A 55,817-nucleotide genomic window follows, 5' to 3' on the forward strand; every position below is an offset into this window, starting at 1 on the left:
TACGAACATCAGCTGCGAATTACCTGACACTGGGTCTCTGCAGCAATTTACTCTTCTTCATTTTCTGCGTTAGCGCTTCGTTCACTACGTTCAGTGCATTATCTCGCCGACGAATATGCATCTGGAGTATGGAACGCCATGTATTCACGGATCACGAGTTGGTTTGTTGCAATCGCTGTGATGGCAGCACTGTCTTCCGCTCATGCGCAAGATGGTCCTGTCGAAGTGTATGTGGACCGCGCCAAGGTATTCCGGATCGATGACGGTGCAGCGGCCGTGATCGTCGGTAACCCGTTTATTGCCGATGTTTCCATGTTTGATGAAAACACAGTGGTTGTGACCGGTAAGAGCTTCGGAACGACAAACTTGGTCATACTTGACATGGACAACAATCCCATCGTCGATGAGGTGATCACGGTAAAATCGTCGAGTGATGACGTGGTAACCGTTTACCGGAGAGTGAGTAGAGAGTCGCTCTCATGCAACCCCGAGTGCGAACCAATGCTCCGGCTCGGCGATGATGATGATGCGTTTAAAGTCGCGGCAGACCAAGCCACGGCACGGAATGAACTTGCCATCACCGCCGCAGGTGGCAACTGAACCAGGGATGATTTGGTTTGCGCATTCGAGTATTTGATCGGCTAACACGTTCTCTCCGGTCCATCGGACGGACCGCACAGAAGTTCGGCAGGGACATTCGCGCAACTGCTGCCATCGAGTTCGGCCTTGTGGCCATCCCATTTCTATTGACCCTGTTTGCCATCATAGACCTTGGACTAGCCTACACTGTGAGCCGTCTGAATGACAACGCTGTGGCCGAAGCGAGCCGTATTATCCGAACAGGTCAGGCTGCAAACGGAAACCTTTCCGCTGCGGACATCAGAACCGAAATCTGTAATGCGATGCCGTCCTTCATGTGTGACCCTGACCGGATCATTCTGGATGTGACCAAACTCGACTCCTTCACCGATTTTGACGACGATGACAAGGTTGGGTCGATGTATGACGATGACGGCGTCCTTCAGACAAACTTTAACTTCACGACCGGTGAAGCCGAGGAAATCATCATCGTACGCGTGATCTACGAGTGGCCGATGCTGTTCTCTATCATGAACCTGAGTTATGAAGACTACAACGGTATGCGTCATTTCCAATCAACCATGGTTTTCCGGAATGAACCGTTTTCATAAAAGACTGTTTGCATCGCACCGCATCTGCGGCCGCGTAGAGGGCCTGCTACGAACATTTGCGTCGGATCGCACAGGTGCAAGTGCAGTTGAATTGGCGTTGCTGTGGCCTTTCATGCTGCTGATTTACATTGGCCTTTTTGAAGTAAACGAGGCCTTCAACCAGGATCGTAAGATCAGCCGCACCGCAAGCTCGATCGCTGACCTTGTCGCTCAGACTCAAACAATAAGCCTCGCCGAGCTCGTAGCTGTGACGGATGCTGGAGACGCGTTAATGGCGCCCTATCCGACCACGGGGCGTATAGGGCTTATGATTGCCAGTGTGTCCATCGACGCAAACGACAATGCAACAACCGACTGGAGCTATTCCAGCGGCACCGGGGCTGCGTGGACTGCGGGAGATCCGCCCGGCGAGACCCTCCCTGATGAGATCGTACAGGCGAATACATCCTTTATCGTCGCAAAGGCGGAATACTCCTTCGCGCCAAGTTTTCCAGATTTGTGGTCAAATCCGTTGTTTTCTGAGTTTGGAGCCCAAGACAGCATCCTTGGACAGTCGATCACACTCAGTGACACTGTTTACCTAAGGCCGCGCCTGGTGAGCCAGATCGCGTGTTCCGATTGCCCGTAAAACCGGAAGATAGGCAATGTCCCGGATTTCGGCTGCCGTCTTAGGTTTGTAACTTGCCCCCAATATGGTGCGCCGCAACAGGCAGCACGAGATTGGGGATCCTCCTGACATGGCATCAAACAAGACCTACGAGCAGATTTCCATTGGCGATACCGCTGAAATCATCCGTGAATGCTCTTCAAATGATCTCCTGGTATTCGCGCATGCCTCCGGCAATCACAACCCGATCCATTTGCCCGACACAGACTGGACGGGCGACGGCAAAGTCGACAAGCCTGTCGCCCCGGCCATGTGGGTCGGCGGGCTCGCCTCCGCTGTCCTTGGCAACATTCTCCCTGGCCCGGGCACGGTCTATCTGACCCAGTCTTTCCGGTTTCTCGGCCGCGCGGCCGTTGGCGACAAGATCCACGTCAGGGTGACGGCGAAAGAGAAGAAGCCGGACAATGTGGTCGTCTTTGACCTGTCGGTCTCAAAGGACGGGACGCCTTTGGTTGAGGGTGTTGCCGAAGTCCGGGCCCCGGTCAAGACAATCGAATTCGACTCCAGCGCGTTACCGGCCCTGCTCGTCCAGCGGCACCGGCATTTCAACCGGATGATTGAAATGGCAAAAACGCTGCCGCCCCTGCCAACGGCGGTAGCCGCTCCAGATGACCCGAATTCTCTGGAAGGCGCCTTGCTGGCGAAACGCGAGGGTCTTATTGACCCCATCCTGATCGGCGCGCGGGAACGGATCGAACAGGCAGCCAAGGAACTGGGCGAGAGCCTGGAGGGCCTTGAACTCATCGATATTGAGGATGAAAGCGAAGCGGCCGGAAAGGCCGTAGACCTGGTGCATGAGTGCCGCGTCAAAGCGGTCATGAAGGGCCACCTTCACACCGATCACCTGCTTCATCACGTGGTCAAGAGCAATGGCGGGCTCCGGACCAAGCGGCGGATCAGCCATGTCTTCGTGATGGATATTCCAGGCCGGAAGACACCGGTTCTGATTTCCGACGCCGCCATCAACATCACACCAGATCTCAACACCAAGGTCGATATCACGCAGAACGCCATCAATGCCGCCCGTGCCATTGGACTGGACACACCGCGCGTCGGCATCCTGTCTGCCATCGAGACCGTGAACCCGGCTATCCCGTCAAGTCTTGATGCGGCCATCTTGTCGAAAATGGCTGAACGCGGCCAGATCACCGGCGCTATCGTGGACGGCCCGCTTGCCATGGACAACGCAATCGATGTTCAGGCGGCCCGCACGAAGGGGATCACATCGCTGGTCGCAGGACGGGCGGAAGTGCTGATCGTGCCCAATCTGGAATCCGGCAACATGCTGGCCAAGGAGCTCACCTTCATTGCCCATGCCGAAGCCGCCGGCCTTGTCATTGGCGCAAAGGTTCCGGTCATGCTGACAAGCCGGGCAGATGACAGCCGGGCGCGGCTCGCCTCCTGCGCATTGGCACTGCTGCACACACACTGGAAGGCGACCGGAGCGCCGGTTGCGACCCTCGACCGGGACGGGGAAAACTGATGACGGAAACCATTCTGGTTCTGAACTCCGGCTCCTCCTCGATCAAGTTCACGCTGTTTGCGGATGATGCAGTGATGCTGGACGGACAGGTTCAGGGGCTCGGCGCCACACCGCACATCACCTTGAAATCCAGGACCACGGGCCAGACAATCGACCGCGGCCTGACGGAAAGTGAAGGCGCGTCCCATACCGCCGCCATCGCCGCCCTGCTGCCGCTTTTTGAGGACGACCTCAACGGACGGTCCGTATCAGCCGTCGGTCACCGCGTGGTCCATGGCGGTGTTGACCATTCCGAGCCACTTCAGATTACCGAAGACGTCTTGGATGACCTCAGAACCCTTGTGCCTCTGGCACCCTTGCATCAACCGCACAATATCGCAGGGATTGAAGCCGCGCAGACTGCCTTTCCCGAAGCGGCCCAAATCGCCTGCTTCGACACTGCCTTTCATCGTAACCATCCCTGGGTGAATGATACATTCGCGCTGCCGAGACCGCTCTATGATGAAGGCGTCCGGCGCTACGGATTTCATGGCCTCTCATATGAGTACATCTGCTCCTATCTGAACCGGGCGCACCCGTCCGCCTATTCCGGGCGGCTCGTCGTTGCGCATCTGGGAAATGGCGCCTCCATGTGCGCCATCCGCGACGGCCAGAGCATCGGGTCCACCATGGGCTTCACCGCGCTTGACGGCTTGCCCATGGGAACGCGCTGCGGTCAGCTTGACCCTGGTGTCGTTCTCTATCTCCTGACCACCAAGGGAATGACACCGGATGAGGTCTCGGACCTTCTTTACAAGCAGTCCGGATTGAAGGGGCTCTCCGGCATCAGCCAGGATATGCGCACGCTAAGCGAAAGCCAGGATCCGAAAGCCGCCGAAGCGATCGACTATTATGTCTTCCGCCTCAAGCGCGAAATCGGGGCCATGGCTGCCGTGCTCGAAGGGCTCGACACCCTCGTTTTCACCGGAGGGATCGGAGAAAACGCAGCCGGCATCCGCGAGCGCGTCTGCGCAAAACTCGCCTGGCTTGGCGTTGACATTGATACGGACAAAAACTGCGCGGCTGCGGAAACCATCTCGTCCCCATCCTCGCGTGTGACCGTGATGGTCATCCCGACCAATGAGGAAGAGATGATCCGCCGGCATACGTCCAAACTGTTAAGCACGGTCCCGGTTCCAGCCTAAACACAGAGACCTAACTGGCCGGGAAAGCGGATCGCCGTCCGAAGACCAGGCCGACAGCCTGTCTCAGGGCTGTCTTGGGGCGAGCACAGCTGCAAAATCATCTTCATAGGTTCGCAGGACGGGCCGGAAGTCCGCATGGACAACAGGCTCGAAGCCACCCGGCAGATCCGGCTCGATGGCAAGATAGGCATCCGGTGCTTCCCGGCGGAGATCCATGAGGCCCGCGCGCAACCGGCGTTTCAGGTCGTCCGGCAAATCGGACCGCACAGAGTGTGCGGTGTAAGGGATCGGCGGTGACCGCCAAACGATCTCCAGGTCGTTAAAACCGCGCCCGCCGAGCACATAAAAATCATTCAGTGTTCCTGCCGTGTAGCCAACCTTCGCCTCACCGGCCAGGGATGACCAGCCAAACGTGGCGGCCACGCGCCCATCCAGGACAGCGCGGATGCCTTCCACCGGGTTCTGCACCTCCACAAGCGGACCGAAATGGGTGTGCGCGTTGATGCCGTCTGCCGCCAGATTGGCGAGCGGCACACGGTAACCGGAAACCGATTCTGCTGCTCCGACCCCTATCCGTGCCCCCTTCAAGGTATCCAGGCTGCCCTTGATGCCGGTGCGCTTGGCGATGATCACGGCATAAAACCGGGCCGGAAAATCATCCGGCGCGGCGGTCACCAAGGGTTCGATACAGCTGCACAGACGGTACGCCGCCGCATAGGCGGATGGCGACAAACGGATATAGTCGATCCGGCCGGAGGAGATCGCTTCCACCGCCTCTCCCATGGTCTCCAGCAGAAAAAGATCGACCGGAAGATCGACGATGTCCTCCATCACGAGGCGGAACGCCTCGACCCGGTCACGCGCTGCAGGATCCCCGGCAATAATCACCCCAAGGCGCAACCTGTCGGGTGCACCGGCCGTCTCCGATGCGTTTGCAGGTGTTCCAAAGACCGTTGCAGCTGCCAAGGACAGGCACAAGAAGGCGGCCATGGCGCAAACAGCCATAAGCCTGACATAACTCTTTGATGAAAGTGAAAAAAACATTCTGAAACAAGCCGTCCCTGATCAGCCCTGCCAGGAGCCCTCATGTCAAAACCTATCACGGCAGTGATCTTCGATATAGGAAATGTCCTCATCGAATGGAACCCGGAGTACCTTTATCGCCGGCTGATACCCGATCCTGCGGAACGGCATCACTTTCTCACTGAAATCTGCAGCATGGATTGGAACATCCAGCAGGACCTTGGGCGTTCCTGGGAGGACGCCGTTTCACAGTTAAGTGCGCAGTATCCGGACAAGTCCGACCTGATCAGGGCTTATTCGGAGGGGTGGCACGATATGGTTCCCGGCGAGGTTCCAGGCACGCTCCAGCTTCTGCAAGACCTCAAGAAAGGTGGCATGCCGCTCTACGCAATCACCAATTTTTCCTCGGAGAAATTCACGGAAGCGCAAGAACGGTTTCCTTTCCTGAAAACCAGCTTTCTCGACATCGTCGTCTCGGCGGAAGAACAGCTGATCAAGCCCGACCCGGCAATCTACCGGATATGTCTTCAGCGCAATGCGCTTGATCCCGAAAACTGTCTTTTCATCGACGACTCGCTTGCCAATGTTGAGGCCGCCCGTGCGCTCGGCATCGCCGCGCATCATTTCAAAGGCGCGCAGGGTCTTGAAAAAGACCTGAAATCCCTTGGGCTCTTGACTGTGTGATCGGGCTGAACGGATCCTTCAAGGGATCCTATGTTTTCGACTGAACGCCCGCAGATTAGCCGGCAAACCCCTCCAGAACATTGACGCAATTGGTGCCGAGCGCATCAATGGCATAGCCGCCTTCCATGACGAACAAGGTAGGAACGCCAACCTTGGCCAGGCGCTGGCCAAGGCGAATGAAATCATCGCTGACGAATTTGAAGCCCGAGATCGGATCCTTTTCATAACAATCCAGCCCCAGAGAAACGATCAAGGCTTCCGGTTTATAGACAAGCAGCCAGCGGCATGCCTCTTCAAGCGCCGGCGTGTATGCCTCCCAATCGGTTCCAAGAGGCAACGGCCAGTTCCTGGTAAAACCGGTGCCCGCATGCTCGCCCGTCTCGTCAGCGTACCCCAGGAAATAGGGATACTCGTCCTTGGGATCGGCGTGGATGGACAGGAACAATACATCCGGCCGGTCGTAGAACAGCGATTGCGTGCCATTGCCGTGATGATAATCGACATCGAGAATGGCCACGCGGTGTAGACCGTAATCACGCAGATACTGGGCTGCGATGGCTGCATTGTTGAAGAAGCAATAGCCCCCGAAAAAATCGTAACCGGCGTGGTGACCCGGCGGGCGGCACAGGGCAAATGCCGATTGTTCACCGTCGAGCAGCATTTTCGCCCCTGTCAGGGCCGTATCGGCAGAGGCCCGCGCCGCCTGATAGGTGTTCCCGCCCAAAGGCGTTCCGGCATCCATTGAATAGCGGCCCAGCAACCCGTCGATATGTTCCACTTTCGTGTCCTGGCGAAGGCTGCGGATGGGCCAGACAAACGGAAAAGCTTCCTTGGAGCGGCCAGCTGCCGTCCAGGAGTCCCAGAAGGTTTCGAGAAAACCGACATAATCGGGCGCATGAACCCGGTGAAGCGGTCTTACCGGAAACTCTGCCGGTTCGATGATGTCCCCGACCTGCCTGTCTTTAAGCGCTGCAAGAACCATTTCCGCGCGGCCCGGAATTTCCACGGCAGGCTTAAGTTTCCCATCCGAAATTTCCTGGGCCGGCGCATGTGCGAGCTGGGTGCTTGAGAAAATCGTCTTCACCAAAAATCCCCCAGTCGATGGCGCATGTCAGCGGTGCGAACCCGCACCGTGCGATTTAAGAAAATCGGAATTCGCTAACGTGACCATAAGTTTCGCCCGGTTTCAATAAAACGCTGGTGAAATTCTGACGGTTCACACTGTCCGGCCATCTTTGCGGCTCCAGGCAAAGCCCGGCATGTGATCCGTAAGGCTCACCGCCGAGGCCCGGCACCGGCACATCCAGCCGCGCCGCATCATAGAATTGCAAGCCGGGTTCGGTGGTCCAGACTTCCATCCGCCGCTCCCCCGTGCTGTCCTCGAGAGCTGCGGCGAACTCAACGGTGTCCCTGGGAGCGTCCGCCAGGCAGAAATTGTGATCATAGATCACGTCTTCCTCACCCGGCCGCCGGCGGACCTTCCGCCCATCCTGAAAATCATAAGGCGTCCAGGCGACTTTCCGTATTTCGCCCGTGGGCATCAGCATGGCATCGACGGGCAAATAGCTTTCCGCGGCGATTTCCAAAGTATGGTCGAGAATTGTGCCGCCGCCGTTGAGATTGAAATAGCTGTGCTGGGTCAGGTTCACCGGCGTTGTTTTGTCAGTCGTTGCGGAAAACTTGACCCGCAGGGCTCCGGCACCGGTCAGCGTGTACCTGACAAGCACTTCCACCCGGCCCGGATATCCCATGTCGCCGTCTTCGGAGACAAGCTTCAGCAGAACGCTGGCCTTGTCGCTCTGCTCGATTTGCCAGACGCGCTGCGAAAAGCCCGCACTTCCCCCATGCAGATGGGTCTTGCCTGCCTCATTGCAGTCCAGCTGGTAGGCCACTCCATCGATGGTCATGCGGCCACCTGCAATCCGGTTCGCACAGCGCCCGGCGATCACGCCGAAATATCTTGGATGATCCAGATAGCTTTGAAGCGTGTCAAAGCCGAGGACAACCGATTGCCCGTTCACTTTCAGATCACGGACCAAGGCGCCGTACGTCAGGATCGAGGCTTCCAGCTGCCCCTTCTTGAGGGTGATCTCCTCGACGTCCGTTCCATCCGGCAGGGTCCCGAAAATCGCGGGCATGAACTTACTCCAGCGGCAATCCGTTGAAAAAGGGGCGGTCCAAACCATGGCCGCCCCAGCATGTTAGTCAGGCTTTTAGAGCGTTTGATTGTACTCGCCGACTTCCGTGTTCTCGCGCAACACGGCGTCCACGGCCTTGAACATGGCATGCAGCCGCTCTTCAGAGACCGGGCTCTCCACGACAACCACGAGCTCCGGCTTGTTGGATGAGGCCCGCACGAGACCCCATGTGCCATCTTCGCTGACAACCCGGACCCCGTTGACCGTAATCAGATCCGTGATCGCCTGTCCGGCAACGGTTTCGCCATTTGCCTTCATTTCCTGGAACCTGGCAACGACGCGGTCGACCACATCGTATTTCACCTCGTCCGCGCATTTGGGGGACATGGTGGGCGAGCCCCATGTCTTGGGCAACGCACGGCGCAGGTCCGCCATCGTCTTGTCCGGGCTGCGGTCAAGCATGTCGAGGATGGCAATGGCCGACACAAGCCCGTCGTCATAGCCCCGGCCAATCGGCGCATTGAAGAAGTAGTGGCCCGACTTTTCAAACCCGACAATTGCGTTCAGGTCGGTTACCCGGCGCTTGATGTAGGAGTGACCGGTCTTGAAATAATCGGTCTTTGCCCCGTTTTCCTTCAGAACCGGATCCGTGTTGAAGAGGCCCGTGGACTTGACGTCCACCACGAACTGGCTGCCTGGATGAAGCGCCGAGATATCGCGCGCCAGCATCACACCGACCTTGTCCGCGAAAATTTCCTCGCCCTCGTTATCAACCACACCGCACCGGTCACCATCGCCGTCGAAGCCGAGCCCGACATCCGCTCCGGTTTCCAGAACCTTGTCGCGGAGCGCATGCAGCATCTTCATGTCTTCGGGATTCGGATTGTAGCGCGGGAACGTGTGATCAAGCTCCGCATCCAGCGGGATCACTTCCGCGCCCAGCGCTTCCAGGATTTTCGGTGCGAATGCTCCGGCTGTTCCGTTGCCGCATGCCGCAACCACCTTGATCGGGCGCTTCAGTTTTGCGCGGTCGGTGAGGTCCTTGAAATAAATGTCCGGGAAACCGTCCACGAAGCGGTAGCTGCCGCCGCCCTTCAGATCGAAGGCAGCGTTCAGGACAATCTCCTTCAGGCGCCCCATCTCATCCGGACCGAATGTCAGCGGCCGGTCAATGCCCATCTTCACGCCGGTCCAGCCATTGTCGTTATGCGAAGCCGTGATCATGGCGACCGCCGGGACATCAAGGGCAAACTGCGCAAAATAGGCCATGGGCGACAGCGCCAGCCCGATGTCGTGCACGTTGACACCGGCCGCCAGAAGCCCGTTCACAACCGCCATCTTGATCGTTGAGGAATAGCTGCGGAAGTCATGCCCGACCACGATATCCGGGCGCACGCCGCGTTCATGGATCAAGGTGCCGATGCCCATTCCAAGGGCCTGCATGCCCATCAGATTGATTTCTTTTTCAAACAGCCAGCGCGCGTCATATTCGCGGAAACCGGTCGGCTTCACCATTGGGCTGGATTCATATTCAAAAGTGTTCGGGAGCAAATGCGGTTGCGGTTTGGGAAACATACTTGCCTCTTAAAGCCAACTGACGCGATACCGTTGAGCTTGGAAAATTCATTTAGATTTTCGCGCGTCACTGAACCAGTACAAGGGTGCTGTTAGAGATGTCAAACCGTTCAAGGCGGGACAGCACCGACATGCCCAGAAGCGGTTTCGACAAGCTTTCATCCTGCAGCACCAGGGCCTCGACATCGCGCAGGAAGATATCCCCCATCTCGAAACTCCGGATGACAACCCGCGCGGCGGACGTTGTCCCGTTCGCCGTGTTTACCCGGTACTTGAATTCCTCATCATCAGGATAGACCCCGACATCTTCCGCAACACTTCTGGGCAGCGCAGTGGAACTTGCCCCCGTATCAACCAGCAGCTCATACCGCCGGCCGTTCAACAAGGCCGTGGCGAAGTACTGCCCGTTCCGGCTTACGGGAATGCGATGGGTCCGGTCGACGGAGGTTGACGTCCGGCCATTCTGGTCTCCCTGCGGCGCTTCCGGAGCAACATAACGGTCGGCTAGGTAAGGCACGAGCGGCGCCAGAGCGGCACAGAAAAGAAAGATGACAATGAAACGCCACATGTAAATTCCTCGCGCGGGTCACCCAAATCCTGAGGCCGCCTGTCCCTTCAGTTGCGCGGACCGACCATCAGCAAAATGCAAGCACCAGCCATCTTCTGCTTCATAATCACATCATGCTGGAACGCGATCTGAAACAAAGCCTCTCGCGCATGTACCGCGCCCGCTAGAGCACCGGGCGCTCTGTCAAAAAACGCCCAAAGATGCCTGGTCACTCCACAATCATCAGCTTTAGGCGGTCAACCGGATCCGATTTACCGCCCGCTGATCCAGGCCAGGACGTATCATCTGTTCCTTAGGATGCCGTAAAGTCCGCCGCCGTGATTTGATCGGCCAGGCGTTCAATCTCCGCTTTCATCGGCGCGCTGGACTGGGCCCCCGTGACGGTGCACGCCAGGGTACCGGCGGCAACACCGGCCTTCAAGGCACGTTCGAACGTCGTGCCTGCGTCCGCAGCTGCAGCGAATGCACCGCAAAAGGCGTCCCCGGCGCCGGTGGTATCCACGGCCTCTATCTTCGGCGATGCAATCCTGTAACGGTCCTCATGGCTGGCTGCCACCACTCCTTTCGAACCGAGAGTGACCACGACCTTCCGGGCTGGCGAGACCATGTAGTCCAGAAATGCTTCCAATCCCGGATCGATTGCGAGCTTGCGGGCAATTTCAGCAGCTTCCGTCTCGTTGACAATCAACGTATTGACCGTTGCAAGCGCGGCTTTGATATCGTCGTCAGGCACAGGCGCCAGGTTCCAGATGACCTCTGCCCCGGAATCTTGCGCCAACTGCATTGCCTTGCGGATTTCCGGGAATGGGACTTCCCCCTGAAGCAGCAAGATCCGGCTGGCCGCCAACGACAAACCCAGCCACTTGGCCTCAACCCGGTGGTTTGCGCCGCTCGCCACCATGATCTGGTTTTCGCCATCCGGGTCGATCCCGATGAAGGCAAGGCCGGTTGCCCCGTCGAGCGTGCGGACACTTGCAAGGTCCACACCGGCATCTTCCATGTTCCCGATGGCCAGCGCGGCAAACGCATCCGTTCCCACAGCCCCGACCATCTTGACGGAGGCGCCCGCACGCCGCGCAGCAAGGGCCTGATTGGCCCCTTTGCCCCCTGCGAACAATTGATGGTCCGGCCCGCTGACCGTCTCCCCCGCCTTCGGCAAACGCGGCAGGGCCACAACCAAATCCAGATTGATCGAGCCAAAAACCGTAATCATGACGCCCCCATTTGCTCCAACGTTAGGGTGTCTGACCCATTTCGCAAACAAAAAAGCGCGGAGCCGCAGCACCGCGCTTTTTACGAGACCAGCACCGACTTATTTCGTGCCGTACATCCGGTCACCCGCGTCGCCGAGACCGGGTACGATGTAGCCCTTTTCATTCAGCTTGCGATCAATCGAGGCCGTGTAGATCGGCACGTCCGGATGCGCTTCGTTGAATTTGGCGACACCTTCGGGAGCTGCCAGAAGACACAGGAAGCGGATATTGTTCGCGCTGCGTTCCTTGAGTTTCTGGATAGCTGCAATCGCGGAATTGGCCGTTGCCAGCATCGGATCGACCACAATCACCAGCCGCTCATTCAGGTCTTCAGGGGCCTTGAAGTAATACTCGACCGGCATGAGGGTCTCCGGATCGCGGTAAAGACCGACATGCGCCACGCGCGCAGACGGAACGAGGTCGAGCATGCCTTCCAAAAGACCATTACCAGCCCGCAGGACCGATGCAAAGACAAGCTTCTTTCCAGCCAGAGTCGGCGCTTGCATCTCTTCCAGCGGCGTCTCAATGGTCTGGTGGGCGAGAGGCAAGTCCCGGGTTACTTCGTAACACAGCAGAGTGGAGATCTCCCGCAAGAGCCGCCGGAACCCCTGGGTCGACGTTCCCTTGTCGCGCATGATGGTCAGCTTGTGCTGAACCAAAGGGTGGCTGATGACATTTGCTCCGGACATATCTGCCTCTCTTGTGCACTGGCCCGTTGCCGGAACCTGTTCGACGAATTTGTTTATGTTCAGGACCTATGCCCCGAACGGCAACCAAAAAACAGCCCCCGGGTTCAGCAATTCCTGCAGTTTCGTGGTTTCCTGACCGTTTTTTTTCAAAGCGGATACCCCTGCGCGGCTGGTACCGCCTTCCAAAATGCAGGTCAGCGGCAACTGGCCAGCTGCAACATCCAGTTCAGCGCGCAGATGATCCGCAAGACGCTCCGCCAATGCGGCACTCACGGCCCTGATTTCCACCATGCGGTCCCGCGCATCGATTGGATCAAGGCTCTGATCAGCCGTTGTAAAATTCAAGACACCGGTGCGCACAAACAAGGCGGCATGACGGTCATCGGCAGGTGCCGTGAGTTGCTCCAGACCCTCCGCTTCCAACCCCGCCCACGCCAAGGGCTCGACAAGGGAATAGGCCATTTCCTGGGCCGCAAGATGAAACGGGACGATCGCTCCCGGAGTATCGGATTGTGGCACGCTGTGTTCGAAACTGTCTCCAAGACCGACGTCGCCGACAGATGCGCCCCCGGTCCAGACCGGCGCCAGAACCTCCATCAGCGTCTCAAGAACACTGCTCAGATCCACGGAACCACCTGCCTCGCGCACCTTGCCAAGCACCATCAGGCCGGCCCGGGTCACATCGTCTTCGGTGCAAAGGTCCGGGCGGACCGACATGGCTTCGCCGAACCGCTTCAAGTGCTTGCGCATCTGTTCCAGAAGGTCTGCCGACTGGTCCGCATCCCATTGCAGTCCAGCGGCAAGCTCGGGACTGTCCAGTGCGATCAAACTGTCCGCATCCACCCGGTAAGGATCGCTCATGGCGTTGGAGAACGACCCTGCGGCAAACATGTGAAACGCGGCAAGGCAAGATGCTGTCCGGCCGTTCGCTTTGGTCTGTGTCAACGGATCGACAAACACCCAGCCGGCGGGCGTGACGGTTTGCATGACGGCTGCCAGCACGACCAGATCGGCGGCGGACAAAAGCATGTCATGCGCGGTCTCAAACTGGCGGGCGCCGGCCAGGGCGGACCACCGGTCATAGCCCCCGGTTTCGAACTCCCGCCAAAGCCCGTAGGGTGGGATTTGAAGGTCGGGGTAATTTTCCTTGGTAGTCTCCAAAACAGTGACCATGGCATCGCCGAATTTGGAAAGATCCACAGCAACATGGCGCAGCTGACCGGCCGCCGCCTTGTCCAGAAGGATTGCGGCCTCTGACCGGACCCGGGCAAGCGCAAAGTAATCAAGCGCGGATATTGCATTCATTGCGGACATTCCCTTGTGCCGGACGGCACTTAGTAAACACTTACAGATTTATGAACCAGCGTTCTGACGGGCGCTGTCCAGACGGACGAGAAGACGGTTCTTGGTCGCCTCGTCGCAGAAGGCCGCCTCGATTGCGGTGCGGGTCACCTCTAGCTGGTCCTCGTGGCTCAAGCCGAATGTCTCGGCAACAGAGGCATATTCCTTGCCAAGCGTTGTTCCGAAAAAGGGCGGGTCGTCGGAGTTCAGCGTAATCTTCACGCCCTCCTTGCGCAAAATGTTCACCGGGTGGAACCGCAAATGGGTGTAGACGCCCAAAGAGATGTTGGAGCCCGGACACACTTCCAAGACGATGTCCTCATCAATCAGCCGTTTGACAAGGTCAGGGTCTTCAATCGCCTTTACCCCATGGCCCAGCCTTGAAACCCGCAAGAACTCCAGAGCCGCGACAACGCTGTCAGGGCCGCCGAATTCTCCAGCATGCGCCGTCGTACCCAGGCCCGCTTCGGCCGCCATCCGGAAGGCTTTTGAAAAATTGGCCGGATGGCCTGACCGTTCATCACCGGCAAGCCCGAACCCGGTCACGAGCGGGTGCGGATTGCCGATGACCTCTTTTGCCACTTTTTCCACAGCAGCGGAGCCAAAGTGCCGGACACCGATGGCAATCATGCGGCCTTCAATGGCCGTATCCATCTTGGCGCGTTCCATGCCCGCCGCCAAACCGTCCACATAGGACCGGTAGGACAAGCCAGCCGCCTGGGCGTGATCGGGCGAAATGAAGATCTCGCCGTAGATCGCGCCTTCCGCCGCGAGCATCCGGAAATAGGTTTCCGCCAGAAGCGCATAATCCGCAGGTGTCTTGAAGACACTGCTGGCCAGATCATACGCCTTCAGGAAGCTGGTGAAGTCGGTCCAGGCGTATTTGCCCTTCTCGTCCAGCAGACCCGAAATGTCGACGCCTTGCTGGCCGGCCAAACGGGTAACGAGGCTCGGCGGCGCGGCGCCCTCGATGTGACAGTGGAGTTCAACCTTCGGAACCGGGAGGGTCTCGATCATGTCCCACCTGTCATGTTTAGGCGCTTCCCAATCATTCAGAGAAAACTGGAACCATGTTGTCCGATGGCAATGCCGAGATGGTCGGCGATGCTTTCTCCAATATCAGCATAAGTCGTCCGTCCGCCAATACTTTTGGCGGCGATCCCCGGTCCGGTTCCAATCACGGGAACGTTTTCACGGGTATGATCCGTTCCGCGCCACGTCGGATCACAGCCATGGTCTGCCGTCAGGATCAAGAGATCACCCGGACGCATCTTGCCGATCATCTCCGGCAGCCGCTGATCGAAATGCTCAAGCGCAGCCGCATAGCCCGGTACATCGCGCCGGTGACCGTAGAGCGAGTCGAAGTCGATGAAATTGGCGAAAATCATGTCGCCGTCACCGGCCATATCCATGGCTTCCAAAGTCCTGTCGAAGAGCTGATCGTTTCCAGCGCCCTTCAAAACCTTGGCAACGCCCTGATGGGCAAAAATGTCCGAAATCTTGCCGATGCCATAGACCGTCCGGCCATCCGCTGTCAGCCGGTCAAGCAGCGTCGGTTCGGGCGGCAGAACGGAATAGTCGCGCCGGTTGGCCGTCCGCTCGAAATCCGCCGACGTTTCCCCCTTAAACGGGCGCGCAATCACACGCCCGATATTGTACGGATCGGCCAGCTCGCGGGTGGCCTCACAAAGGGCATATAGCTTCTCCAGCCCATAGTGATCTTCATGGGCGGCAATCTGGATGACGGAATCCGCCGAGGTGTAAAAGATCGGCTTGCCGGTCCGCACATGCTCTTCGCCCAGTTCGGCAATGATCTCCGTGCCAGAGGCATGCTTGTTGCCGAGGACGCCGTCCAGCCCACATTTTGCGCTGATCTTTTCGATCAGCTCATCCGGAAAGGTCGGGATCGTTTCAGGAAAGTATCCCCAGTCGAAACGCACCGGAACACCGGCGATTTCCCAGTGCCCGGACGGTGTGTCCTTGCCGTTGGAAACTTCCGCTGCATAGCCCCACAGCCCTTCCGGTTCGCCCGCAAAGGAAAGCCCTGGAATAACGTTGCCCGTGGAGAGCCGTCCGGCAGCCCCCAGGCCCAGCCGGTCCATATTCGGGACCGACAGCAACCCGTTGCGCAAGCCGTCCCGGTCTCCCTCACCGTTCGCACAGTGTTGCGCGATATGGCCAAGCGTGTCGGACCCGGCATCTCCGAAGGCTGCAGCGTCTTTTGCGCCGCCGATACCGAAACTGTCCAAGACGCACAGAATTGCGCGAGGCATGGGCATCTCCTCTTGTTGTTCTCATTTATTGCCGGCGACCCCGCCGGAGGGCGCTGCTGGCTCGTTCCAGCAGCGCGGGGCATTGTTAAGGCGCGATGCGGTCCACAACGCTTGGACGGTCAACAACATCGGTTGCCGACCCGACCGAATAGGCATCGCGCAGGGCAATCGCCGCCGCTTCCGCCTCGTCTTCGGTCCGCGCATGCACGATGGCCAAGGGACTGTCCGAATTGACCGAGTTTCCGACACCGGCAAGGCTCGTGAACCCGACAGACGGATCGATCACGTCTGCAGCCGCTTTCCGGCCACCGCCCAGGGCAACGACGGCGACACCGACCGCGCGGGCGTCGATCCCGGTCACGACACCGTCTTCAAACGGATAAACAGGTGCCTCGAAATTCGCCTTCGACAGATAGAGCTCCGGCTTGTCCATAAAGTCGGTTGGGCCGCCAAGTGCATGCACCATCTGCGCGAATTTCTCAGCCGCCCGGCCGCTTTCAAAGGCGGTCCGCATCATATCGCAACCGGCTTCGGCCGTGTCGGCAAGGCCGCCGCTGGCCAGAAGCTCACCGCCCTGGGCGACGGTCACATCCCACAGGCGGTTGTCGACGGCTGTGCCTTTCAGGAAATCGACCGCGTTCTGCATCTCCACGGCATTGCCGGCGGCGGACGCAAGCGGCTCGTTCATGTCGGTCAAGAGCGCCGTTGTCTTCAGCTTGGCGCCATTGGCCACCAGCACGAGGCTTTCTGCCAGGGCGCGCGCTTCGTCGAGCGAGCCCATGAAAGCGCCGGTTCCCCACTTCACATCGAGGACGAGACCCTGCAGACCTGCCGCGAGCTTCTTCGACAGGATCGACGCGGTGATAAGGTCAATGCTCTCAACCGTCGCCGTCACATCGCGAATGGCGTAAAAGCGCTTGTCCGCCGGGGCAAGATTGCCGGTCTGGCCAATCACCGCACAGCCAACTTCCTTGACCACCTTGCGGAACAGGGCGTTGTCGGGCTGGGTCTTGTAGCCGGGGATGCTGTCGAACTTGTCCAGCGTCCCACCGGTATGGCCGAGGCCACGGCCTGAAATCATCGGAACAGCGGCCCCGCAGGCAGCCAGAGCCGGTGCCAGCATCAAGGAGACGTTGTCGCCAACGCCACCGGTCGAGTGCTTGTCCAAGACCGGCGCATCAACATCGGACCAGTCCAGCACATCGCCGCTGTCGCGCATGGCAAGGGTCAGGGCGACACGTTCGTCAACGCTCAAGCCCTTGAAAAAGACCGCCATCGCAAGCGCAGACACCTGTCCTTCGGTCACGGAGCCGTCCGCCAGCCCCTTCACGAAGAAGGCGATCTCTTCGTCAGTGAGCGATCCCCCGTCGCGTTTTTTTCGAATTAGTTCCTGCGGCAGCATTTTTAGTATCCTTCTTTTGCCGTTGCTTCCTTGCCTTCGATGGTCGCGATCAACGCATCGAGAAGGCTGCTCGCGCCGAAGCGGAACGTGGAAGCGGAAACCCAGTTGTGGCCCATGATGCGGTCTGCAAGCTCCAGATAGCTTGCCGCATCCACGGTTGTCTTGATACCGCCGGCCGGCTTGAAGCCGATAACGCGTTCCGCTTCCTCGCGGCGGGCTTCCTCGATTGCCGTCAGCATGATCTCCGCCGCCTCAAGGGTGGCGTTGACGGACACCTTGCCGGTTGACGTCTTGATGAAATCGGCCCCGGCAGCAATGGCGATGTTCGAGGCCGCGTGGATGAGCAGCGGATCCTTTATCTCACCGGTCTCCAGAATGACCTTCAAGATGGCAGGCGCCGGGATCGCGGCTTTGACGCGGATGATCTGTTCTTCGGCAAAGCCCTTCCGTCCGGACGCGAAAGCCTTGTACGGCATCACAAGATCGATCTCGTCCGCCCCGTCGGCAATCGCCTTTTGCGTCTCGGCGACAACAGCCTCTGTATCCTCGCCGCCATCTGGAAAGTTGACCACGGTGGCAACCTTCACCCCGGTGCCGGTCAGCTCCTTGACGGCCTGCGCCACAAAGCGCGGCCACACACAAACCGCGGCAACGGACCCGTGGTCGGTCACGGTGCGTGCGGTCAGGCTGGTGATGTCCTCAGCGGTGCAATCATCATTGAGATTGGTCAAGTCGACGAGCCCGAGGGCGCGTTTGGCCGTTTCGATCATATCGCTCATTGGCCGATCTCCTTCACGAATGCACGGACAAGGTCTTTCATCCGTTCCATGCCCTGAAGGGCGACGGCTTTGGTTTCGTCATGGGACAAGGCATGGGTCTGCATGCCCGCTCCATAGTTGGTGATGATCGACATGGCGGCCACGCGCATGCCGACAAACCGCGCCATGATGACCTCCGGCACGGTCGACATTCCGACCGCATCGGCCCCAAGCGTCTTCGCCATCCGGATCTCGGCCGGCGTTTCGAAAGACGGGCCGGAGAACCACATGTAAACCCCCTCGGCAATCGGATCGCCTGTCTCTTCGGCAACCTTCTTCATGGCCTCGCGCAGTTGCGGGTCGTAGGCCGTGCTCATGTCGAGGAAACGCTTCTCGTCTTCCTCGCCGATGAGGGGGTTCATGCCGGACCAGTTGATATGATCGGAGATCAGCATCGGCGACCCGGGCGCAACTTCCGTGCGCAGGGAGCCAGCCGCATTGGTTGCCAGCAGGATCTCGCAACCGAGTTCCTTCAGGGTCTCGACCGGCGTGCGCATCACGGTCGGATCGCCGCCTTCATAGTAGTGCGCCCGGCCGGACAGGATCACGACCGGAACACCGGCGAGCGTCCCGGCGACAAGTTCGCTGGAGTGCGAGGTCACGGTGGACACCGGAAACTCGGTCAGATGGGAATAGGGAATCCGCACCGGATCTTCGACTTCTTCCGCCAAAGCTCCCAGGCCCGAGCCCAGGATCATGCCGATCTTGTAGGAACCAGAACGGGCGGCGCGGACGATTTCCGCGCATTCACGGCCATAACCACTCATCGTGGGTCAGTCCTTTTTGTCTTCAAGTTCAAAGGCGGCAGGCAACAGCTCATCCATGGTGAAGCTGCGGCGGATGCCATTCAGGTCAGCGACATGGACGACAAGGTCGTTCGTCGCGAATTCTTTCAAGCGCTGGCGGCACATGCCGCAGGGCGTGCAAAGCGCAGCATCCCCGACCACGACCGCTTCCGCGATCTTGGTGTGTCCGGCGGCAATCATGGCACCAACCGCACCGCCCTCGGCACAGACACTTACCGGGTAGGACGCGTTTTCAACGTTGCATCCGGTAAAAACCGTGCCATCCGGCGTGCGCAGCGCCGCGCCCACAAGGAAGTTGGAATAGGGCGCGTAGGCTTTTTCGCGCACCGCCTTGGCGGCTTCAAAGAGACTGTTCAAGTCGCTCATGTCCGCTCCTTCAGATACGGGACACCGGCTGCCTTGGGCGGGATCGCCTTACCGATAAAGCCGGCGAGCAGGATGACGGTGAGAATATACGGCAGAGCCTGGAAGAACTGGCTCGGCACCTCCCCGATCAGCGGAAGCTCCTTGCCTTGCTGGCGCAGGGCAAATGCATCCAGGAAGCCGAAAAGCAGGCAAGCCAGCATGGCGTTGACCGGCTTCCACTTGGCGAAAATCAGCGCGGCGAGCGCGATAAAGCCCTTGCCGGCCGTCATGTCCTTGATGAACCCGGAGGCGAGCGCAATGGAGAGCGCGCTTCCGGCAAGACCACAGAAGAACCCGCAGGCAATGACAGCGCGGTAGCGCAGCCAGGTGACCGAGATACCGGCTGTATCGACAGCCGCCGGGTTTTCACCGACCGCGCGCAGGTGCAGGCCAAACCGGGTCCGGTACAGCACCCACCAGGTGAGGGGAACCGCGAGGAAGGCGACATAGACCAGCAGGTTGTGGCCGGACAGGAGATCCGAATAAACCGGTCCCAGATAGGGAATGTCCCGGATCTCCTCCGCAAACGGGAAGGTGATGTCCAGGAACCGGCCGCCTTGCGGCAGCGAGGGCGTCCGTCCGCCCTGGCTGAACCAGTACTGGCCCAAAAGCACGGTCAGACCGGCTGCCAGGAAGTTTATGGCAACCCCTGAGACGATCTGGTTGCCGCGGTTGGTGATCGAGGCAAAGCCATGCAGAAGCGCAAGCCCCACGGACACAACAATCCCTCCGGCGAGCCCCAGGAAGGCATTGCCGGTGACATATGCAACGGCACCGGCCCCGAAGGCAGCGCCGAGCATCTTGCCTTCCAGGCCGATATCGACGATCCCGGACCGCTCCGAATAAAGCCCCGCCAGACACGCCAGCAGCAAGGGCGTGGCAAGCCGCAGGGTTGAATCGAGGGTCAAGATCAGCTCTTGGAAATACATCTCAAACATATCCAGCCCCTCCTATGCCGATACCGGCCGTGATGGCGCGAACATCCGGATCAAAGCGGGCCGGAACATGTATTCCAGCGCCCCTGCAAACAGGATCACAAGACCCTGGATGACGATGATCATGTCCCGGGTGATGCTCGGCATTTCAAAGGAAAGCTCGGCTCCGCCCTGGTAGAGCATGCCGAACAGGATCGCCGCCAGGATAATCCCGACCGGATGGGCCCGGCCCATCAGTGCAACGGCGATGCCGACGAAGCCGTACCCCGTGACGAAGTCGGTCAGGAGACGGTGCTGCGATCCCATGATTTCGTTGATCGCCATCATGCCGGCAAGACCACCGGAGATGAGCATGGTGATCACCGTGATCCGGACCGGCGAAATGCCGGCATAAACGGCAGCGGTCGCATTGGCGCCGAAAGACCGGATTTCAAATCCGAGCTTGGTCCGCCAGATCAGGAGCCAAACGAGCCCGCAGGCGATCAAGGCGATAAACAACGAGAGATTGACCGGCGCGAACCCGAACCCGGCAGACGGAAAGATGTCGTTCAGGAACGGTAAGCGCCCGCCATCCTCGAAGGTCCGGGTTTCCAGCTGCATGGACCCGGGCTTTTTCATGACACTGTTGAGCAGATACCCCATCAGGGCGGCAGCGATGAAGTTGAACATGATCGTGGTGATAACCACGTGGCTGCCCCGGGCCGCCTGCAGCCAGCCGGGAATAAGGGCCCAGGCCGCGCCCATGATGGCGGAGCCAACCACGGCAAATGGCAGCGTTACATACCAAGGCACGTACTGATCGAGCGCCAGGCAGGCAAAGGCAACGCCAAGGCCGCCTATGTAGGCCTGTCCTTCCCCGCCGATATTGAACAGACCGGCATGGAAAGCCACCGCGACCGCAAGACCGGTAAAGATGAAGTTGGTGGCATAAAACAGCGTGTACCCGAACCCTTCCACGGAGCCGACGGACCCCAGAAGGAGATAGTAGACCGCGTTCAGCGGGTTCTCGCCGATCAGAAGAACGACGAGGCCCGAGACCAGAAACGCGGCGGCAAGGTTCAAAAACGGGATCAGGCCGAGATCGACCCAACGTGGCAACTGACCAGCTGTCATCGGGCGTCTCCTTCAACGGCGTTCTTTTTGTCTTCCACACCGGCCATCAGCAAGCCAAGCTCCCCTTCGTCGGCATTTTCACCACGCTCGCCGACGATCTTTCCGTCGAACATGATCAGCACCCGGTCGGACAGCGCCCGGATCTCATCCAGTTCAACGGAGACAAGCAGAATGCCCTTGCCCGCATCGCGCAGTTCCACAATGCGGCGGTGAATGAACTCAATGGCGCCGATATCGACACCGCGCGTTGGCTGCCCCACAAGCAGGACCTCCGGGTCCCGCTCGATTTCGCGGGCAAGCACGATCTTCTGCTGGTTGCCGCCCGAAAAGCTGGCGGTTTTCAGCATGGGGTTGGGGGGCCGGATATCGTATTTCTCGATCTCGCCAACCGCGTTTTTCTTGATCGCGCCAAGATCCAGAAACAGCCCGTTGGAATAGGCAGGATCCCGGTGATAGCCGAGGATCGAATTCTCGTATTCTGAGAAGCTGTTGATCAGCCCCATGCGGTGCCGGTCTTCCGGCACATGCCCCATGTTCTTGGCCCGCATATCCGCCGCATCCAGCGTGCTTGAGCCCATGTCGATGGTTTCGCCGTTGATCTTCATGGATCCGCGCGTTGCCCTGCGGATCCCGGCAAGCGTTTCCATCAATTCCGACTGGCCGTTCCCGGACACGCCGGCGATCCCGACGATCTCTCCAGCCCGCACATTGAACGAAACATCCTTGACCACCTGAACGCCCCGGCTGTCGGTCACGGTCAGATTGTCGACCTCCAGAACGGGGGCTTTCGGTTCGGCAGGTTTCTTGTCGACCCGCAACAACACACTGCGCCCCACCATCAGCTCGGCAAGCTGCGCCATGGACGTGTCGGCGGTGGCAACCGTTGCGACCATCTCCCCGCGCCGCATCACCGAAACCGTGTCGGTCGCGGCCATGATTTCACGCAGCTTGTGTGTGATCAGAAGGACCGTCTTGCCTTCGTTTTTCAAGACTTCGAGGATCTTGAAAAGGTGGTCGGCCTCGGCAGGCGTCAAAACCCCGGTCGGCTCATCCAGAATAAGGACTTCCGCACTTCTATAAAGGGCCTTCAGGATCTCCACGCGCTGCTGCAGTCCGACCGGCAGATCCTGGATCAGGGTATCCGGGTCGACGCGCAGTTCGTATTCTTCCTCAAGCCGTTTGAGTTCGGTTCGGGCCCGCGACAGTCCCCCGGCCAGCATCGCACTGTCCTCAGCGCCCAGAACCACGTTCTCAAGCACAGAGAAATTGTCGACCAGCATGAAGTGCTGGTGGACCATGCCGATGCCCATGGCGATGGCGGCCTTGGAATCGGGGATCGTAACTTTCTTGCCATCCACCAGGATGTCCCCGTTGTCGGCCTGATAAAAGCCGTAGAGGATGGACATCAGGGTCGATTTTCCGGCCCCGTTCTCGCCGATGATCCCGTGGATCGACCCTTTTTTCACCACAAGATCGATGTTCTTGTTGGCGTGAACCGGGCCGAAGCTCTTGTTTATGTTTTTCAGTTCGATCGCAGCCGTTCCGGTCATGCGCTCCCCCAAGCCTGACACTTTGTCATTGTCATTATCGTTTGCCCCTATCAGCAGCGTCCGCCCGTCAGAACGGGCACGCTCCATCCATGACGACATCGTGGACCGTGACCGTGCCATCGGAAATGCCGGCAACGGCAGTCTCCGCAGCGGTTTTCATCAGCCCGGTAATCAGATCGGCATTATTGGCATCCAGAACCCAGTCCATGCCGCCCTCGGCTAGACCGAGAACCTTGAGGCCCGGCTCGAACGTTCCGGCCTCCGCCGCCGTGAAGCTGTCATAGACAGCAGTGTCGACCCGCTTGCGGATCGATGTCAGAACCTGGCCCGGATGCAATCCGTTCTGGTTGCTGTCCGTGCCGATCCCGAGAATTCCCTTGTCCGCCGCGGCCTGCAGAACACCTATGCCGGTCCCGCCGGCGGCCTGAATGATGACGTCCGCGCCGCGCCCGATCTGGGCAGCCGCCAACTCAGCGCCGCGCACCGGATCGGCAAAGGCCATGGGTGTGGTCCCTGTCATGTTGGACAGAACCTCGATATCCGGGTTTGCCGCCCGCGCGCCTTGCTTGTAGCCGCACAAAAACCGCTGAATGATGGGAATATCCATCCCGCCGACAAAACCGATTGTTCCGGATTTGGAGGCCATGGCCGCGAGCAGCCCGGCGATATACGCCCCCTCATGTTCCTTGAACACGTAAGAGCGGACATTGGGCTGATCGACCACCATATCGATGATGGCGAAATTCGTATCCGGGAACTCCGGCGCGACCTGCGCAAGGGCGTTCGCCTGATTGAACCCGATGGCGACAACAGGCTCGTCCCCGCGTCCGGCAAAGGACCGCAATGCCTGCAGGCTCTGCGCATCCCGCTCCAGCTCGAATTCCTTCACGGAAACCCCGGTCTCCTCCTGGAAGCGCTTCACCCCGGTAAAGGCGCTCTCATTGAAGGACCCGTCATACTTCCCGCCAACGGAATAAACGATGGCCGGCCGCGCATGCACAGATGCCGTCAGCAAGCCAAACGTTATTGCGGCCAAGAGCCACTTCGAAATGGAACCGGACATGAGCCCCCCGATCTTCAGATCAGCTATCTCACTCGACATTGGAAAGGGCCTCCGCGCGGATGCGCGAAGGCCATAGGCAGACTGCTTAGAACGGGCAGGACTGATCGGACATGTAGTCATGAACCATGATCTCGCCGGAAATGATTTTCTGGGTCGCTTCTTCGACGGCCGCTTTCATTTCATCGTTCACCAGTTCCGCATTGTTCTCATCAAGCGCCCAGTCGACGCCGCCCTCTTTCAGGCCAAGAACATCAAAGCCGGAGGACCAGGAATCGTTCTCGGCATCTTCGAATGCCTGGTAGACGGCGATGTCGACACGCTTCAGCATGGAAGACAGAACGGATCCCGGATGCAGGGCGTTCTGGTTGGAATCAACGCCGATGCCGAGCTTGCCCGCATCCGCTGCTGCCTGAAGCACGCCGATGCCGGTACCGCCGGCAGCATGGTAGACAACGTCCGCACCGCGGTCGAATTGCGACTTGGCAAGCTCACCGCCCTTGACCGGGTCGTTCCAGGCCGCACCGGTGGTGCCGGTCATGTTTTCGAAGATTTCCGCATCCGCATTGACGGCCTTGACGCCCTGCTTGTAGCCGCAGGAGAACTTGCTGATCAGCGGGATATCCATACCGCCGACAAAGCCGACCTTGCCGGTTTCACTAGCCATGGCAGCCAGCATGCCGACGATGTAGGAGCCTTCATGCTCCTTGAACAGGATCGAGCGGACGTTCGGCAGGTCGACAACCATGTCGACGATTGCAAATTGGGTGTCGGGGAACTCCTGCGCCACTTTCTCAACCGCGTTGGCCTGGGAGAAGCCGATGGCGACGATCGGGTTCATGCCGCGCTTTGCGAAGTTGCGGAGCGCCTGCTCGCGCTGGCTGTCGTTTTGGATTTCAAAGTCACGGTATTCGATGCCGTAGTCTTCCTTGAAACGCTCTGCACCGGTGTAGGCAGCTTCGTTGAACGACTTGTCGAACCGTCCGCCCAGATCATAAAGGACTGCAGGTTTTGTCTCGGCTGATGCACCTGCGACCGAGAATGCAAGACCTGCAAGCGCCGTAGTGATGGCTAGAAACTTCTTCACTTAGATGTCCTCCGACATACAGGGGCTGCGTGGTGCGCAACCCGTTTCCCCTCGTGGCACAGCCGCATCATGCTGACTGTGCCAGTTGTAGTCCGGCCTTGTCCGTCAGAGCCCTGGCAAGGGCTTCATCGGCGACAAGGTCGGTAATGACACCAGTACGCAAAGCCGCAAGGGTTGCATCCACCTTGCTTTCTCCGCCCACCAGCGCAATCACTCTGGCCCCGCGCACCTCATCGAAATGCAGTCCGACGGCGCTGTCGCCGAGCGGATCCGGTGCCAATTGGCCATCCAATGTCAAAAAACGGCCCATCAGATCACAGACCGCTTTGCGTGAAATCAGATCTTCCTGCTCGGCCTTTGAAATCATGCCGCGCTGAACCAGGTGCCCTTCGTTTTCGACCGACCCGATGCCGATCAAAAACGCATCCGACTTGCCGGCACGGACCATCAGGTCCTGGACGCTTCTCTGGTTCAGGAACGTTTCCTTTTCGGCCTGGCTTTCGGCGAAATAGGGAACGGGCAGGTAGTAGCCGATCCCGCCGGTCCGCTCCTGCATCTTCTGCACAATGTCGTAAGGGTTGGCTGCAAGGGTCCGGGTCAGCGATCCGCAGATGGACATGATCTCCAGATCCGGGCGGGCGATTTTCGGCAAGGCCTCCACAGCGGCCGTCAGCGTACGGCCCATGCCCACGCCAAGACGCGCCACACTCGACCCGCTCAGCAATCCGGTGAGAAACTGCGCGGCGGACACGGCCACCGCACGCAAGGCGCTGTCATCATCGCGGCCACCCAGATCAGGTGCAATGATGCAATTCTTCAAGGCAAACCCGGCGGTTAGCCCCTTCTCCAGCTCCAGGCACTCCATCGGGCGCCCGTCGACCTGAAACTTCACATAACCGGATTTCTGGGCATGTGCGATCAACCGGTGAACCTTCGCCGGGGACACACCCAGCTGGGAGGCGATTTCACCTTGCGTCCGTCCGCCGACAAAGGACAGCCAGGCCGCCCTAATCGCCATGAAGGATGTTCCGTCGTCGTCACGCACACTCATCTTGCGTCGATGCCTTCCCCTCCGAGCCGGCCGGGCCCTCTTCCCTCCCGGCAGTGGCACCGGCCTGCTGATTGCGGCCGGACATCGTTATTACTGTCAGGGCTCGAAGATCCTACCGGGCAAAAACCTCCACGAAAAAATCTTCAAGGCCTGAGAATTTCTTCAAATCATGCCGAGGACACACGAGAAGGTCAACAAAAAAAACTGACAAAAAAGCAGCAGATTGCCGCGAAACTGAGCAAATCCATTGCCGTCACGCCAAATCTTCTACCCGGCAGTTTTTACCCTCTCGTGACAGAATTGTGACGCGCACAGGCATTTTCTGCCTACCAATCCGGCAGTTATTTCCTATCTGTGGAATAAATGCACTCTGTGCGTATTTGATTTTGCCAGTTAAATTGAATCTGGGTACTTTTGGCACATGGCTTGCAAAGTAATCGTTTGAGCCTCCGGCACTAGATGCAAGTACCTAAGTAGGAATGACGAGGAACGAAAAGATAAGAAATTCAATAACAAAATAAAAATGGGGAGACGTGGCAATCCGGCCGTATGGCCATAATGCGGAGAAAACCATGCGTCTCGAAATAACAAAACACTGTGCGAAGACAGCGCGCTTTTTGCTGTCACTGATAGCTGCGGCTACTTTTCTTGCCGCCCCCGCTGCCGCAAAGGTACTGACCAGTCCTACGCAGGCCTCAACCTCCTACAGCTATGACCCCGCGAACGAAGTCGACGTCGAGCTTGTTCTCGCCGTGGACATTTCGCAATCCATGGATACGGAAGAACAGGAAATCCAGCGCGCGGGCTATGTGGCGGCGCTAACGTCCCGCGAGTTTCTGGACGCGATCCAGGCTGGCCCGATCGGCCGCATCGCGGTGACCTACATGGAATGGGGCGGCGTCGATGAGCATTTTGTTGTTGCGGACTGGACCGTCATACAGGACGCGCAAACGGCCGCCCATTTCGCATCCATGATTGCAGAGGCCCCGCTCCGGCAGGTCCAGCGCACCTCCATCAGCTCCGCGCTGGAGCGCTCCGTCCATCTTGTCCAGAACAATCAATACACCGGGCTGCGTCAGGTCATCGATATTTCCGGCGATGGCCCAAACAATCAGGGCGGGTCGGTCACCAAGGTCCGCGACAAGATGATCGCGTCTGGCGTGACGATCAATGGCCTGCCGCTGATGATGAAGTCGAACAAGAACACCTGGCAGGCCATGCTGAACCTCGATCACTATTACGAAGATTGCGTGATTGGCGGGCCAGGCTCCTTCGCGATCCCCGTGCGGTCGAAGGAGGGCTTTGCCGATGCGATCCGGATGAAGCTGGTGATGGAGATTGCGGGGATCGAGATGCCAAAGCCTGAATCCTTCCTTCAAACGGTCTCAAACCGTGATCCCATCCGGTGCAGCCTGTTCGATTAATAACGCCACGTCTCTCCGTTTTTCCGCCGCGCCTTCCCCATCAAGGCGCGGCCTTTTTTTGGGCCCGGCGCGCTTTTAAGCCTGCAAATTATTCCAATAGGTTGCATCTTTCTTTGCGCCAGCTGCCGTTTGCCGATAAACCATGTCCCGCCGCAAAAGTTTCGTACAAAGGATGACAGTCAATGGCTGCAGAACCGACGCTCGCCCTCGTCGCGCATGATGCCAAGAAAGACTTAATGGTCGACTTCGCAAAAAAGCATCAGGAAAAGCTCGCGGCCTTTCAGCTCGTTTGCACCGGAACAACCGGCGGCCGCATTCAAGAAGCCTGCCCGTCCCTTTCAATTACGCGCCTGAAAAGCGGCCCGCTGGGCGGTGACCAGCAGATCGGCGCAATGATTGCGGAAGGCCGCCTTCAGGGTCTTTTCTTCTTTGTCGATCCGTTGTCCCCAATGCCCCATGATGTGGATGTGAAGGCTTTGATGCGCCTCGCACTTGTCTACGATATGCCGATGGCCTTGAACCCGGCCACCGCAGACATTCTTCTGCGCTCGGCCCGCCTCATTGGCCTGTCCACCACCTCGACGACGCCGGAAGTGGGTACTATTGCTTCATGAGCATGTTGAAGACACACCAGAAATTCTCCTATCCGGTTCTCGTTGCCGATATCGGCGGAACCAATGCCCGTTTTGCCCTTGTCGATAGCCCGTCCTCACCGACACGCATGTGCGGCAAGACCGCAACGGCCGATCACAGCGGGATCAGCGACGCCATCCGCTCCGTCTTGCATTCAGGCTCCGGTACCAAGCCCCGCACGGCCATTATTGCCGTCGCCGGCCCTGTCTCAGGCGATGTCATCCCGTTGACCAATGCTGCCTGGGTCATCGAGCCCTTGAAGATGATTTCCGGTCTCCAGCTGGAACAGGTCATCGTGCTCAATGATTTCGAGGCGCAGGCGCTCGCGCTGCCCGGGTATCAGGGCAGCGATATCGAACAAATCGGCCAGGGCACGGCGCGCCCTGACAGCACAAAGTTCGTGCTGGGCCCTGGAACCGGTCTCGGCGCTGCAGCCATGATCCGCGCGGCCAGCACCTGGGTGCCGGTGCCGGGTGAAGGCGGTCACGTTGAGCTGGGGCCGGTCACAGCCGAAGACTACGAGATCTGGCCGCATATCGAGTTTTATGGCGGCCGCCTCGGCGCCGAGCAGCTTTTGAGCGGCACCGGCCTGCCGCGCCTTGCGCACGGCGTTGCCAATTGGATGCAGCGCGACAGCCAGCTGGACACCCCGGCAAGCGTGACCATGGCCGCTGAGGACAATGACCCGGTGGCCGTCAAGACCCTAGAGGTGTTTGCCCGCAGCCTTGGCCGGGTCGCCGGCGATTTCGCGCTCACGGTCTTTGCTCGTGGCGGGGTTTACCTCACCGGCGGTGTAACACCGCGCATCGACCCGTTTTTGACCGACGGCAATTTCCGCAAGGCGTTCGAGGCCAAAGCCCCCCATAATGCGCTGATGGCCAAGATACCGACCTTCATCGTCCGGCATCCGGACCCCGCCCTTGAGGGTCTTGCCTCCTTCGCGCGCGCGCCGGAAGAGTTTGCCGTCGAGCTTGCCGGACGCCAATGGTCCGGCGCTGCTGCCGCCCTCTCCGGCTGATCCGCGATTACAATGCCAGACCTGTGCCCGTTCAAGACCGAGCTTCCGATCGATGGCGTGCTGGAGCCGCTGCTGGCAGCGTTGGAGACCTCTTCCAACGCAGTCCTTGTGGCTGAGCCCGGCGCTGGCAAGACGACCCGCGTTCCCCTTGCCCTTTTGAGTGCCAGCTGGCGGCAGGACGGCAAGATCCTTGTGCTGGAACCCCGTCGGCTTGCCGCACGGGCCGCAGCCCGGCGCATGGCCTTTGAACTTGGCGAAAAACCCGGAGAGACCGTGGGCTACCGCGTCCGCATGGACAAAAAGGTGAGTGCCCGGACGCGGATTGAAGTCGTGACCGAGGGCGTTTTCACGCGGCTTGTTCTGGACGATCCGGAATTGAGCGGTGCGGCTGCGGTCCTTTTTGACGAGTTTCATGAGCGCTCGCTCGATGGCGACCTCGGACTGGCACTCGCCCTTGATGTGCAATCGGCGCTGCGCCCGGATCTCCGGCTCTTGCCGATGTCGGCCACACTGGACGCCGCAGCCGTCTCAGAACGGCTCGGCAACGCGCCGGTCCTTGAAAGCAAAGGCCGCAGTTTTCCGGTTGAAACACAATATCTGGGCCGGTCCGCCAACGAACGGATCGAGCCTCAGGTGGTGCGTGCGATCCGCCAGGCAGTGAGCATGGAAACCGGATCCATTCTGGTGTTCCTGCCGGGGCAGGCGGAAATCAAACGCGTTGCGGACCAGCTGTCCGGAACGCTTCCGGCAGATTGCCAGGTGGCCCCGCTTTATGGCGGCCTTGACGGCAAGGCCCAGGACGCAGCGATCCGCCCGGCAGATCCGGGCAGCCGCAAGATCGTGCTGGCAACCTCCATTGCGCAGACATCGCTCACAATCGAGGGGGTGCGGGTTGTCATTGATTGCGGGCTGGCGCGCGTACCGAAATTCGAACCCCAGACCGGATTGACCCGGCTGGAGACCGTGCGCGTGTCACGGGCATCGGCGGACCAGCGCCGAGGCCGGGCCGGACGGACGGAAGCAGGCGTGTGCTACCGGCTCTGGGACGCGGCGCAGACCGCGGCCTTGCCAGCCGCCGAAGCCCCGGAAATCCTGGAAGCCGATCTGACGGGGCTTGTTCTGGATCTGGCCGCCTGGGGCACGTTCGACCCGGAGGATCTTCCGTTTCCGGACCAGCCGCCCAGAGCCGCCTGGACCGAGGCCAAAGCGCTGCTGACAGACTTGCACGCCCTCGACAAGGAGGGCCGGCTGACCGGGCCCGGCAAGGCGCTTGCGCGCCTGCCGCTTCACCCGCGTCTCAGCCATATGGTGCTGGAGGCGGCAGCGAGCGGTCAGGGGTACACCGCTGCCCTCATGGCCCTCATCATCAGCGAGCCCGGCCTTGGCGGGCGTGATCAGGACATGCGGGTCAGGCTGCAGACCCTTGAGCGCGACACCAGCCAGCGCGCGAAGGACGGCAAGGCACTGGCCAGCCGCTGGCTCGCCTCCGCAGGCGGCGGAGCCAAGCAGCTCGAGACCGAAAGCGCCGGATATCTTCTGGCGCTTGCCTATCCGGACCGGGTTGCGCAGGCGCGCGGCCAGACCGGCCGTTTCCGCCTTGCCAATGGACGGGGCGCGGACCTGGAGCCTGGTCATCCGCTTGCCGCTGCCGCCTTCATGACGGTTGCCGACATTCAAGGGAAGGCCGCCAGCGGCCGCATCCAGTTGGGCGCGCCCTTGACCATGGCCGAAATCGAAGACCTGTTTGCCGGAGATATCCTCACTGAAGATGTGGTCCAGCTGACACCGGAGGGCGCAATGCGGGCCCGCCGTGTCACCCGTTACAAGGCGGTGGAACTGGAGGCCCGGCCGATCCAGGATCCGGACCCCGACGCGGTCACACGGGCCTTGATGGGCGAAGTCAAGCGGCGCGGGATCAGCCGCCTGCCCTGGACCAAGGATCAGGCGCGGCTGAGAACCCGTGTTGCCTATGCCCGCCATAACGGGGCGGCGGATTTGCCGGACCTGACGGATCAGGCTCTTCTTCAAACGCTGGACGCGTGGCTTGCGCCTTATCTGGCCGGCGTCACGCATATCGGGAAGATCGATGCCGCCATGCTTGGCAATGCGCTTGCCGGTTTGCTGCCCTATGACGCGGCCGCCCAGCTCGAGGAACTGGCACCCTCCCACTTTACCGCCCCCACGGGCAGCCTGGTTCCGATTGATTATGGTGCCGCCGCAGGACCGACCCTGTCCGTGCGGGTGCAGGAGCTTTATGGCCTCACCACGCATCCTGCGATCTGCGATGGACAGTTGCCGCTGATCCTGGAACTCCTGTCGCCCGCGCACCGGGCGATCCAGGTTACAAAAGACCTGCCCGGCTTTTGGACCGGCTCTTGGAGCGATGTCAAAGCGGATATGAAAGGCCGGTATCCCAAACATCCCTGGCCCGACGACCCGACAACCGCGGAAGCAACCCGGCGGGCAAAGCCGCGTGGCACCTAACAGCGGCCTACCACTTATGATAGTGTTTTAAAGAGCGCAGAAAGACAGCTGATGGACCGCCAGGACATACTCAGGACCCTAGCTGACCGCGACCGCTACCCGGTCGCGACGATTGCCTATTGCCTGGATGACCGGGACCGCTCCATCTCCATTTTCCTGCCGCTTCTGCAAAGGGCCGCAGAGGGCAAGAGCCTCTCGCAGGAGGAAAACGATGCGCTGTTTCTCGGCTGCCATATTCTGGGCGCCCTCAAGATATCGACCGCTTTCGCACCGCTGATGCAGCTGGCTTTGGACAGACCGGACCGCCTCACCGACATACTTGGCGAGAACGCCATCGGCCAGACATTTCCGCGTCTTTTGATGGGCTTGGCCGAGGGCGAGGAAACCGCACTTTGGTACGGTGTGAACCGGCACGGCTGTGATTTTCTGATCCGGGATGCCTTCCTGCGGGCCTGGACCTACTCTGTCTTTGAAGCCAGGATTTCCCGTGTTGCCGCTGTCCGGCTCTTGCGTGATTTCCTTGACGGTGACGCCTCCCCGCCGCCCGACGACCTGATCTGGAGCGGGTGGCTCACTGCGGTCTCTGATCTCGGCCTCATTGAACTGAAGCCCGTTGCCGAGCGGGCGATATTGTCCAAACGGATCCTCCAGGAAGACCCGGGCCTTGACGACAAGCAGTTCAGAGAATTCGAGCAGGCGCTGAAGGATGCTCTTCCGGAAGACGACCGTCCGACCGTCATGGCAGAGCGCGGCTACACGCCATTCGGCACCGGGTCAAAAGACTGGGGCGATGCTTTTCTGCTCGCCCCAGGGGATACTGTTACCGTTTAATGCCCAACGGCTTTGGGCGTTTCTCACGAAACGCCCAATACTTTAATCGTCGGATGCGGCGACCAGGCTGGCGTTTCCGCCGGCGGCCGCAGTGTTGATCGACACCACCTGTTCCAGGGCAAAGCGGGTCAGATAAGCCGGACCACCGGCCTTCGGCCCGGTCCCGGAAAGGCCTGAGCCACCGAAGGGCTGGGTTCCGACCACAGCACCAATCGTGTTGCGGTTGACATAGACATTGCCGACGGACAGCCGGTCGACAACCTTCTTCACCGTTGCATCGATGCGGCTGTGCACACCCAGGGTGAGCCCATACCCTGTGGAGGCGATCTGGTCCAGCACCGTGTCGATCTCCCTGGCCTTGTAGCGCACCAGGTGAAGAACCGGCCCGAAGACCTCCCGGGTCAGGGCGCCGGCATGATCGAGTTCGATGATGTGCGGAGCAACCCAGTACCCGTTCGCGAGCGCACCGGCCGGTGTCTCGCCTGCGAACCGCAATGTCTGGCTGCCCTTCATGTCATCGATATGGGAGACAATCCCATCCCGCGCTTCTTCGTCGATGACCGGGCCGATATCCGTTGAGGGCAGACGCGGATCACCAAGCGCAAGCTCCTTGGCGGCGCCAGACAGCATTTTCAGAAGGTGATCGGCCACGTCGTCCTGCACATAAAGAAGGCGCAGGGCCGAGCAGCGCTGTCCGGCCGAGCGGAAGGCGGACATCATGACATCATCGCAAACCTGTTCCGGCAACGCCGTCGCATCGACGAGCATGGCATTGATGCCGCCGGTTTCGGCAACAAGCGGCACAATCGGTCCGCGTTTTGCCGCCAGGGTGCGGTTGATCGCCCAGGCGGTTTCGGTGGAGCCGGTGAACGCCACACCGGCAATGCCCGGATGGCTGGTCAGGGCAGCGCCGATATCTCCTTCGCCGGGCACCATATAGAATGCGTCTTCGGGAACACCCGCCTCATAGAGCAACTTTGCCGTTTCATAGGCAATGAGCGGTGTCTGTTCCGCCGGTTTGGCGACCACCGCATTTCCGGCCAAAAGCGCGGCGCTGATCTGGCCGAGATAAATGGCAAGCGGGAAGTTCCAGGGCGAGATGCAGACAAACACACCGCGCCCCCGGTAGCGGTAACGGTTTTCCTCACCGGTCGGCCCCGGCATCAGCTGGCCTTCGCCGAAATGCGTCCGCGCCTCGTTGGCATAGTAGCGGCAGAAATCGACCGCCTCGCGGATTTCCGCAATCCCGTCGGTCAGGCATTTGCCCGCCTCCATGGACAGGATCTGCATCAGCCTGCCGGTGTTTGCCTCCAGAAGATCTGCCGCCTTTTCCAAGGCGGCCGCCCTGTCCTGCACCGGACGGCGGGACCAGGCCTCGAACCCTTTCTTTGCGTTTTCGACCGCCTGCTGCGCGGCCGCTTCGCTGGCAAGGACAACGGTTCCGACCTGCGTCGTCCCGTCAATGGGCGAGAAAACGGGATGGGTTTCGCCGTCCGCCTCAAGGCCCTTGCCGAGCGGCCCTGCCTTTGTGAAGGGGGCTTGCGTCTTGGCCATGGATTGCGTCAGGTCCGTCCGCTCTGCGGCGCAGCCAAACTCGACACCGTCGGAGTTGCGGCGCTGATCGCCGTAAAGGTCTTGCGGCAAGGGAATGGACCGGTTCACCGCATGGCGCCCCTGATCCAGAATGTCGCGGGGCCGTTTCAGCAAGGCCTCCGTTGGAACACCGGCATCGCCAACTATCGTGACGAAGGACGAGTTGGCGCCGTTTTCCAGAAGGCGGCGGACGAGATAAGCGAGAAGATCCTTGTGGCCGCCGACCGGCGCATAGATCCGGCAGGCGTAGCCGTCCCGGTCGGTGACCGACTTGTAAAGGCTCTCGCCCATTCCGTGGAGGCGCTGGAACTCGTAGCCTTCCGCGGATCCTTCGGCCATCTCGATGATCTGCGCCACGGTCAGAGCATTGTGCGTGGCGAACTGCGGATAGAGCACATCACGCGCATCAAGCATGCGGCGCGCGCAGCAAATATAGGACAGGTCGGTTGCCGCCTTGCGGGTAAACACCGGATATCCGGACGCCCCGCCTTCCTGCGCGTGTTTGATCTCCGTGTCCCAGTAAGCGCCCTTGACCAGGCGGACCATGAGTTTACGCTTGGTTTTCCGGGCTGCATCCACCAGCCAGTCGATGACCTGGGTTCCCCGTTTTTGATAGGCCTGCACCGCAAGACCGAACCCGTCCCACCCCTCGGTGACCGGATCGGCCAGCAGCGCGGCAATCACATCCAGCGAGATTTCCAGCCGGTCGGCTTCTTCCGCATCAATCGTGAAATTGAGATTGCGGTCCTTGGCCATTTGCACCAGATCGCGCAGGCGCGGCAGCAATTCATCGCGCACACGCTCGCCGTTCACGGCCTCGTAGCGCGGATGCAAGGCAGATAGCTTAACCGAAATGCCCGGACGGTCCGGCAGGTCCGCACTGCCCGCAGCCTTGCCGATCGCTTCAATGGCATCGGCATAAGAGCGGAAGTAGCGCTGTGCATCTTCTTCCGTCCGCGCGCCTTCACCCAGCATGTCGTAGGAGTAGCGGTAGCCTTTCTTCTCCTGGGTCTTGGCGCGTTCCATTGCCTTTTGGATGGTCTCGCCCAGAACGAACTGGTGCCCCAGAAGCCGCATGGCCTTGCGGGTCGCCATGCGGACGGTCGGCATGCCCATCCGCTTCACCAGGCTGGACAGGATACTTTGGGGCGTGTCGCCCGGATGCAGCAGCCGCGATGTCACGCCCAACGCCCAGGAAGACGCAGACACCAGCCAGGTATCGGACTTCTGGCCCGACGGATCGTCAAAACGGGCGGCGGCGAGCTTGTCTTCGATCAGCTTGTCGGCGGTGGCGGAATCGGGAACCCGGAGCAAGGCCTCGGCCAGGACCATCATGGCAAGGCCTTCGCGTGTCGTCAGCCCGAATTCGCGCATGAAGTCTTCGACACCGCCAAGCCCAACCTGAACCGAGCGCATGTCTTCAATATAGCCCCGGGCCCGCTGATCGATCAGCTTTTCAACGACGGGATCCGTCTTTGCCTCCTGCAAGAGCGCCTTGACCACGGCGGCATCCGCCGGCGCATAGGGCGCGCGGAACGGCTCCAGATCCTGACTGTCGAATAATTTCATGGCAGCACCAGCAGCGGACATGAACAACCTCCCAAAAAGGCCCGCATAGGGCAAACGCGTTATTCCTCAGAATACCGCGAATTTCGCCTTTCTTTTCTCTATTTTTTATCCGGAATACAGAATATTATCCGGCAAACAGGTCGTATTCTTAGGAAATTCACTATGCTTGATCGGACAGACCGGAGAATTCTGAAGGTATTGCAAGAAGATGGCCGGATTACCAACACGGATCTTGCCGACCGGGTCCGCCTGTCTGCGACGGCAACGGCCGAACGCATGAAACGCCTGGTGCGGGACGGCTATATCGAGCACTTCTCGGCCAGCCTCGATCCGAAAAAGGTCGACCGTGGCCTTCTGGTATTCGTCGAAATCCGCCTTGAGCGCACATCGCCGGAAATCTTCGACTCCTTCAAGCGGGCGGTCGAACGCGCACCGGACATTCTTGAGTGCCACATGGTCGCGGGCGGATATGACTACCTGATGAAGAGCCGCGTGAAGGATATGGAGGCTTACCGAACGTTTCTGTCCGATGTTGTTCTCGCATTGCCCGGCGTCCGGGAGACGCACACCTATGCGGTCATGGAGGAGATAAAGGACACGCACATTCTTCCGGTGTGAGCACTCTGATAGAATTCGGCAAAGACCGTCTTCACAAAGCCTTGTCTTGACCGTGGCCGTCCGGCGCGCGAGGGAGACGTGACACGAACGGGGACTTCGGAATGATACAAATGACCGCCATGATACGGAAACTTGCATTGGGTTTGACGGGTCTGCTGGCACTTGGAACCGGTGCAAGCGCGCAGGACCTCTCCTGGGAGGACGTGCAAGCAGAAGCGGACGGCCAGACTGTTTATTTTCATGCCTGGGGCGGTGAACCGCGTATCAATGCCTACATCCAGTGGGCGGCCCGTGAAGTCGAGCGTGATTACGGTGTGCGGGTCATCCATGTGAAGGTCGAGGATACGGCAACGGTCGTGTCGCAGGTTCTTGCGGAAAAATCGGTTGGCAAGGACAGCGGCGGTGCGGTCGACCTCATCTGGATCAACGGAGAGAACTTCGCGTCCATGAAGGCCAACGGTCTGCTCGCCGACGAAGGCTGGGCGGAGACGCTGCCGAACTGGCAGTATGTAGATGTCGAAAACAAGCCGACCGTCCGGATCGATTTCACGGTTCCCACCGACGGCCAGGAAAGCCCCTGGGGCATGGCCAAGCTTGTCTTCATGTATGACAGCGCAAGGATCGATACACCCCCGGCCACCCTTGAAGACCTTGCAACTTACGCGGTCAACAACCCGGGCCGGTTTGCCTATCCCCAGCCGCCCAACTTCTTCGGCACCACGTTCTTGAAGCAGGTTCTGGTCAGCACGGTTACCGATCCGTCGGTTCTCTCCCGTGAGCTGGACCCGGCCGTGTTCGACGAAACCGTCGCGCCGATGTTCGCCTATCTGGATACCCTGCAGACGCATCTGTGGCGGCAAGGCAAGGCTTTCCCCAAAAATGCAGCGCATATGCGCCAGTTGCTTGCAGACGGGGAGCTGGACATTTCCTTCTCGTTCAATCCGGCCGATGCGTCCGGTGCGATTGCCAATGGCGAGTTGCCGCCAAGCGTGCGCACATTCGTTCTTGACGGCGGCACGCTTGGAAACACCCATTTCGTCGCCATTCCCTACAACAGCTCCAACCAGGCCGGGGCAAAGCTCTTTGCCGACTACCTGTTGTCGCCGATGGCCCAAAGCCGCAAGCAGGATCCGGAAATCTGGGGCGACCCGACGGTTTTGAATGTTGCGGCCCTGCCGGAGACTGAAAAGGCCCTGTTCGATGCGCTCGACCTTGGCCCGGCAACCCTAACGCCGGAAGAACTCGGCCCCGTTCTCCCCGAGCCCCATCCCAGCTGGGTGAGCGCTTTGGAGGAGGCCTGGCTTGAGCGGTACGGCACCGGCGCAAACTGAGGCGCTTGCGGCATGACTGAGACAAAGGGCATCTCCGGATCTATTGAGATCGACGATTTCAGGCAGTCTCCTGTGATGCCGTCCTTGCCCGGTTTGGTCTAGGGCCTGTGCCAGGAATGAAGCTTCCCGGCGTATCGGCAGCGGTCTTGACGGTGTTGCTCGCCGGGCCGGTTGCCACCGGCCTTGCCGCAACAGTCTTACCGGCATTCGGCTATCTACCGGTCTTGGGCAGCAGCTCGTTTACCGCAGCCCCGTTCACCGACCTCCTTCAGGAGCCGGGCTTTGCGGCGTCGCTGTTCCTGAGCTTTTCAACTGGCCTTGGGGCAACGCTGGTGTCGCTCGCCCTGGTGATCTGGTTCACGGCCTCCTGGTACCGCACCCGCACCTTTCAGCGGGTAACCCGGTTCCTGTCGCCCATCCTGTCGGTTCCCCATGCTGCCGCAGCCATCGGGATCTCCTTTCTGATCGCCCCCTCCGGCTTTCTTGTCCGGCTGGTCTCGCCCTGGGCCACCGGTTGGGACCGGCCGCCGGACGTTCTGATCCTGAACGATCCGATGGGCCTTGCGATGACCGGGGGCCTGATCGCCAAGGAAGTGCCGTTTCTGTTTCTGATGATGCTGGCCGCGCTCAACCGCCCCTATCTCGGCGACTACATGAAGGCCGGCGAGAGCCTTGGCTACGGCAAGACCGCCGCGTTCCTCCATCTCATCCTGCCGCAGCTTTATCCCCTGCTGCGCCTGCCCATCCTGGCGGTGCTCGCCTATGCAACATCGGTGGTCGATGTGGCCCTTTTGCTGGGCCCGACCACGCCCGCCCCGCTGGCGCCGCGCCTTGTTGTTTGGATGAACGACCCGGATCTCACCAAACGGCTCATGGCCTCCGCAGGCGCCCTTGTTCAAATTGCCCTTACGGGTCTCGCCATCCTCACCTATCTCCTGATCGAGCTGGTGGTCAGAAAACGCCACAAAGCGTTTCTGGAAAGCGGGCGGCGGAACAGGTCCGACAGGTTTGTCCGGGTGTCCGGTCTGACGCTCATGTCCGGCCTGATCACCGTGACAACCGCCTCGCTCCTCCTTCTCGTCATCTGGTCCATGGCGAAGTCCTGGTGGTTTCCGGCCGCGCTCCCGCAACGATGGGATCTGGGCCTGATCGGCTCTGCCCTTTCCATGAACCAGGCCGCCCTTGGCTACACGATCAGCCTTGGACTGGCGGCGGCCTTCATCTCAACGGTGCTGACGCTCTGGCATTTGGAGGCCAGTAGCCGGGATCCCAAGACACGCCTTTTGAGTTTTCTGGTGTTCTTGCCATTGGTGCTGCCGCAGATCGGGTTCCTGTTCGGCTTGAAGATGCTGTTCCTCGCTATCGGCTGGGACGGCACCGCCTTCGCCGTTTTGCTGGCGCATCTGGTGTTTGTTCTGCCCTATGCCATTCTCGCCCTGACGGATCCCTATACCCGGCTGGATCCGCGCTACGAAAAAGCAGCCATTGCCCTTGGGAAGTCGCGCTTGAGTGTGTTTTTGAACATCAAGGCCCCCCTGCTTTTGAAACCGATCCTGACGACCTTTGCGGTGGCGCTGGCGGTGTCCGTCGGCCAGTATCTGCCGACCCTCATGATCGGCGCTGGCCGCGTCGTGACCATCACGACGGAAAGCGTTGCGCTGGCAAGCGGCGGCAACCGGCAGATCACGGCACTGTTCGCCTTGCTGCAATTGCTTGTTCCCCTGGCCGGGTTCCTTGTGGCAATGACACTGCCACGCCTGCTTTTCAGAAAGCGGATTGCCATGAGCGGTGCCCGGTAACCCCATGACCGAAACACCACACGACCAAGATGCCGGGCTTTTGCTGGACAGTGTTACCCTTGCGCTGAACGGCAAGAGCCTTTTGACCATCGACAGCCTGATAAAACCAGGCGAGATTCTGACGATCATGGGCGAGAGCGGCAGTGGAAAATCGAGCCTGCTTGATTTCGTTGCCGGTTTTCTGCGTCCGGACTTTTCTGCCTCCGGCCGGATTATCCTGCATGGCCGCGACCTGACCCGGCTGCCGCCGCAGCAACGGCAGATCGGACTGATGTTTCAATCCCCGCTTCTGTTCCCGCACATGTCGGTCCTGCAGAACCTGCTGTATGCGCTGCCCGCTGAAGTTAAGGGCGGGAAACACCGCCAAGAACTCGCGGAGGCAGCCCTACGGGATGTCGGTCTTGATGGTTTTGGCGGCCGGGATCCGGCTACGCTGTCAGGGGGGCAGCAAACCCGCGTTGCCTTGATGCGGACGCTGCTCGCCGACCCGAAGGCGCTCTTGCTGGACGAGCCCTTTTCGAGCCTCGACAAGATGCGGCGGTCGGACATCCGCCAGCTTGTCTTCAAGATCGCGCGGCAGCGCGAATTGCCTGTGCTTCTTGTCACCCACGACATGGAAGATGCGGCCGCGGCGGATGGACCGGTCTTTACTCTGGATCGTTAGAGCGCTTCACGTCCATATTGAAACGCTTGATGACAAAGCTCCAAACAACCACCGTCATCCCGGGCAAGCGTAGCGCGAGCCGGGATCGGAGAGGCGTAAGTCTCTGAAGTGTTTGGGTATCAAGCCGCTCCGCCGAGGCCCACCGATCCCGGATCGCAGCGATGCTGCGTACGGGATGACAAATTGGGAGTCCGTCAGCAGGCTGAGGCCGCAGTTTCCTGCGGCCTTTGCCGAAGTCTCATCAGCTACGTTTATTCGGCAGCCGAGGCATCCTTGGCCTGCAGCAAGGAATAATTTTCGATCCCGATCCGTTCAATCAGCTCGATCTGGGTTTCCAGAAAATCGATGTGGCTCTCTTCATCAGAAAGAAGCGTTTCGAACAGGGACATGGACACATAGTCGCCTTTGTCACGGCACACTTCCCGGGCTTCATGGTAAAGCGCACGGGCGACATATTCAGCCGCAAGATCGCCTTCCAGGCATTCCTTCACGGATTGGCCAATGCGCAGCGGGTCGAGCGTTTGCAGGTTGGGCAACCCTTCCAGGAAAATAATCCTGTCCATAAGGTCCTGGGCGTGCTGGCGCTCTTCCTCAGCTTCGGCCAGCTCCTTGTCTGCGAGTTTGCCAAATCCCCAATCTTCAAGCAGCCGGGCATGCAGCCAGTACTGGTTGACAGCCGTCAACTCATGCCGGAGCGCCTTGTTCAGATACTCGATAACTTTCGCGTCGCCCTTCATAAACCCTCTCCGCACATTCAACCGGTTGCTGTTTTCTGTTCGGCTGCAAGCGGTTGTTCTTCTTCCTTGGCCTCTTCTGATCCCTTTTCGTGAATGATGTCAATCACGGACGGGAAACACCCACCACATCTTGGCCGGCAGCCCAGATGCCGGAAGACCGCGCCCGGGGTCGGGACCTTGCCATTGGGATCTGCACGCATTTCCTCAGCCGCTTCACGAAGCTGCTTGTCAGACAATACATTACAGGAGCAAATGAGCATGCGATTCGGGTCCGGGCCTTCTGGGCTAGGTCACGAACTCATAAGTGAGGTTGTTTTGGCTTTGAAATGACAACAAGATGCCAGGAAGCGATTGAAAAGCGGGCTTATTGCCCGGTTGAAATCGCCGACGTGGCAGATTGCAGTCATATCGACGTCCTGCGGATAAGGCAGATTTGCCCAGCAACAGCGTTGCAACGGCTTGAAAATAAGGGATATTTCCTGCGCCCTCGCGCCTTGTATCTGAGCAAATCTACCTTACCAAAATAACCTCACTTATGAGTTCGTGTCCTGGAGTTTGATATTGTCTTTCACAACTTCCTGCGCAAATACCGAAACCATACTATAAGAGTCAACTTTTTATCATCCGGCAGGCACCACCCAAAGGCGAATGAATGTCCGAACAGCTTCACACCGATCCGCGCCGCATTCTTGTCCTCACGGGAGCCAGCAGAGGCATCGGCCATGCAACGGTCAAACGGTTCTCGGCCGAAAACTGGCGCGTCATAACCTGCTCCCGGCAACCCTTTTCCGACAAGTGTCCTTGGCCTATGGGGCCTGAAGACCATATTCAGGTGGACCTTGCCGATCCGGCAAACCTGGAAAAGGGCATTGCCGAAATCCGCAGCCGGCTGGAGCCGAACGGGTCCCGCTTGGACGCACTCGTGAACAATGCGGGCATCAGCCCAAAGGGCGAGGATGGCGAGCGGCTGAGTTCGCTGACGACAGGAATGGACCAGTGGCGCGATGTCTTTCAGGTGAACTTCTTCGCCACCATCGCGCTGGCCCGCGGGCTGTTTGCCGAGCTGAAAACCGCCGGCGGATCCGTGGTCAATGTCACCTCCATTGCCGGCATGCGGGTCCATCCCTTTGCTGGCACCGCCTACGCAACATCAAAAGCGGCCCTGGCCTCTCTCACCCGCGAAATGGCGGCCGACCTCGGCCCGCACGGGATCCGGGTCAACGCGATTGCCCCTGGGGAGATCGACACGTCAATCCTGTCACCGGGGACCGAAAAGCTGATCGAGGACATTCCGCTACGGCGCCTTGGAACTCCAAAAGAAGTCGCCGACACGATTTACTATCTCAGCTCGGAACTCGCGTCCTACGTCTCCGGCTCGGAAATTCATATCAACGGCGGCCAGCACGTTTAACGGGCAAGCGAGGAGACGGCATGGGCGTTGTGGAAGTCATCCTGCAGAAGTGGGAATGCTCCCGTCCCCGAAAAGTAGTCGGCACAGATTAAGCAACTTTTCTTGATCGGTTTACGTTAAATTTATCGATGCTCCCCATGATGTAACCGGTTTCGCGGAAGACCTGTTGTGTGGGGACTCATGAACAAAGTTTTGAAATTGCTGACAGACTTGAAATTCGGCTTCAAGGTTGGCGGCGGATTCGCGGCCATCCTGCTGCTTGCCGGTGTGATTGGCCTTGTCGGATATCTGGCCATCAACAGCCTGTCCTCAAGATTTGTGATTGCGGATCGCTCTTCGGCTGCTGCGGCCCAGGTTCAAAGTGTTTCCCTGTCGCGTGAAGACTTCCTGAATGCGCCGAGCCCTGCATTGGCCGACACGACACGCCAGGAAATCGATAAGCTGAATGAAGCGCTTGAGGTCTTGGCATCTGAAGTTGCTTCGGATCCGGACGCCCGCGAACAGGTCGCAAATGCACGGGATGCCGTCACTGGTTTCCGGCAGACCTTTGATGAAGTCGTGGAGCAAAAGAGCCAGCAGCAGCTGCGAATGAACTCCTTACAGGAAAGCGCCATTAATCTTGAGCAGCTGTCCTCCCAGATCTTCGAAGCTGTTGCTGCCGCCGAAAAACAGGTCAGCGCCGAAGTTTTTGCCGCCAACGGCACGCTGGATGATGCCAACAACATGCAGCGCAGCATTTTCGAATTGCAGCAGGAAGTCGCGGCCATTCAGGCAGCTTATCTGAAAAGCAACGGCAACCTTGATGGTGAGAACCTTGAGATTGCGGAAAAAGTTGCGGCGGATCTCGTCGACCGCACACGGGAAATGCGGTACCGGCAAATCGAAGGTATCGAACGCAAAACGGTGTCAAAGCTTGCGAGTGAAACCGGCAAACTGGCCAAGGCCATCGGAAGTATGTCCGAAGAACTTGGATTTGCCGAAGCATTTGAAGCCCGTACTGCCATCGGCACACATCTGGACCAGGTCCTCGTCTACGCCAATGAGATCAAAGCTGCGGCCACCGCGTCCGTCAGCAAATCAAAGGGAACGGTTCTCACCGCCAACACCCGCCTTGCAACAGTTCGCGGCGTCGCCGAATTGGCCATACAGTTGAACGAGCATGCTCTCAGAGCCCAGAAGGAAACCCTGCGCCTGTTCGGCAACATGGGCGACAACGGACCGGACGCTGTTAAGTCGCAAATCATGGCGCTTGCCGAGCTGGAAAAAAAGCTTGTCGAGTATGCTGACACGCTCCCGACCGCTGCCGAGGCCATCAACGGTATTGCCGTGTCCGTTGCATCGTTTGACCGCTCTTTCCAGGAAATGCTCACGACGCAGGCAGAGCTGGACGCCAAGCGCCAGCAGCTGGATACACTCACCCGGACCGTCAGCAACGACATGGCGGCCATTTCCGCCGGTCAGGCCAAAGCGGCAACCGCTGCGGCCGGTTCAGCGGGCATCCAGATTGTCGTAACGGTTCTTCTCGCCATTGCCGGCGGCGTCGGCCTGGCCTTCGTTTTGAACCTTGCCATCACGCGTCCGATCCAGACGATCACCTCCGTCATGAAGCGGCTGGCGGATGGCGATAACGCGGTCGACATTCCGGGCATCCACCGCGGTGACGAGATCGGCGACATGAGCCGGACGGTTCAGGTCTTCCGGGACAATGCCGTCGAGCGCGCGCAGCTGCAGGAGCAAAACTCTCAAGAAGAGGCTGCTCGCCAGGAACGCCAGCAGCGCATCGATGGGCTGATCCAGGGTTTCCGGTCCACCGCCGAAGACGCGCTTGGCTCCGTTGAAACCACAGCCGACAGTCTTGATCAGACCGCACAGGCGTTGACCGAGATTGCGCGGGACAGTGCGGGCTATGCCAGCGAAACCCAGTCCTCGTCCAATGAGACGACCAACAACGTTCAGACCGTTGCAAGCGCCGCCGAAGAACTGGCAGCGTCCATCGGTGAGATTTCCCGCCAGGTGTCGCAGACAACGCAGATCGTCGACAAGGCAACCACAGGCACACGGGTCACCAACCAGAAGGTTGAGGGACTGGCCGAGGCGGCCACGAAGATCGGCGAGGTGGTCACTTTGATCCAGGCGATCGCTGAACAGACCAACCTGCTGGCGCTGAACGCGACCATTGAGGCCGCGCGTGCTGGCGAAGCGGGCAAGGGCTTTGCGGTCGTTGCCGCCGAAGTCAAGGAACTGGCCACCCAGACCTCCCGTGCAACCGAGGAAATCTCCTCGCAGATCACGGAGATCCAGAACGCGACCAAGGAATCCGTGGTTGCCATCGGCGAGATCACCGAAACCATGGCCGAGGTCAACACCTACACCACCGCCATTGCCTCTGCTGTCGAGCAGCAAGGGGCCGCGACGGCGGAGATCTCCCAGAACGTTCAGCGGGCCGCAGAAGGCACAAACTCCGTGTCGTCCTCCATGACGCAGCTCTCCCATGCGGTCGAGCAGACGTCGTCTTCCGCAGACATGGTGCTGTCGGCCTCCGGCGAGCTGTCTGAAAAGACCGACCAGCTCAAGACCGAAGTCGAGCGGTTCCTAACCGAAGTGGCTGCGGCCTAATTAAACATGAAAAGGCAGGCCGAAAGTCCGCGCCTGCCTTTTTTCCTCTCTGCCCCGCCTAATCATTGACCTTCGGCAATCCCGCGACTAAGGCCTCATTCCAGCAGTTCATTGAAAATGTAACGAGAGATTGCCTTGGCGGACACTTCGAGCGCCCTCACCTATTCTGACATCGGGTCTGCCCCGCGCGAGCTCTGGCCGGTTGTTCTGGAAACACGCGGCTGGAAGGACTACCGCCTGCTGGACATGGGCGCGGGTGAAAAGCTTGAACGCTATGGCCGTTTCACGATCGCCCGGCCGGAACCGCAGGCCATGGGAACCCGCAGCTTGCCGGACAGCACATGGTCCCGGGCCGACGCGGTCTTTACCGGAGACACCGACGAAGAGGGGCCGGGCCGCTGGAAATTCGCCGGCAACGTGCCCGAAACCTGGCCGATGGCCTATGGCCCGGTCCGCTATAACGGGCGTTTCATGTCCTTCCGGCATGTGGGCGTCTTTCCGGAACAGGCGGCCCACTGGGACTGGGTCAATGCCAAAATCCGCGCCGAACGCCAGAAGGCCCCGGATAAACCGCTGAAGATCCTCAACCTGTTCGGATATACCGGCATGGCATCGCTTCTGCCGGCCACCGAAGGCGCGCAGGTTACCCATGTGGATGCCTCCAAGAAGGCCATCGGCTATGCCAGGGAAAACCAGGCCATGTCCGGCCTGGAGGATCTGCCGGTCCGCTGGATCTGTGAAGATGCGTCCAAATTCGTCGCCCGGGAGGTCCGCCGGGGCAACACTTATGACGGGATCATTCTCGATCCGCCGAAATACGGCCGGGGCCCCAAAGGCGAAGTCTGGGATATCTACACAAGTCTTCCCGGCATGCTGTCGGACCTGCAGAAGCTGCTCGCCAAGGATGCGCTGTTCATGATCCTGACCGCCTATGCGATCCGCTCCAGCTTCGTCTCGATCCATGAGCTCATGGCGGAGACGCTGAGCACACAAGGCGGACTGCTTGAATCCGGCGAACTGGTCATCCGCGAGGACAAGGGCAAGCGGGCGCTGTCTACCTCGCTCTTTTCACGCTGGAGCAGCCGATGACAGAGCGGCGGCAGGGCGCGGTCAAACAGATCACCAGCCATTCCAATCCCATCGTCAAGGAAATCAAGGGGCTGGTGTCCCAGCGCAAGCACAGAAGCCAGTCCGGCCTGTTTGTCGCCGAAGGCCTGAAGCTTGCCACGGACGCGCTGGATGCCGGCTGGACCGTGCGCTATCTCGCGCTCGGCCCGGAGGCGCGCGACAATCCGGTCGCGCAGAAGGCCGCGGCAACAGCCAAGGCAAGAGGCGCGCTAATCCTGGAAGTGTCCACCGCCGTTTTGGGCGCCATGACGCGCAAGGACAATCCGCAAATGGTTGTCGGCGTTTATGAACAGCAGCTCCTGAGCGCCGATCAGATTACCGTTCCAGGCTCAACGGTCTGGGTCGCGCTCGACCGGGTCCGGGATCCCGGCAATCTCGGCACGATCATCCGCACCGTCGATGCGGTCGGAGGGGCCGGGGTCATTCTGGTGGGCGAGTGCACCGACCCGTTCGCCGTTGAAACCGTCCGGGCCACGATGGGCTCGCTCTTCCATGTCCCGCTCGCCAAACTCAGCAAGGACGCCTTCAAGGGCCTTGCGGAAAAATGGCCGGGCACCGTTGCCGCAACCCATTTGAAGGGATCGGTGGATTACCGCACGCCCGACTATCGCGACCCCGTCCTGCTTGTCATGGGCAATGAACAAAAAGGCCTGGAGGAGGACCTTGTGCCGGCCTGCCAGACACTCATCCGCATCCCGCAAGTGGGCGAAGCCGACAGCCTCAATCTTGCCGTGGCCACCGGCGTTGCTCTTTACGAGATCCGCCGCAAGCATCTGGAGCTTTGAATGAAACGCCTGTTTGTCTTTGGTGCCGGGTTTTCCTCCAAGGCATTCATTGCAGACGTCCGCAATCAGTTTGACTGGGTGGGTGGAACGACCCGCTCGCCCGAAAAGGCCGAGAAGCTCAGGTCAGAGGGCATTAAACCGTTCCTGTTCAATGGCGAGACGCCCGGCGCCGGGATCTCGGGCGCCCTGAAGGATGCAACTCACATTCTGGTCTCCATCGCCCCGGGACCTGACCGCGACCCGGTGCTGAACCAGCACGCTGCCGACATTGTCCGGGCGCGTCCGGACTGGATCGGCTATCTGTCCACGGTAGGCGTTTACGGAAATCACGATGGTGCCTGGGTGGATGAGACCACGCCCTGCCGTCCGGTGTCTGAACGATCCATCCAGCGGGTTGCGGCGGAAAAGGCCTGGTTCAATTTCGTCAAGACCAATGGCCTGCCGGTTCAGATCTTCCGGCTGTCCGGCATCTACGGCCCCGGCCGCAACACGTTTGAAAATTTCAGGAAGGGCAAGGCGCGCCGCCTGATCAAGGAAGGCCAGGTCTTCAACCGGATCCATGTGAGCGACATTGCAGGCGCTTTGAAAGCCGCCATGAGTAAACCGTCCACCCGCATCTTCAACGTGACCGATGACGAACCGGCCCCGCCGCAGGATGTTGTCACCTATGCCGCACAGCTGCTTGGGGTGGAGCCGCCACCGGAAATCGACTTTGAAAGCGCGGATCTCAGCCCGATGGCCCGGTCATTTTATGGCGAAAACAAGCGCGTCTCCAACAAGCGCGTGAAGGACGAGCTGGGCTATCAGTTCAAATATCCGAACTACCGGACCGCCCTCGACACCTTGATCCGGCACTACCGCTGACCGCGCAAAGCGAGCCCCCCTCGGCTCTCATCCCGCACGAGATGCGGGAGCCATACCGAGACATTTCCACTCGATCAGCGGTGCTCGTAGTGAGAGAACGGAGTGGATCCCATGGTCAAGCCATGGGATGACGGGGTGCTGGGAGAGGCCCTGCCACCACCCCGCAGCTGTCACCCCGATCCCGTGACCTTGAGCAAGGAAGACCGATCCCCTGTGTCGCCCCGGACTTGATCCGGGGCCCACTCGCGGTGCCCCTTGCCACAGCCATTGCCGCTTACCTACGGCCGTTCGCACGGGTGTTATCAGAGCGCTGCATGCGAGGCGCAGACTGTGTAATGGATCCCCGCATAAACCGGGGATGACGTTTGAGGGTGTGGCGGGGGCATGCCTTTCCCCCCGCTCCGTCCTCCCATGGCCTGACCCACTGCTGTCTGGTTAGGGCCTCAGCTCGTTTCAGCGCAGTTACTTGGGTTCCGGCACGATCCGCAGATACGGCTTCAAGGTCTTCCAGCCTTCCGGAAACTTTTCCGCAGCCTCCGCGTCGCTGACAGCGGGGACGATGATGACGTCTTCGCCGGACACCCAGTTGGCAGGGGTTGCCACCTTGTGGTTGGCGGTCAGCTGAAGGGAGTCGATCACCCGGATCACCTCATCGAAGTTCCGCCCGGTCGAGGCGGGATATTCGATCTTCAGCTTGATCTTCTTGTCCGGCCCGATCACGAACAAGGACCGCACCGTCAGCGTATCATTGGCGTTGGGATGGATCATTCCATAGGCGGTCGCGACCTTCCGGTCCGGATCGGCGATCAACGGGAAATTCAAAGCCGTGCCTTGTGTCTCTTCGATATCGCCTACCCAGGCGTGATGGTCTTCGACCGGGTCGACGGACACGCCGAACACGCGCACGCCCCGCGCTTCGAACTTGTCCTTCAGCTTTGCCGTCATCCCCAGTTCGGTGGTGCAGACCGGCGTGAAGTCCTTGGGATGGGAGAACAGGACGGCCCAGGCGCCCTCGATGGCCTCGTGAAACTTGACCGGTCCGTCGGTCGACATGGCCTCAAAATCCGGTGCTTCATCGCCGAGTAAAAGTGCCGCCATTTCGTGGCTCCTTGCAAATGTCATGTTTGGAAAGGTGGAACGTGAACCTAAGACTTGGCCCCCAGCGCCCGCCTTGTCCAGTGCAATCGGGAATTGAATTGCCCTCATGCGGCATCTTGACATGCAAGCATCGCCGTCCCAACTGAAACTGGGTTTAAATCCGAAAGACAACAAGAGGGGCACCATGCAGGACTGGACAGTTTATTTATCCGGCGAAATACACACCGATTGGCGCGGCCAGATCGAAGAGCAGTCCCGCGCCCTCGGTCTTCCTGTGCGGTTTACAGCCCCTGTCACCGATCACCCGGCCAGCGACGATTGCGGTGCAAGCATCCTTGGCCACGAAGACACCAAGTTCTGGTACGACCACAAAGGCGCGAAGCTGAATGCCATCCGCACGCGGTCGTTGCTTGCTGCAGCCGACATAGTTGTTGTCCGGTTCGGAGATAAATACAAACAGTGGAATGCGGCGTTTGACGCAGGATACGCCTCGGCGCTCGGAAAATCTCTCATAGTGCTTCACGACCCGTCACTTACGCACCCGCTAAAAGAAGTGGATGCAGCAGCTTTGGCCGTCGCAGAAAAACCGGAACAAGTCGTCCAGATTCTGAAATATGTCATCAATGGAGAGCTGGACCGCACCTGATATTCTTGAAATTAACGAATTCCTTACCATATCAATTCTATCCTAGCGTTTCGGTGAGCGTATTGGCTCGCCCGCACGCCTCCAGCAGCGGCACGTAACGACCTGCCCGGTCCCTATAAACCGGGCAAAAGCCGCCTGTGACGGAAGGCTGCCGCGTTATTAAGGCATATCAGACTGTCATCAATCCGTTGGAAACCCCGGGTAGGGGTCTACGTCGGTTTGTTGCGATAATTTGGAAAGAGACAAACATGAACCATGGTAATGTAAAATGGTTCGACCAAGGCCGTGGAATCGGCACAATCGAACCGGTTGATGGCGAGGACATCCTCGTAGACATCTCCGCACTCCGCCGTTCGGGCATCGACACGTTGAAGGAAGGCCAGCTTGTGGCATTCGATCTTCAGTGGCGCCGCGGACAGATGGTGGCTGAGGACCTGAAAGTCCTCTAAGGTTCCTCACACGAACCACATTCACGACAAGGGCGGTTCGACCGCCCTTTTTTGTTGGGACAAGCCATGCAGCCCGAAGACCGATTGCAGGCCGGGATCAAAGCCCATCAGCGCGGAGACTTGCAGGCAGCGCTTGCAGCCTACAAGGAAGTCCTGTCCGCCGATCCCGAGCATCCCGACGGCCTTCACTTTCTGGGCCTCTTGCACTTTGACGCGGGCAAGTCAGACAACGCGATCACGCTGATCCGCAAGTCCCTTGAAAACAATCCGCTGAACGCCGCCGCCCATAACAATCTCGGCAACATCCTGAAACTGTCGGACCAGCCTGAAGAGGCGCTTGGGGCCTATGTCCGCGCCGTTGAACTGCAGCCCCGGCACGAGGAAGCCTGGGCCAACATCAACATGCTGCTGGAAAGCGCCACGACCAATGACCAGCTGCTGCCGGTGCTGTCGGAGATCGTGCGCCTGGATCCTGACAATCCGAATGCATGGCACAATTACGGTCTGTCGCTGATGCTGGCCGGACACAAGGGGCAAGCCGCCGATGCCCTGGAACGCTGCCTTGCCTTTGGCAACGAGGTCTGGTCGGACCCGGTCTGGCACGCCCGCGTCCTATGCGCGCTGGGGCGGCAGGACCGGGCGCAGGAACATCTGGAAGGCCTGCTGACCGCAGATCCGGACAATACGATCATCCGGTATCAGCTGGCGGCCATCCGCGGGGATGATCTGGATCAGGCACCGCCGGATTACGTTAAGGACCATTTCGACAGCTTTTCCGACAGCTTTGACGAGGTTCTGAAGAACCTTGGCTACCGCGCGCCGGACCTGGTCGCCGCTGAAGTCAGCCGTCTTGCCAAGGATAGACAGACCGGTTTTCAGGACGTGATCGATCTTGGATGCGGCACCGGCCTGTGCGGCCCGTTGATCCGGGACCACTGCGTCCGCCTGACCGGCATTGACCTGTCGCCGGGCATGTTGCGCAAGGCCGCCGTGCTTGATGTCTACGACTATCTTGTCGAGGGGGAACTGGTGGCGTTCCTGACATCGGACCTGCCGACGCAGTTTGATCTCGCCGTCTGCGTGGACACGCTGTGTTATTTAGGCGCGCTGGACGCGTTCATGACCGCCTTGGCGCCCGCCCTGCGTCCGGGCGGCGTTCTCATTGCCAGTGTCGAACACCTCCAGGACGACGATCAAACGTCTTTCATTGTGGATGCAACCGGCAGATACGCCCATTCGATCAGCTATCTCAACAAGACAGCCAAAGAGGCAGGCCTGATCCTTGAGAAAGATCAGAAAGTTACGCTTCGCAAGGAGCTCGGGAAAGAGGTCGAGGGCCTGACATTCCACCTGCGCAAGCCTCACACAATCCCCGCATGACAGGCTGCCAATGCGGAGATGCGCCAATAAACTGTTGCGGGACCGCGCTATATCTCTACTCTCATCACGGAGACGGAAAGCGTAACCAACCATCGAGGCTGACTTGGCAGAGTGCAACGTCTTACTGGTATATCCACGGTTCAATGCCGGATCCTTCTGGAACTATGGCGCAACCTGCGAACTCGTGGGGGCGAAATACCCTGCCCCGCCCCTTGGCCTGATCACCGTCGCGGCCATGCTGCCGGACGACTGGGATGTCCGGCTCATTGACCGCAACACGGATTCTCTCACCGGCGATGATCTGGCCTGGGCCGACATGGTCATGACCGGGGGCATGCTGCCGCAGCAAGCCGACACGCTTGCCGTGATCCAGCGGGCCAAGTCCAAAGGCATTCCGGTGGCCGTTGGCGGGCCGGATGCGACCTCGTCACCGGAAGCTTATGAAGCGGCTGACTTTCTGGTCCTGGGGGAAGCAGAAGGCATTTTGCCGGCCTTCATCGACGCCTGGAACGACGGCGTGCGCAACGGCCGGTTCGAGGCGGAGAAGTTCAAGGCCGATGTCCAGTCCAGCCCGATCCCCCGCTTTGATCTTCTGAAATTCGAAGACTATGTGCAGATCGGCGTTCAATACTCCCGCGGCTGTCCGTTCACCTGCGAATTCTGCGACATCATCGAACTTTATGGCCGCGTTCCCAGGACCAAGTCAAACGACCAGATGCTGGCCGAACTCGACCGGCTTTATGAGCTTGGTTACCGCGGCCATGTCGATTTCGTGGATGACAACCTGATAGGCAACAAGCGGGCCGTGAAACAGTTCCTGCCCGAATTGGCCGAGTGGCAGCGCGCGCGCAACTACCCCTTCGAAATGTCCACCGAAGCCTCGCTCAATCTGGCGGACGACGAAGCCCTCCTGAAAATGATGCAGGATGCCGGCTATTTCTCGGTGTTTATCGGGATCGAGAGCCCGGATCCCGAAGTGCTTGTGGCAACCCGCAAGAAGCAGAACACCCGCCGCGACATCGCCAAGAGCGTTCACAAGATCTATGAGGCCGGGATCTTCGTTCTTGCCGGCTTTATCGTCGGCTTCGACGAGGAAAGCGACAAGGTCGCCGATGAAATCTCAAACCTCATCGAGGAAGCCGCCATCCCGGTTGCCATGACCGGATTGCTCTATGCGCTTCCGAACACGCAATTGACCCGGCGGCTTGCCAAGGAAGGGCGCCTGCATGCGGATTTCGGGATCGATGATCCGGACACGCTGGACGGTGATCAGTGCACGGCCGGGCTCAACTTTACAACCGTCCGCTCCAGGGCGCAGATCCTTGGGGATTTCCAGCAGATCATCGAACGGGTCTATGCGCCGGAAGCCTATTTCAACCGTGTCCAGCGCGTTGCCGGCATGCTGAACATGTCCGGAGCCAACGGATCCATATTCGGCGCAGGCTTCCTGCATGATATAAAAATGTTCGGAAAGCTCGTCTGGGCCATGACTTTCCATGAGACCACCTACCGCGCCCCGTTCTGGAAGACCCTTTTCAAGACCGTGCTCACCAATCCGAAGGCCATCAAACCGGTGATGATGATGCTGGCCCTTTATGTGCATCTCGGCCCGTTCTCCCGGTTCGTGATTGCCCAGATCGACCGGCAGATCGACGAGATCGAAAACGGGCATTGGGAACAGCCGGAACTCGTGGCCGCGGAATAGAATGCCGGAGACGACAAGCGCCGTGGAACCGGCCGGGCCCGTCAGCCCGCACGCGCTGCTGTTCGTCTTCATCACGCTTACGATCAACGCGATGGGCATCGGCCTGATGATGCCGGTCATGCCCGCGCTGATGACGGAGCTGACCGAGCTTCCGGTGAGCGAAGCCGCGCGCTGGGGTGGCGCCATCAGCGTTGTCTATGCGCTCATGCAGTTTTTGTGTGGGCCGACACTCGGCAACCTGTCGGACCGGTTCGGGCGCAGGCCCGTTCTGCTCATCTCGATGTTCGCGATTGCAATCGACTATCTCGTGATGGCTCTGTCCTGGCATCTTGCCATTTTGTTTGTGGCCCGGATCATTTCCGGTATTGCGGGCGCGACCATGTCGGCGGCAACCGCCTTCATCGCCGATATTTCCGCGAAGGAAGACAGGGCCAAGAATTTCGGGCTTGTCGGCGCGGGGTTTGGCGTGGGGTTCGTCCTCGGCCCCATCATTGGCGGACTGCTCGGAGAATACGGCACGCGCGCGCCATTTTACGCAGCCGCGGCTCTCTCATTCCTGAACTTCGTTTTTGGGCTTGTGATGCTGCCCGAGACCCTGAAGCCGGAAAACAAGCGCCCGTTTGACTGGCGGCGCGCCAACCCGTTCGGCGCCTTGAAGCAGATCGCCAAGTATCCCGCCGTCCAGATCCTGATCCTGGGGCTGTTTCTGTTCGACGTTGCCCATTATGTCTATCCGGCCGTTTGGAGCTATTACGCGGAACGGGTCTTCGGCTGGAGCCCCGGCGATATCGGTCTTTCCCTGGCGATGGTGGGGATTGGCTATGCCTTGGTGCAAGGCGTGTTGATCCGCTATCTGGAGCCACGTCTGGGTGTTTCCCGGACGCTTTTGCTCGGCCTTGGAGCAAACCTCGTGGCCTTTACCGGTCTCACCTTCGCGACAGAGGGATGGATGGCCTATGCCTTGATCGGGTTCGCCGCCCTGGGGGCCCTTGCGACCCCGGCCTTTACCGGACTTTTGTCCAACCTGATGCCGGACAATGCGCAAGGCGAAATGCAGGGGCTGATTTCCAGCGCTGCCGGGCTGGCAATGGTCATCAGCCCGTTTGTGATGACCCAGGTGTTCGCGGTTTTTGCCGCGCCGGACGCTGCTGTCTCTCTGCCCGGTGCCCCGTTTGCGCTGGCAGCCCTTCTCATTCTTGCGGTTTTTGCGATTGTCCTTCCTTATCTCCGGCGCACTGCCCCCGCGCCGTCCCCTTCAAGCTCCTCTGAAAACCCAGCAGAATAGACAGTCAGCCCATGAGCGCTCCCCTTCTTTCCGGACCACGCCTTCAACCGGCCAGCGGCGGCCCGGCCAGGCAGCTTGTCGTCATCCTGCACGGCTATGGTGCCGATGGCGCTGATCTCATCGATATAGGCCGGGCCTGGCCGACCGTCTTGCCGGACGCCATGTTTGTAGCGCCCGATGCTCCCTCCGCCCTGCCATCGGATATCCTGGGCGGCCGCCAGTGGTTTCCCTTGAGCGAACGCACACCGCAGGAATACCGGATCGGCGCGGAGGCAGTGCATCCCCTGCTGGATCAATATCTGGATGCCGAGCTGGCCGCGCTCAATCTGCCCGGAGACGCGCTTGCCCTTGTCGGGTTCAGCCAGGGCGCCATGTGCGCGCTCCACTGCGGCCTGAGACGCAAGACCCCGCCAAGCGCCATCGTGGGCTATTCGGGTCTTTTGCCCGGAGCGAGTACCGGTGGCGGCCAGCTTGACGGCATCCAGACCTCCACGCCGGTCCTGATCGTTCACGGGGCCCAGGACGATGTTGTGCCCGCGTATCATGCAGATGCAGCCGGCCAAGCCCTCTCGGCTGCAGGCGTTGCCAACACGGTCCATGTCTATGACAACCTCGGCCATTCAATCGATGAACGGGGCATGCGCGCTGCCGGCCTTTTCCTGAAAGAAGCCTTTGGGATGCCGGGGTAAAGTTATCCCGGATTTGGAATAGTTAATGTGCCGTTAACTCTTTTGCAGGATGGTTGAGGAAATGATGGCCCAGAACAGGCCGGTTTCCAGGGACCACCGCCATGCAAATCTCGATTGAGACCACCACTCAAAGCACGAGCATTCTGTCTGCCTCGTTCGGGAACAGCGCGCTCAACACCGCCGATGACAAATCCTCCGGCGGCGCGCCTTCCAAGAGTGACACGACCGAGGCGCCGGCTCTTTCGATTCTGGAGGCTGCAAGCAAGCAGGCGGAGGAAGACGCTGCTGTGATCGCCACCTTGCGCCAGGCGGTGGAAGACGGGCGAAACGAGGACGAAGACGGCGGCAACGAGACCGCACTGGCCACAATCGAGGATTATCAGAAGACCGCAGGTCAGCTGAAATCCGCGCTTGGCGAGGATGATCCGGCCGGAAACGTGTCCGTTGCCTATGAGAGTGCGACCATCTCCACAACGACCATTGAGGCCGAGATTGGCGGCGAGACCTTGACCGCCGAGTTCGTCTCCTTCGAGCGCGTTTCCTTTGACAACGAGACCGGATTGTCCGTCCGCTCAGCGAGTGCGGCCTCCATCGATGGCGAATTCGGCAACGGGTCCTTCAGCTATGAAAGCGCCTCCGTCAGCCAGCTTTATGCCGGCACCGGCGAGCAGTTCGCCAACCTGACGGGCCTGACCGCATAACTCCGCGGTCGCGGGCGTGCCCTCCCGCCCGGCTAGAACCGCTATCCTCCCCTCCTCTATCATC

At 59.7% G+C, this 55,817-nt stretch carries 51 protein-coding genes; 27 read left to right on the forward strand and 24 right to left on the reverse strand.

Annotation, left to right across the window (positions count from 1 at the left end; genetic code table 11):
* Nucleotides 1-138 precede the first annotated feature (138 nt).
* From E1180_RS06110 to E1180_RS06130, 5 genes are all read left to right on the forward strand, one after another.
* Entirely contained in the window at nt 139-600 is a 462-nt protein-coding gene (locus E1180_RS06110; protein WP_155190290.1) for a pilus assembly protein N-terminal domain-containing protein, read from the forward strand.
* 17 nt (nt 601-617) lie between these two features.
* Nucleotides 618-1,190 (forward strand): TadE/TadG family type IV pilus assembly protein, encoded by a 573-nt coding sequence (locus E1180_RS06115; protein WP_155190291.1) that lies wholly within the window; start codon nt 618-620, stop codon nt 1,188-1,190.
* Nucleotides 1,191-1,302: 112 nt separating this feature from the next.
* Nucleotides 1,303-1,818 carry a pilus assembly protein gene (locus E1180_RS06120; protein ID WP_196220547.1) on the forward strand — a complete coding sequence of 172 codons (516 nt, stop codon included), beginning with the start codon at nt 1,303-1,305 and terminating at the stop codon, nt 1,816-1,818.
* A gap of 109 nt (nt 1,819-1,927) precedes the next feature.
* Complete coding sequence (locus E1180_RS06125) at nt 1,928-3,340, forward strand: bifunctional enoyl-CoA hydratase/phosphate acetyltransferase (protein ID WP_155190293.1); 1,413 nt, start codon at nt 1,928-1,930, stop codon at nt 3,338-3,340.
* A complete protein-coding gene (locus E1180_RS06130) occupies nt 3,340-4,524 on the forward strand; it encodes an acetate/propionate family kinase (protein ID WP_155190294.1) in 1,185 nt (394 codons plus the stop codon). Before E1180_RS06125 ends, E1180_RS06130 begins: the two co-directional genes overlap by 1 nt.
* 63 nt (nt 4,525-4,587) lie before the next feature.
* On the opposite strand, the gene E1180_RS06135 is transcribed toward E1180_RS06130, so the two are convergent.
* Nucleotides 4,588-5,568: a PhnD/SsuA/transferrin family substrate-binding protein gene (locus E1180_RS06135; protein WP_155190295.1), complete on the reverse strand. Its 981-nt coding sequence runs from the start codon at nt 5,566-5,568 to the stop codon at nt 4,588-4,590.
* A 42-nt stretch (nt 5,569-5,610) separates the two neighbouring features.
* Here E1180_RS06135 and E1180_RS06140 point away from each other — a divergent pair, with 42 nt between their 5' ends.
* On the forward strand, nt 5,611-6,231 hold the full coding sequence (locus tag E1180_RS06140) for an HAD family hydrolase (protein WP_155190296.1): 621 nt from the start codon (nt 5,611-5,613) through the stop codon (nt 6,229-6,231).
* Nucleotides 6,232-6,286: 55 nt separating this feature from the next.
* Here the strand turns inward: E1180_RS06140 and E1180_RS06145 are convergent, their stop codons facing one another.
* The 19 genes from E1180_RS06145 to E1180_RS06235 form a co-directional block, all read right to left on the reverse strand.
* Complete coding sequence (locus tag E1180_RS06145; protein ID WP_283404497.1) at nt 6,287-7,315, reverse strand: histone deacetylase family protein; 1,029 nt, start codon at nt 7,313-7,315, stop codon at nt 6,287-6,289.
* A 55-nt stretch (nt 7,316-7,370) separates the two neighbouring features.
* Entirely contained in the window at nt 7,371-8,369 is a 999-nt protein-coding gene (locus E1180_RS06150; RefSeq protein ID WP_155190298.1) for an aldose epimerase family protein, read from the reverse strand.
* Between the two features lie 75 nt (nt 8,370-8,444).
* Nucleotides 8,445-9,944, reverse strand: coding sequence for a phosphomannomutase/phosphoglucomutase (locus tag E1180_RS06155; RefSeq protein WP_155190299.1), 1,500 nt, complete (start codon nt 9,942-9,944; stop codon nt 8,445-8,447).
* Nucleotides 9,945-10,011: 67 nt separating this feature from the next.
* A complete protein-coding gene (locus E1180_RS06160) occupies nt 10,012-10,512 on the reverse strand; it encodes a retropepsin-like aspartic protease family protein (protein WP_155190300.1) in 501 nt (166 codons plus the stop codon).
* 292 nt (nt 10,513-10,804) lie between these two features.
* Nucleotides 10,805-11,725: a ribokinase gene (locus tag E1180_RS06165; protein ID WP_155190301.1), complete on the reverse strand. Its 921-nt coding sequence runs from the start codon at nt 11,723-11,725 to the stop codon at nt 10,805-10,807.
* A gap of 99 nt (nt 11,726-11,824) precedes the next feature.
* Nucleotides 11,825-12,454, reverse strand: coding sequence for a uracil phosphoribosyltransferase (gene upp, locus E1180_RS06170; RefSeq protein ID WP_155190302.1), 630 nt, complete (start codon nt 12,452-12,454; stop codon nt 11,825-11,827).
* 66 nt (nt 12,455-12,520) lie between these two features.
* Nucleotides 12,521-13,759, reverse strand: coding sequence for a DUF1688 family protein (locus E1180_RS06175; RefSeq protein WP_155190303.1), 1,239 nt, complete (start codon nt 13,757-13,759; stop codon nt 12,521-12,523).
* Between the two features lie 48 nt (nt 13,760-13,807).
* Nucleotides 13,808-14,812, reverse strand: a complete 1,005-nt coding sequence (locus tag E1180_RS06180) for an adenosine deaminase (protein ID WP_155190304.1) — start codon at nt 14,810-14,812, stop codon at nt 13,808-13,810.
* A gap of 35 nt (nt 14,813-14,847) precedes the next feature.
* A complete protein-coding gene (locus E1180_RS06185) occupies nt 14,848-16,068 on the reverse strand; it encodes a phosphopentomutase (protein WP_155190305.1) in 1,221 nt (406 codons plus the stop codon).
* Between the two features lie 85 nt (nt 16,069-16,153).
* The gene (deoA, locus tag E1180_RS06190; RefSeq protein ID WP_155190306.1) at nt 16,154-17,470 is read right to left on the reverse strand and encodes a thymidine phosphorylase; all 1,317 of its coding nucleotides are present in this window, start codon (nt 17,468-17,470) and stop codon (nt 16,154-16,156) included.
* 2 nt (nt 17,471-17,472) lie between these two features.
* The gene (deoC, locus tag E1180_RS06195; RefSeq protein WP_155190307.1) at nt 17,473-18,249 is read right to left on the reverse strand and encodes a deoxyribose-phosphate aldolase; all 777 of its coding nucleotides are present in this window, start codon (nt 18,247-18,249) and stop codon (nt 17,473-17,475) included.
* Nucleotides 18,246-19,055, reverse strand: coding sequence for a purine-nucleoside phosphorylase (locus tag E1180_RS06200; protein WP_155190308.1), 810 nt, complete (start codon nt 19,053-19,055; stop codon nt 18,246-18,248). Before E1180_RS06200 ends, deoC begins: the two co-directional genes overlap by 4 nt.
* A gap of 6 nt (nt 19,056-19,061) precedes the next feature.
* A complete protein-coding gene (locus tag E1180_RS06205) occupies nt 19,062-19,460 on the reverse strand; it encodes a cytidine deaminase (protein WP_155190309.1) in 399 nt (132 codons plus the stop codon).
* On the reverse strand, nt 19,457-20,437 hold the full coding sequence (locus tag E1180_RS06210) for an ABC transporter permease (protein WP_244313980.1): 981 nt from the start codon (nt 20,435-20,437) through the stop codon (nt 19,457-19,459). The genes E1180_RS06205 and E1180_RS06210 overlap by 4 nt, the downstream gene beginning before the upstream one ends.
* A gap of 12 nt (nt 20,438-20,449) precedes the next feature.
* Nucleotides 20,450-21,547, reverse strand: a complete 1,098-nt coding sequence (locus E1180_RS06215) for an ABC transporter permease (RefSeq protein ID WP_155190310.1) — start codon at nt 21,545-21,547, stop codon at nt 20,450-20,452.
* Nucleotides 21,544-23,097, reverse strand: coding sequence for an ABC transporter ATP-binding protein (locus E1180_RS06220; RefSeq protein WP_155190311.1), 1,554 nt, complete (start codon nt 23,095-23,097; stop codon nt 21,544-21,546). Before E1180_RS06220 ends, E1180_RS06215 begins: the two co-directional genes overlap by 4 nt.
* Before the next feature lie 67 nt (nt 23,098-23,164).
* The gene (locus tag E1180_RS06225) at nt 23,165-24,160 is read right to left on the reverse strand and encodes a BMP family lipoprotein (protein ID WP_155190354.1); all 996 of its coding nucleotides are present in this window, start codon (nt 24,158-24,160) and stop codon (nt 23,165-23,167) included.
* A gap of 85 nt (nt 24,161-24,245) precedes the next feature.
* Nucleotides 24,246-25,244 carry a BMP family lipoprotein gene (locus tag E1180_RS06230; RefSeq protein WP_283404496.1) on the reverse strand — a complete coding sequence of 333 codons (999 nt, stop codon included), beginning with the start codon at nt 25,242-25,244 and terminating at the stop codon, nt 24,246-24,248.
* 67 nt (nt 25,245-25,311) lie between these two features.
* Nucleotides 25,312-26,295: a sugar-binding transcriptional regulator gene (locus E1180_RS06235; RefSeq protein ID WP_208996967.1), complete on the reverse strand. Its 984-nt coding sequence runs from the start codon at nt 26,293-26,295 to the stop codon at nt 25,312-25,314.
* Between the two features lie 572 nt (nt 26,296-26,867).
* Here E1180_RS06235 and E1180_RS06240 point away from each other — a divergent pair.
* The 5 genes from E1180_RS06240 to E1180_RS06260 all read left to right on the forward strand — a co-directional run bounded on the left by E1180_RS06240 (nt 26,868) and on the right by E1180_RS06260 (nt 32,685).
* Nucleotides 26,868-27,719: a DUF1194 domain-containing protein gene (locus E1180_RS06240; RefSeq protein WP_155190312.1), complete on the forward strand. Its 852-nt coding sequence runs from the start codon at nt 26,868-26,870 to the stop codon at nt 27,717-27,719.
* A gap of 182 nt (nt 27,720-27,901) precedes the next feature.
* A complete protein-coding gene (locus E1180_RS06245; RefSeq protein ID WP_155190313.1) occupies nt 27,902-28,333 on the forward strand; it encodes a methylglyoxal synthase in 432 nt (143 codons plus the stop codon).
* Nucleotides 28,330-29,370 (forward strand): ROK family protein, encoded by a 1,041-nt coding sequence (locus E1180_RS06250; protein ID WP_155190314.1) that lies wholly within the window; start codon nt 28,330-28,332, stop codon nt 29,368-29,370. The genes E1180_RS06245 and E1180_RS06250 overlap by 4 nt, the downstream gene beginning before the upstream one ends.
* A gap of 12 nt (nt 29,371-29,382) precedes the next feature.
* Nucleotides 29,383-31,854: an ATP-dependent helicase HrpB gene (hrpB, locus tag E1180_RS06255; RefSeq protein WP_155190315.1), complete on the forward strand. Its 2,472-nt coding sequence runs from the start codon at nt 29,383-29,385 to the stop codon at nt 31,852-31,854.
* 51 nt (nt 31,855-31,905) lie between these two features.
* The gene (locus tag E1180_RS06260; protein WP_155190316.1) at nt 31,906-32,685 is read left to right on the forward strand and encodes a hypothetical protein; all 780 of its coding nucleotides are present in this window, start codon (nt 31,906-31,908) and stop codon (nt 32,683-32,685) included.
* Nucleotides 32,686-32,727: 42 nt separating this feature from the next.
* On the opposite strand, the gene putA is transcribed toward E1180_RS06260, so the two are convergent.
* Entirely contained in the window at nt 32,728-35,868 is a 3,141-nt protein-coding gene (gene putA, locus E1180_RS06265; RefSeq protein WP_155190317.1) for a bifunctional proline dehydrogenase/L-glutamate gamma-semialdehyde dehydrogenase PutA, read from the reverse strand.
* Nucleotides 35,869-36,009: 141 nt separating this feature from the next.
* On the opposite strand from putA, the gene E1180_RS06270 reads away from it, so the two are divergent.
* From E1180_RS06270 to E1180_RS06285, 4 genes are all read left to right on the forward strand, one after another.
* A complete protein-coding gene (locus E1180_RS06270) occupies nt 36,010-36,465 on the forward strand; it encodes an Lrp/AsnC ligand binding domain-containing protein (RefSeq protein ID WP_155190318.1) in 456 nt (151 codons plus the stop codon).
* A 110-nt stretch (nt 36,466-36,575) separates the two neighbouring features.
* Nucleotides 36,576-37,796, forward strand: coding sequence for an ABC transporter substrate-binding protein (locus E1180_RS06275; protein ID WP_425280903.1), 1,221 nt, complete (start codon nt 36,576-36,578; stop codon nt 37,794-37,796).
* Nucleotides 37,797-37,912: 116 nt separating this feature from the next.
* Nucleotides 37,913-39,595, forward strand: a complete 1,683-nt coding sequence (locus E1180_RS06280; protein WP_155190319.1) for an ABC transporter permease — start codon at nt 37,913-37,915, stop codon at nt 39,593-39,595.
* A gap of 4 nt (nt 39,596-39,599) precedes the next feature.
* Nucleotides 39,600-40,259 (forward strand): ATP-binding cassette domain-containing protein, encoded by a 660-nt coding sequence (locus E1180_RS06285; protein ID WP_155190320.1) that lies wholly within the window; start codon nt 39,600-39,602, stop codon nt 40,257-40,259.
* 251 nt (nt 40,260-40,510) lie between these two features.
* Here E1180_RS06285 and bfr read toward each other — a convergent pair whose 3' ends face one another.
* Nucleotides 40,511-40,996, reverse strand: coding sequence for a bacterioferritin (bfr, locus tag E1180_RS06290; protein ID WP_155190321.1), 486 nt, complete (start codon nt 40,994-40,996; stop codon nt 40,511-40,513).
* 17 nt (nt 40,997-41,013) lie between these two features.
* Entirely contained in the window at nt 41,014-41,256 is a 243-nt protein-coding gene (locus E1180_RS06295; protein ID WP_155190322.1) for a (2Fe-2S)-binding protein, read from the reverse strand.
* Nucleotides 41,257-41,648: 392 nt separating this feature from the next.
* Between E1180_RS06295 and E1180_RS06300 the strand changes: the two genes are divergently transcribed.
* The 5 genes from E1180_RS06300 (at nt 41,649) to E1180_RS06320 (ending at nt 47,800) form a co-directional block, all read left to right on the forward strand.
* Nucleotides 41,649-42,407, forward strand: a complete 759-nt coding sequence (locus E1180_RS06300) for an SDR family NAD(P)-dependent oxidoreductase (protein WP_155190323.1) — start codon at nt 41,649-41,651, stop codon at nt 42,405-42,407.
* 180 nt (nt 42,408-42,587) lie between these two features.
* Nucleotides 42,588-45,023 (forward strand): methyl-accepting chemotaxis protein, encoded by a 2,436-nt coding sequence (locus tag E1180_RS06305; RefSeq protein ID WP_155190324.1) that lies wholly within the window; start codon nt 42,588-42,590, stop codon nt 45,021-45,023.
* A 135-nt stretch (nt 45,024-45,158) separates the two neighbouring features.
* The gene (locus tag E1180_RS06310; protein ID WP_155190325.1) at nt 45,159-46,112 is read left to right on the forward strand and encodes a class I SAM-dependent rRNA methyltransferase; all 954 of its coding nucleotides are present in this window, start codon (nt 45,159-45,161) and stop codon (nt 46,110-46,112) included.
* Nucleotides 46,109-46,936, forward strand: coding sequence for a TrmH family RNA methyltransferase (locus E1180_RS06315; RefSeq protein ID WP_155190326.1), 828 nt, complete (start codon nt 46,109-46,111; stop codon nt 46,934-46,936). The genes E1180_RS06310 and E1180_RS06315 overlap by 4 nt, the downstream gene beginning before the upstream one ends.
* Nucleotides 46,937-47,800: an SDR family oxidoreductase gene (locus E1180_RS06320; RefSeq protein WP_155190327.1), complete on the forward strand. Its 864-nt coding sequence runs from the start codon at nt 46,937-46,939 to the stop codon at nt 47,798-47,800.
* 462 nt (nt 47,801-48,262) lie between these two features.
* On the opposite strand, the gene E1180_RS06325 is transcribed toward E1180_RS06320, so the two are convergent.
* On the reverse strand, nt 48,263-48,898 hold the full coding sequence (locus E1180_RS06325; RefSeq protein ID WP_155190328.1) for a peroxiredoxin: 636 nt from the start codon (nt 48,896-48,898) through the stop codon (nt 48,263-48,265).
* Between the two features lie 184 nt (nt 48,899-49,082).
* Between E1180_RS06325 and E1180_RS06330 the strand changes: the two genes are divergently transcribed.
* The 7 genes from E1180_RS06330 to E1180_RS06360 all read left to right on the forward strand — a co-directional run bounded on the left by E1180_RS06330 (nt 49,083) and on the right by E1180_RS06360 (nt 55,753).
* Nucleotides 49,083-49,544, forward strand: a complete 462-nt coding sequence (locus tag E1180_RS06330) for a YtoQ family protein (RefSeq protein ID WP_155190329.1) — start codon at nt 49,083-49,085, stop codon at nt 49,542-49,544.
* 248 nt (nt 49,545-49,792) lie between these two features.
* On the forward strand, nt 49,793-49,993 hold the full coding sequence (locus E1180_RS06335) for a cold-shock protein (RefSeq protein ID WP_155190330.1): 201 nt from the start codon (nt 49,793-49,795) through the stop codon (nt 49,991-49,993).
* A gap of 66 nt (nt 49,994-50,059) precedes the next feature.
* A complete protein-coding gene (locus E1180_RS06340) occupies nt 50,060-51,373 on the forward strand; it encodes a tetratricopeptide repeat protein (protein ID WP_155190331.1) in 1,314 nt (437 codons plus the stop codon).
* Between the two features lie 103 nt (nt 51,374-51,476).
* Entirely contained in the window at nt 51,477-53,078 is a 1,602-nt protein-coding gene (locus E1180_RS06345) for a B12-binding domain-containing radical SAM protein (protein WP_155190332.1), read from the forward strand.
* Between the two features lies 1 nt (nt 53,079).
* Nucleotides 53,080-54,363 (forward strand): TCR/Tet family MFS transporter, encoded by a 1,284-nt coding sequence (locus E1180_RS06350; RefSeq protein WP_155190333.1) that lies wholly within the window; start codon nt 53,080-53,082, stop codon nt 54,361-54,363.
* An 11-nt stretch (nt 54,364-54,374) separates the two neighbouring features.
* Nucleotides 54,375-55,052, forward strand: a complete 678-nt coding sequence (locus E1180_RS06355; protein WP_155190334.1) for an alpha/beta hydrolase — start codon at nt 54,375-54,377, stop codon at nt 55,050-55,052.
* 101 nt (nt 55,053-55,153) lie between these two features.
* Nucleotides 55,154-55,753, forward strand: coding sequence for a hypothetical protein (locus E1180_RS06360; protein WP_155190335.1), 600 nt, complete (start codon nt 55,154-55,156; stop codon nt 55,751-55,753).
* Nucleotides 55,754-55,817: the final 64 nt, after the last annotated feature.

The sequence above is a fragment of the Roseibium denhamense genome (assembly GCF_009711415.1).
Classification (GTDB): Bacteria; Pseudomonadota; Alphaproteobacteria; order Rhizobiales; family Stappiaceae; genus Roseibium; species Roseibium denhamense.

Bases quoted from the DNA above. Each gene is read 5' to 3' on its own strand.
- E1180_RS06320 (WP_155190327.1), top strand. From the start codon at position 46,937: ATGAAACGCCTGTTTGTCTTTGGTGCCGGGTTTTCCTCCAAGGCATTC.
- E1180_RS06280 (WP_155190319.1), top strand. From the start codon at position 37,913: ATGAAGCTTCCCGGCGTATCGGCAGCGGTCTTGACGGTGTTGCTCGCC.
- E1180_RS06225 (WP_155190354.1), bottom strand. From the start codon at position 24,160: ATGTCCGGTTCCATTTCGAAGTGGCTCTTGGCCGCAATAACGTTTGGC.
- E1180_RS06325 (WP_155190328.1), bottom strand. From the start codon at position 48,898: ATGGCGGCACTTTTACTCGGCGATGAAGCACCGGATTTTGAGGCCATG.
- E1180_RS06150 (WP_155190298.1), bottom strand. From the start codon at position 8,369: ATGCCCGCGATTTTCGGGACCCTGCCGGATGGAACGGACGTCGAGGAG.
- E1180_RS06245 (WP_155190313.1), top strand. From the start codon at position 27,902: ATGGCTGCAGAACCGACGCTCGCCCTCGTCGCGCATGATGCCAAGAAA.
- upp (WP_155190302.1), bottom strand. From the start codon at position 12,454: ATGTCCGGAGCAAATGTCATCAGCCACCCTTTGGTTCAGCACAAGCTG.
- E1180_RS06315 (WP_155190326.1), top strand. From the start codon at position 46,109: ATGACAGAGCGGCGGCAGGGCGCGGTCAAACAGATCACCAGCCATTCC.
- E1180_RS06125 (WP_155190293.1), top strand. From the start codon at position 1,928: ATGGCATCAAACAAGACCTACGAGCAGATTTCCATTGGCGATACCGCT.
- E1180_RS06295 (WP_155190322.1), bottom strand. From the start codon at position 41,256: ATGCTCATTTGCTCCTGTAATGTATTGTCTGACAAGCAGCTTCGTGAA.
- E1180_RS06175 (WP_155190303.1), bottom strand. From the start codon at position 13,759: ATGAATGCAATATCCGCGCTTGATTACTTTGCGCTTGCCCGGGTCCGG.
- E1180_RS06300 (WP_155190323.1), top strand. From the start codon at position 41,649: ATGTCCGAACAGCTTCACACCGATCCGCGCCGCATTCTTGTCCTCACG.
- E1180_RS06140 (WP_155190296.1), top strand. From the start codon at position 5,611: ATGTCAAAACCTATCACGGCAGTGATCTTCGATATAGGAAATGTCCTC.
- E1180_RS06205 (WP_155190309.1), bottom strand. From the start codon at position 19,460: ATGAGCGACTTGAACAGTCTCTTTGAAGCCGCCAAGGCGGTGCGCGAA.
- E1180_RS06185 (WP_155190305.1), bottom strand. From the start codon at position 16,068: ATGCCTCGCGCAATTCTGTGCGTCTTGGACAGTTTCGGTATCGGCGGC.
- E1180_RS06355 (WP_155190334.1), top strand. From the start codon at position 54,375: ATGAGCGCTCCCCTTCTTTCCGGACCACGCCTTCAACCGGCCAGCGGC.
- E1180_RS06135 (WP_155190295.1), bottom strand. From the start codon at position 5,568: ATGTTTTTTTCACTTTCATCAAAGAGTTATGTCAGGCTTATGGCTGTT.
- E1180_RS06220 (WP_155190311.1), bottom strand. From the start codon at position 23,097: ATGACCGGAACGGCTGCGATCGAACTGAAAAACATAAACAAGAGCTTC.
- E1180_RS06160 (WP_155190300.1), bottom strand. From the start codon at position 10,512: ATGTGGCGTTTCATTGTCATCTTTCTTTTCTGTGCCGCTCTGGCGCCG.
- E1180_RS06270 (WP_155190318.1), top strand. From the start codon at position 36,010: ATGCTTGATCGGACAGACCGGAGAATTCTGAAGGTATTGCAAGAAGAT.
- E1180_RS06210 (WP_244313980.1), bottom strand. From the start codon at position 20,437: ATGTTTGAGATGTATTTCCAAGAGCTGATCTTGACCCTCGATTCAACC.
- E1180_RS06285 (WP_155190320.1), top strand. From the start codon at position 39,600: ATGACCGAAACACCACACGACCAAGATGCCGGGCTTTTGCTGGACAGT.
- E1180_RS06120 (WP_196220547.1), top strand. From the start codon at position 1,303: ATGCTGCTGATTTACATTGGCCTTTTTGAAGTAAACGAGGCCTTCAAC.
- E1180_RS06340 (WP_155190331.1), top strand. From the start codon at position 50,060: ATGCAGCCCGAAGACCGATTGCAGGCCGGGATCAAAGCCCATCAGCGC.
- E1180_RS06350 (WP_155190333.1), top strand. From the start codon at position 53,080: ATGCCGGAGACGACAAGCGCCGTGGAACCGGCCGGGCCCGTCAGCCCG.
- deoA (WP_155190306.1), bottom strand. From the start codon at position 17,470: ATGCTGCCGCAGGAACTAATTCGAAAAAAACGCGACGGGGGATCGCTC.
- E1180_RS06305 (WP_155190324.1), top strand. From the start codon at position 42,588: ATGAACAAAGTTTTGAAATTGCTGACAGACTTGAAATTCGGCTTCAAG.
- putA (WP_155190317.1), bottom strand. From the start codon at position 35,868: ATGTCCGCTGCTGGTGCTGCCATGAAATTATTCGACAGTCAGGATCTG.
- E1180_RS06250 (WP_155190314.1), top strand. From the start codon at position 28,330: ATGAGCATGTTGAAGACACACCAGAAATTCTCCTATCCGGTTCTCGTT.
- bfr (WP_155190321.1), bottom strand. From the start codon at position 40,996: ATGAAGGGCGACGCGAAAGTTATCGAGTATCTGAACAAGGCGCTCCGG.
- E1180_RS06155 (WP_155190299.1), bottom strand. From the start codon at position 9,944: ATGTTTCCCAAACCGCAACCGCATTTGCTCCCGAACACTTTTGAATAT.
- E1180_RS06165 (WP_155190301.1), bottom strand. From the start codon at position 11,725: ATGATTACGGTTTTTGGCTCGATCAATCTGGATTTGGTTGTGGCCCTG.
- E1180_RS06275 (WP_425280903.1), top strand. From the start codon at position 36,576: ATGACCGCCATGATACGGAAACTTGCATTGGGTTTGACGGGTCTGCTG.
- E1180_RS06180 (WP_155190304.1), bottom strand. From the start codon at position 14,812: ATGATCGAGACCCTCCCGGTTCCGAAGGTTGAACTCCACTGTCACATC.
- E1180_RS06260 (WP_155190316.1), top strand. From the start codon at position 31,906: ATGGACCGCCAGGACATACTCAGGACCCTAGCTGACCGCGACCGCTAC.
- E1180_RS06235 (WP_208996967.1), bottom strand. From the start codon at position 26,295: ATGAGTGTGCGTGACGACGACGGAACATCCTTCATGGCGATTAGGGCG.
- E1180_RS06215 (WP_155190310.1), bottom strand. From the start codon at position 21,547: ATGACAGCTGGTCAGTTGCCACGTTGGGTCGATCTCGGCCTGATCCCG.
- hrpB (WP_155190315.1), top strand. From the start codon at position 29,383: ATGCCAGACCTGTGCCCGTTCAAGACCGAGCTTCCGATCGATGGCGTG.
- E1180_RS06240 (WP_155190312.1), top strand. From the start codon at position 26,868: ATGCGTCTCGAAATAACAAAACACTGTGCGAAGACAGCGCGCTTTTTG.
- E1180_RS06110 (WP_155190290.1), top strand. From the start codon at position 139: ATGTATTCACGGATCACGAGTTGGTTTGTTGCAATCGCTGTGATGGCA.
- E1180_RS06360 (WP_155190335.1), top strand. From the start codon at position 55,154: ATGCAAATCTCGATTGAGACCACCACTCAAAGCACGAGCATTCTGTCT.
- E1180_RS06130 (WP_155190294.1), top strand. From the start codon at position 3,340: ATGACGGAAACCATTCTGGTTCTGAACTCCGGCTCCTCCTCGATCAAG.
- E1180_RS06335 (WP_155190330.1), top strand. From the start codon at position 49,793: ATGAACCATGGTAATGTAAAATGGTTCGACCAAGGCCGTGGAATCGGC.
- E1180_RS06200 (WP_155190308.1), bottom strand. From the start codon at position 19,055: ATGAGTGGTTATGGCCGTGAATGCGCGGAAATCGTCCGCGCCGCCCGT.
- deoC (WP_155190307.1), bottom strand. From the start codon at position 18,249: ATGAGCGATATGATCGAAACGGCCAAACGCGCCCTCGGGCTCGTCGAC.
- E1180_RS06330 (WP_155190329.1), top strand. From the start codon at position 49,083: ATGCAGGACTGGACAGTTTATTTATCCGGCGAAATACACACCGATTGG.